The organism is Paraburkholderia sp. MM5384-R2 (genome assembly GCF_014201025.1).
Taxonomy (GTDB): Bacteria; Pseudomonadota; Gammaproteobacteria; order Burkholderiales; family Burkholderiaceae; genus Paraburkholderia; species Paraburkholderia tuberum.
This window is the reverse complement of the sequence record NZ_JACHDI010000005.1, coordinates 230,687-287,105: the sequence shown is the minus strand read 5'-3', so window position 1 is coordinate 287,105 and position 56,419 is coordinate 230,687. Positions and strand designations below refer to the sequence as shown.

Annotated in this window: 51 protein-coding genes and 2 pseudogenes (1 of these 53 only partly in view); 34 read left to right on the top strand and 19 right to left on the bottom strand. The window is 64.6% G+C overall.

The window, feature by feature from the left end; genetic code table 11:
• Together HDG37_RS11770 and HDG37_RS11765 are read right to left on the bottom strand one after the other, a co-directional pair.
• On the bottom strand, positions 1-258 hold the 5' end (the start) of the coding sequence (locus HDG37_RS11770) for an ABC transporter permease subunit (RefSeq protein WP_184047264.1). It extends 1,500 nt beyond the left edge of the window; 258 of the gene's 1,758 nt are visible here — the first part of the coding sequence; it begins with the start codon at positions 256-258; its stop codon lies beyond the left edge, outside the window.
• 214 nt (positions 259-472) lie between these two features.
• Positions 473-613, bottom strand: coding sequence for a hypothetical protein (locus tag HDG37_RS11765; RefSeq protein WP_184009884.1), 141 nt, complete (start codon positions 611-613; stop codon positions 473-475).
• 1,054 nt (positions 614-1,667) lie between these two features.
• Between HDG37_RS11765 and HDG37_RS11760 the strand changes: the two genes are divergently transcribed.
• The gene (locus HDG37_RS11760; RefSeq protein WP_184047262.1) at positions 1,668-3,164 is read left to right on the top strand and encodes a carbohydrate porin; all 1,497 of its coding nucleotides are present in this window, start codon (positions 1,668-1,670) and stop codon (positions 3,162-3,164) included.
• Positions 3,165-3,305: 141 nt separating this feature from the next.
• Here HDG37_RS11760 and HDG37_RS11755 read toward each other — a convergent pair whose 3' ends face one another.
• Positions 3,306-3,647 (bottom strand): carboxymuconolactone decarboxylase family protein, encoded by a 342-nt coding sequence (locus HDG37_RS11755; RefSeq protein ID WP_184009880.1) that lies wholly within the window; start codon positions 3,645-3,647, stop codon positions 3,306-3,308.
• Between the two features lie 117 nt (positions 3,648-3,764).
• Here HDG37_RS11755 and HDG37_RS11750 point away from each other — a divergent pair, with 117 nt between their 5' ends.
• Positions 3,765-4,745 (top strand): AraC family transcriptional regulator, encoded by a 981-nt coding sequence (locus tag HDG37_RS11750; RefSeq protein WP_184047260.1) that lies wholly within the window; start codon positions 3,765-3,767, stop codon positions 4,743-4,745.
• A gap of 25 nt (positions 4,746-4,770) precedes the next feature.
• Here HDG37_RS11750 and HDG37_RS11745 read toward each other — a convergent pair whose 3' ends face one another.
• The 3 genes and pseudogenes from HDG37_RS11745 to HDG37_RS40020 all read right to left on the bottom strand — a co-directional run bounded on the left by HDG37_RS11745 (position 4,771) and on the right by HDG37_RS40020 (position 6,314).
• Positions 4,771-5,343, bottom strand: coding sequence for an aromatic acid exporter family protein (locus tag HDG37_RS11745; protein ID WP_184047257.1), 573 nt, complete (start codon positions 5,341-5,343; stop codon positions 4,771-4,773).
• Between the two features lie 74 nt (positions 5,344-5,417).
• Positions 5,418-5,841: pseudogene (locus HDG37_RS11740) on the bottom strand (PLP-dependent aminotransferase family protein); the annotation flags it as partial.
• Between the two features lie 116 nt (positions 5,842-5,957).
• Entirely contained in the window at positions 5,958-6,314 is a 357-nt protein-coding gene (locus tag HDG37_RS40020) for a hypothetical protein (RefSeq protein ID WP_311541215.1), read from the bottom strand.
• On the opposite strand from HDG37_RS40020, the gene HDG37_RS11730 reads away from it, so the two are divergent.
• From HDG37_RS11730 to HDG37_RS11715, 4 genes are all read left to right on the top strand, one after another.
• Complete coding sequence (locus HDG37_RS11730) at positions 6,291-6,704, top strand: YadA-like family protein (RefSeq protein WP_409260064.1); 414 nt, start codon at positions 6,291-6,293, stop codon at positions 6,702-6,704. The two genes, HDG37_RS40020 and HDG37_RS11730, sit on opposite strands and share 24 nt — an antisense overlap.
• A 9-nt stretch (positions 6,705-6,713) precedes the next feature.
• On the top strand, positions 6,714-7,034 hold the full coding sequence (locus tag HDG37_RS11725) for a hypothetical protein (RefSeq protein WP_184047254.1): 321 nt from the start codon (positions 6,714-6,716) through the stop codon (positions 7,032-7,034).
• Positions 6,994-7,779 carry a response regulator transcription factor gene (locus HDG37_RS11720; RefSeq protein ID WP_184047252.1) on the top strand — a complete coding sequence of 262 codons (786 nt, stop codon included), beginning with the start codon at positions 6,994-6,996 and terminating at the stop codon, positions 7,777-7,779. Before HDG37_RS11725 ends, HDG37_RS11720 begins: the two co-directional genes overlap by 41 nt.
• A gap of 159 nt (positions 7,780-7,938) precedes the next feature.
• The gene (locus tag HDG37_RS11715) at positions 7,939-10,704 is read left to right on the top strand and encodes a LuxR C-terminal-related transcriptional regulator (RefSeq protein ID WP_184047249.1); all 2,766 of its coding nucleotides are present in this window, start codon (positions 7,939-7,941) and stop codon (positions 10,702-10,704) included.
• Between the two features lie 38 nt (positions 10,705-10,742).
• On the opposite strand, the gene HDG37_RS11710 is transcribed toward HDG37_RS11715, so the two are convergent.
• Complete coding sequence (locus HDG37_RS11710) at positions 10,743-11,156, bottom strand: DUF3175 domain-containing protein (protein ID WP_184047246.1); 414 nt, start codon at positions 11,154-11,156, stop codon at positions 10,743-10,745.
• 62 nt (positions 11,157-11,218) lie between these two features.
• Entirely contained in the window at positions 11,219-11,725 is a 507-nt protein-coding gene (locus tag HDG37_RS11705; RefSeq protein WP_184047243.1) for a PRC-barrel domain-containing protein, read from the bottom strand.
• A gap of 299 nt (positions 11,726-12,024) precedes the next feature.
• Between HDG37_RS11705 and HDG37_RS11700 the strand changes: the two genes are divergently transcribed.
• Both HDG37_RS11700 and HDG37_RS11695 read left to right on the top strand, forming a co-directional pair.
• Positions 12,025-12,336 carry a hypothetical protein gene (locus HDG37_RS11700; protein ID WP_184047240.1) on the top strand — a complete coding sequence of 104 codons (312 nt, stop codon included), beginning with the start codon at positions 12,025-12,027 and terminating at the stop codon, positions 12,334-12,336.
• An 87-nt stretch (positions 12,337-12,423) separates the two neighbouring features.
• Positions 12,424-12,720, top strand: a complete 297-nt coding sequence (locus HDG37_RS11695) for a hypothetical protein (protein ID WP_184047237.1) — start codon at positions 12,424-12,426, stop codon at positions 12,718-12,720.
• A gap of 27 nt (positions 12,721-12,747) precedes the next feature.
• Here HDG37_RS11695 and HDG37_RS11690 read toward each other — a convergent pair whose 3' ends face one another.
• A complete protein-coding gene (locus tag HDG37_RS11690; protein WP_184047234.1) occupies positions 12,748-14,055 on the bottom strand; it encodes a DNA topoisomerase IB in 1,308 nt (435 codons plus the stop codon).
• Between the two features lie 172 nt (positions 14,056-14,227).
• On the opposite strand from HDG37_RS11690, the gene HDG37_RS11685 reads away from it, so the two are divergent.
• From HDG37_RS11685 to HDG37_RS11660, 6 genes are all read left to right on the top strand, one after another.
• On the top strand, positions 14,228-14,572 hold the full coding sequence (locus HDG37_RS11685; protein ID WP_090809741.1) for a chemotaxis protein: 345 nt from the start codon (positions 14,228-14,230) through the stop codon (positions 14,570-14,572).
• A 202-nt stretch (positions 14,573-14,774) separates the two neighbouring features.
• On the top strand, positions 14,775-15,326 hold the full coding sequence (locus tag HDG37_RS11680) for a type 1 glutamine amidotransferase domain-containing protein (RefSeq protein ID WP_184047231.1): 552 nt from the start codon (positions 14,775-14,777) through the stop codon (positions 15,324-15,326).
• Between the two features lie 60 nt (positions 15,327-15,386).
• A complete protein-coding gene (locus HDG37_RS11675; protein WP_184047228.1) occupies positions 15,387-15,959 on the top strand; it encodes a DUF4142 domain-containing protein in 573 nt (190 codons plus the stop codon).
• The gene (locus tag HDG37_RS11670; RefSeq protein WP_184047225.1) at positions 15,956-16,300 is read left to right on the top strand and encodes a DUF1488 domain-containing protein; all 345 of its coding nucleotides are present in this window, start codon (positions 15,956-15,958) and stop codon (positions 16,298-16,300) included. Before HDG37_RS11675 ends, HDG37_RS11670 begins: the two co-directional genes overlap by 4 nt.
• A 97-nt stretch (positions 16,301-16,397) precedes the next feature.
• Positions 16,398-16,979: a hypothetical protein gene (locus tag HDG37_RS11665; RefSeq protein WP_184047223.1), complete on the top strand. Its 582-nt coding sequence runs from the start codon at positions 16,398-16,400 to the stop codon at positions 16,977-16,979.
• 298 nt (positions 16,980-17,277) lie between these two features.
• The gene (locus tag HDG37_RS11660; RefSeq protein WP_090809752.1) at positions 17,278-17,730 is read left to right on the top strand and encodes a PA2169 family four-helix-bundle protein; all 453 of its coding nucleotides are present in this window, start codon (positions 17,278-17,280) and stop codon (positions 17,728-17,730) included.
• 94 nt (positions 17,731-17,824) lie between these two features.
• Here HDG37_RS11660 and HDG37_RS11655 read toward each other — a convergent pair whose 3' ends face one another.
• The gene (locus HDG37_RS11655; RefSeq protein WP_184047220.1) at positions 17,825-18,163 is read right to left on the bottom strand and encodes a BON domain-containing protein; all 339 of its coding nucleotides are present in this window, start codon (positions 18,161-18,163) and stop codon (positions 17,825-17,827) included.
• A 509-nt stretch (positions 18,164-18,672) separates the two neighbouring features.
• Between HDG37_RS11655 and HDG37_RS11650 the strand changes: the two genes are divergently transcribed.
• Complete coding sequence (locus tag HDG37_RS11650; protein WP_184047217.1) at positions 18,673-20,160, top strand: RNA polymerase factor sigma-54; 1,488 nt, start codon at positions 18,673-18,675, stop codon at positions 20,158-20,160.
• Positions 20,161-20,377: 217 nt separating this feature from the next.
• Positions 20,378-21,571, top strand: a complete 1,194-nt coding sequence (locus HDG37_RS11645) for a pyridoxal phosphate-dependent aminotransferase (protein ID WP_184047214.1) — start codon at positions 20,378-20,380, stop codon at positions 21,569-21,571.
• A 68-nt stretch (positions 21,572-21,639) separates the two neighbouring features.
• On the opposite strand, the gene HDG37_RS11640 is transcribed toward HDG37_RS11645, so the two are convergent.
• The gene (locus HDG37_RS11640) at positions 21,640-22,629 is read right to left on the bottom strand and encodes a ferritin-like domain-containing protein (RefSeq protein WP_184047211.1); all 990 of its coding nucleotides are present in this window, start codon (positions 22,627-22,629) and stop codon (positions 21,640-21,642) included.
• 219 nt (positions 22,630-22,848) lie between these two features.
• Here HDG37_RS11640 and HDG37_RS11635 point away from each other — a divergent pair, with 219 nt between their 5' ends.
• The 7 genes from HDG37_RS11635 (at position 22,849) to HDG37_RS11605 (ending at position 32,461) form a co-directional block, all read left to right on the top strand.
• Positions 22,849-24,663 (top strand): S10 family peptidase, encoded by a 1,815-nt coding sequence (locus tag HDG37_RS11635; RefSeq protein ID WP_184047208.1) that lies wholly within the window; start codon positions 22,849-22,851, stop codon positions 24,661-24,663.
• A 94-nt stretch (positions 24,664-24,757) separates the two neighbouring features.
• Complete coding sequence (locus HDG37_RS11630; protein WP_184047205.1) at positions 24,758-25,504, top strand: FadR/GntR family transcriptional regulator; 747 nt, start codon at positions 24,758-24,760, stop codon at positions 25,502-25,504.
• 145 nt (positions 25,505-25,649) lie between these two features.
• Complete coding sequence (locus HDG37_RS11625) at positions 25,650-26,393, top strand: (Fe-S)-binding protein (RefSeq protein WP_184047202.1); 744 nt, start codon at positions 25,650-25,652, stop codon at positions 26,391-26,393.
• Positions 26,390-27,793 (top strand): lactate utilization protein B, encoded by a 1,404-nt coding sequence (locus HDG37_RS11620; protein WP_184039775.1) that lies wholly within the window; start codon positions 26,390-26,392, stop codon positions 27,791-27,793. The genes HDG37_RS11625 and HDG37_RS11620 overlap by 4 nt, the downstream gene beginning before the upstream one ends.
• The gene (locus HDG37_RS11615) at positions 27,780-28,364 is read left to right on the top strand and encodes an LUD domain-containing protein (RefSeq protein WP_184047199.1); all 585 of its coding nucleotides are present in this window, start codon (positions 27,780-27,782) and stop codon (positions 28,362-28,364) included. Before HDG37_RS11620 ends, HDG37_RS11615 begins: the two co-directional genes overlap by 14 nt.
• A 69-nt stretch (positions 28,365-28,433) precedes the next feature.
• Positions 28,434-30,203, top strand: a complete 1,770-nt coding sequence (locus HDG37_RS11610) for a VRR-NUC domain-containing protein (RefSeq protein WP_184047196.1) — start codon at positions 28,434-28,436, stop codon at positions 30,201-30,203.
• The gene (locus tag HDG37_RS11605) at positions 30,200-32,461 is read left to right on the top strand and encodes an ATP-dependent DNA helicase (protein ID WP_184047193.1); all 2,262 of its coding nucleotides are present in this window, start codon (positions 30,200-30,202) and stop codon (positions 32,459-32,461) included. The genes HDG37_RS11610 and HDG37_RS11605 overlap by 4 nt, the downstream gene beginning before the upstream one ends.
• A 46-nt stretch (positions 32,462-32,507) precedes the next feature.
• Here HDG37_RS11605 and HDG37_RS11600 read toward each other — a convergent pair whose 3' ends face one another.
• Entirely contained in the window at positions 32,508-35,165 is a 2,658-nt protein-coding gene (locus tag HDG37_RS11600) for a mechanosensitive ion channel domain-containing protein (protein ID WP_184047190.1), read from the bottom strand.
• Between the two features lie 276 nt (positions 35,166-35,441).
• Positions 35,442-36,869 carry a sigma-54 dependent transcriptional regulator gene (locus tag HDG37_RS11595; protein ID WP_184035526.1) on the bottom strand — a complete coding sequence of 476 codons (1,428 nt, stop codon included), beginning with the start codon at positions 36,867-36,869 and terminating at the stop codon, positions 35,442-35,444.
• A gap of 1,326 nt (positions 36,870-38,195) precedes the next feature.
• Here HDG37_RS11595 and HDG37_RS11590 point away from each other — a divergent pair.
• The 4 genes from HDG37_RS11590 to HDG37_RS11575 all read left to right on the top strand — a co-directional run bounded on the left by HDG37_RS11590 (position 38,196) and on the right by HDG37_RS11575 (position 42,488).
• Complete coding sequence (locus tag HDG37_RS11590) at positions 38,196-38,465, top strand: hypothetical protein (RefSeq protein WP_184047187.1); 270 nt, start codon at positions 38,196-38,198, stop codon at positions 38,463-38,465.
• Positions 38,466-38,646: 181 nt separating this feature from the next.
• Complete coding sequence (locus HDG37_RS11585) at positions 38,647-39,849, top strand: AAA family ATPase (protein WP_184047184.1); 1,203 nt, start codon at positions 38,647-38,649, stop codon at positions 39,847-39,849.
• Between the two features lie 291 nt (positions 39,850-40,140).
• A complete protein-coding gene (locus HDG37_RS11580) occupies positions 40,141-41,580 on the top strand; it encodes a nicotinate phosphoribosyltransferase (protein ID WP_184047181.1) in 1,440 nt (479 codons plus the stop codon).
• Between the two features lie 428 nt (positions 41,581-42,008).
• Positions 42,009-42,488 carry a nuclear transport factor 2 family protein gene (locus HDG37_RS11575; RefSeq protein ID WP_184047178.1) on the top strand — a complete coding sequence of 160 codons (480 nt, stop codon included), beginning with the start codon at positions 42,009-42,011 and terminating at the stop codon, positions 42,486-42,488.
• Between the two features lie 68 nt (positions 42,489-42,556).
• On the opposite strand, the pseudogene HDG37_RS11570 reads toward HDG37_RS11575, so the two are convergent.
• From HDG37_RS11570 to HDG37_RS11560, 3 genes and pseudogenes are all read right to left on the bottom strand, one after another.
• Positions 42,557-42,700, bottom strand: a pseudogene (locus tag HDG37_RS11570) (GNAT family N-acetyltransferase); the annotation flags it as partial.
• Positions 42,701-42,739: 39 nt separating this feature from the next.
• Entirely contained in the window at positions 42,740-44,179 is a 1,440-nt protein-coding gene (locus HDG37_RS11565; RefSeq protein WP_184047175.1) for an MFS transporter, read from the bottom strand.
• 294 nt (positions 44,180-44,473) lie between these two features.
• The gene (locus HDG37_RS11560; protein ID WP_184047172.1) at positions 44,474-45,358 is read right to left on the bottom strand and encodes an oxaloacetate decarboxylase; all 885 of its coding nucleotides are present in this window, start codon (positions 45,356-45,358) and stop codon (positions 44,474-44,476) included.
• A gap of 200 nt (positions 45,359-45,558) precedes the next feature.
• On the opposite strand from HDG37_RS11560, the gene prpR reads away from it, so the two are divergent.
• The 3 genes from prpR (at position 45,559) to ahpF (ending at position 50,063) form a co-directional block, all read left to right on the top strand.
• Positions 45,559-47,580, top strand: coding sequence for a propionate catabolism operon regulatory protein PrpR (prpR, locus tag HDG37_RS11555; RefSeq protein ID WP_184047170.1), 2,022 nt, complete (start codon positions 45,559-45,561; stop codon positions 47,578-47,580).
• A gap of 148 nt (positions 47,581-47,728) precedes the next feature.
• A complete protein-coding gene (gene ahpC, locus HDG37_RS11550; RefSeq protein ID WP_090809789.1) occupies positions 47,729-48,292 on the top strand; it encodes an alkyl hydroperoxide reductase subunit C in 564 nt (187 codons plus the stop codon).
• Positions 48,293-48,464: 172 nt separating this feature from the next.
• Positions 48,465-50,063 carry an alkyl hydroperoxide reductase subunit F gene (ahpF, locus tag HDG37_RS11545; protein ID WP_184047166.1) on the top strand — a complete coding sequence of 533 codons (1,599 nt, stop codon included), beginning with the start codon at positions 48,465-48,467 and terminating at the stop codon, positions 50,061-50,063.
• A 112-nt stretch (positions 50,064-50,175) separates the two neighbouring features.
• Here ahpF and HDG37_RS11540 read toward each other — a convergent pair whose 3' ends face one another.
• Both HDG37_RS11540 and HDG37_RS11535 read right to left on the bottom strand, forming a co-directional pair.
• Complete coding sequence (locus tag HDG37_RS11540) at positions 50,176-50,589, bottom strand: DoxX family protein (RefSeq protein WP_184047163.1); 414 nt, start codon at positions 50,587-50,589, stop codon at positions 50,176-50,178.
• A 97-nt stretch (positions 50,590-50,686) separates the two neighbouring features.
• On the bottom strand, positions 50,687-51,412 hold the full coding sequence (locus tag HDG37_RS11535; RefSeq protein WP_184047160.1) for a pirin family protein: 726 nt from the start codon (positions 51,410-51,412) through the stop codon (positions 50,687-50,689).
• A gap of 137 nt (positions 51,413-51,549) precedes the next feature.
• Between HDG37_RS11535 and HDG37_RS11530 the strand changes: the two genes are divergently transcribed.
• Positions 51,550-52,461 (top strand): LysR family transcriptional regulator, encoded by a 912-nt coding sequence (locus HDG37_RS11530; RefSeq protein ID WP_184047157.1) that lies wholly within the window; start codon positions 51,550-51,552, stop codon positions 52,459-52,461.
• A 14-nt stretch (positions 52,462-52,475) separates the two neighbouring features.
• On the opposite strand, the gene HDG37_RS11525 is transcribed toward HDG37_RS11530, so the two are convergent.
• Positions 52,476-53,492 carry a 1-aminocyclopropane-1-carboxylate deaminase gene (locus HDG37_RS11525; RefSeq protein WP_184047154.1) on the bottom strand — a complete coding sequence of 339 codons (1,017 nt, stop codon included), beginning with the start codon at positions 53,490-53,492 and terminating at the stop codon, positions 52,476-52,478.
• 140 nt (positions 53,493-53,632) lie between these two features.
• Between HDG37_RS11525 and HDG37_RS11520 the strand changes: the two genes are divergently transcribed.
• From HDG37_RS11520 to HDG37_RS11510, 3 genes are all read left to right on the top strand, one after another.
• Positions 53,633-54,148: an Lrp/AsnC family transcriptional regulator gene (locus HDG37_RS11520; RefSeq protein WP_026226668.1), complete on the top strand. Its 516-nt coding sequence runs from the start codon at positions 53,633-53,635 to the stop codon at positions 54,146-54,148.
• Between the two features lie 147 nt (positions 54,149-54,295).
• Entirely contained in the window at positions 54,296-55,054 is a 759-nt protein-coding gene (gene msrA / locus HDG37_RS11515) for a peptide-methionine (S)-S-oxide reductase MsrA (protein ID WP_184047151.1), read from the top strand.
• 357 nt (positions 55,055-55,411) lie between these two features.
• On the top strand, positions 55,412-56,311 hold the full coding sequence (locus tag HDG37_RS11510) for a MipA/OmpV family protein (RefSeq protein ID WP_184047148.1): 900 nt from the start codon (positions 55,412-55,414) through the stop codon (positions 56,309-56,311).
• Positions 56,312-56,419: the final 108 nt, after the last annotated feature.

Genomic DNA, 56,419 nt, shown 5'->3' with positions numbered 1-56,419 from the left:
CGTGAAGATCAGCGACGCGACCATCGCCGCGAGCATGCGCAGCGTGGTGCGCATCGCGTACTCGGGCAGGTTGGCCGGATCGAGCGAGATCGCCTGCGTCTTTAGCGTCGACATCGGCGCTAGCGTCTGATGAAAGCCGATCGACGCCATCGCGATCAGGCAGATGATCAGCGGGAACGCGACGAAGTCCCAGCCGTTTGGACGCAGCCGTCGTGCGGATGCATTGGCGGTGCGGTTCAGGTTGAAACCGAACTCCATCAGTAACCTCCGGGGCCGTGGGTATTTGCGCACAGCGAAGTCGTGCCGCCGTACAGGGCGGCGACACATGCATCGATTCGCGAGGGATTCTTGAGTTGGAACATGACGAATCGCAAATTGATGAAAGGGCACATTCAGCAAGCAACGGCCACGACGAGGCAACGCCACAATCTTTCGATAATGGCGTTGATTCGTGACAGAAACCTGGCAGGACTTAAGAGAGCAGCGACCCGATTCGGCGCCACAGCGTGACAAGCCGATTCGATTGGACCGGATCGAGCGACAGAAGCGACTCGTAGTGAGCGCGCGACTCGTTGCGATAGGGCAGATGCGGCAAAAGCAGAGCGAAATACATGACGTTTCTCCGCGCGTCGTATGTGACGCGGCAAGCGGAAAGCGGGCAGACGGTCCAACGTCGCACGCTTGGCGCGGCGTCAGGTTGCTAGCTGCTTTCCTTCTAAGGCTGAAGGGAAGGGGCATAAACAACAACTGTCACTGTCGGGCATGGGGCTCCTCGTCGGGTTGAACTGCGCTCAGGCACGCAGCGTGGTTTTACCGGCCTCGCCAGAACCCGCGACCAGGCGCGGGTATCGGCGAGCTTCGGCCGCAAACCCGAAGGCTTGCGAGGGCGTGCCAGTGCGGACGAGCGAAGGCCGCGTCCACATGGCGCTCATGATCGAGGTGCACGAAGAAGATTTGCTACGGCGCGCACCGTTCTGCCTGCTGGCGGAACGGCGGCGCGGGGAAGGGGCGCGGACGTTCTGCCGGTCAGGCAGTGAAACTGTTCGAAGATCGACTACTGCAGGTGTCCAAGGCATCAGCCCCATTTGAGAAGACGGGCGAATTCTAGACGCGGTAAAAAGCCGGAGTCAACCAGATTCTGTAAGCAGAGCCAACATTTATCGGCGAAGGCTTGCGCAACGAGTTCGAGAATCATTGCGTGCGGCCCCGAGAACCCGACGTTGTCTTTATGCGTTTTTTAATTGCGCTTTTTCGGGCAACGTCGATACAATTCGCCCCAACGTATCGAAGGAGTCACCCATGGACGCATGTTCAGGCAGTGGAAGTCCGATGCCGGCCAGCGCCGGCAACACAACCGCGAGATAGTCGCCGCAGGTTCACTCCTTCGCCGCTAACTCGCCCCATTCGGGTTAGCGCGCTTCAATTCTGACCGGCCTTTGCTGCCGGTTTTCCGTAGCACGCTTCCTCTTTTCTGACCGTCGTCTGCAACCTCTGCTTGTAGAGGCGGTTGCGCTTTCGCATTGCGCTCGTTGTGCGCCGGAGTGCGTCACGGTAACGTCGCTGGCTCGCGCAAGCTTGCATGCCGGGAATGAATTGAACACACGTTTGCCACCTGCGTGCGAACGACAACGGAGCGATCCGGCTATAACTTCAACCCCAGAGACGTGATGGAAAATATCTACAAGCGCAGACCGCAGAGCTCCGGCGGTGCCATCGCCGCGAGCGCGGTTCTTTCTCTCGGCCTCGTTCCTTGCGCGTTCGCGCAGACACCCGGCGAAGCCGCGCCGACGCAAGCGGCGCCATCGACCGCTCCGGCCGCACCGGCTCCCGGCGCCACGGACAATGCGGCGCCCGCCGATCAGAGCGTCGCCGCGCCCACGGCATTGTGGGAGCGCTCGAACCTGCTCGGCGACATGGGCGGTTTGCGTCCGTGGCTCGGCAACTACGGTGTGACTTTCAATCTGCAGGAGACCGGCGAGTACATGGGCAACCTCTCGGGCGGAACGAATCGCGGCGGTGCTTATCAAGGCTTGACCGAGTTCGGACTCGTCGTCGATACGCAAAAGGCGTTTGGATTGCCAGGCGGCACTTTCAACGTGTCCGGTCTGCAGATTCACGGCACGAGCCTGACCGCCAGAAATCTGCAAACGCTGCAAACCGCGAGCGGCATCGAAGCCGACGCCGCGACCCGTCTGTGGGAACTGTGGTATCAGCAGTCGCTCGGCAACGTCGACGTGAAGATCGGTCAGCAGAGTCTCGATCAGGAGTTCATGGTCAGCCAGTACGCGGCCACCTTCATGAACGCGACGTTCGGTTGGCCAGTGCTGCCGTCCGTCGATCTGCCGGCGGGCGGCCCGGCCTATCCGCTGTCGTCGCTCGGCGTGAGGGCGCGGGCGTCGTTCGCGAACGGAGTAACCGTGCTGGGCGGCGTATTCGACGGCAATCCGGCGCCAGGCGTCGGCGATCCGCAAAAGCTCAACGCGAGCGGAACGAACTTCAATCTCGGCAACGGCGTGCTCGTGATCGGCGAACTGCAGTACGCGATCAACCAGCCGTCGGCGAATGCGTCCGATCCGAAGCCGGCCGGCCTGCCGGGCACCTACAAGCTCGGCTTCTGGTACAACAGCAACCACTTCGCGGGTCAGGGTTTCGACACGAGCGGCGTGTCACTAGCGAATCCGGCGAGCAACGGCGTGCCGACGAGTCATCGCGGCAACTACAGCTTCTACGCGGTCGCCGATCAGATGGTGTGGCGCGCGGGTTCCGACAGTCCGCGGTCGCTCGGTGTGTTCGCGCGCATCATGGGTGCGCCGGGCGATCGCAATCTGGTCGATCTCGGCGTGAACGCGGGCGTGACGCTCAAGGCGCCGTTCAAGGGGCGCGACAACGACGTGGTCGGGCTCGCGCTCGCCTATGCGAAGATCGGCTCGCACGCGCAGGATCTCGCGAGCGCGCAGGCGCTGTACACGCCGGGCTATCCGGCGCGCAGCGCGGAGACGATGCTCGAAGCCACCTATCAGTATCAGGTCGTGCCGTGGTGGATGCTGCAAGCGGACTTCCAGTACTTCTGGCGGCCGGGCGGCGGAATTCCGCACCCGGCCGATTCGTCCCAGCGCATCAAGAACGAAGCGGTTCTCGGTTTGCGCACGACGATTCAGTTCTGAGGAACGGTCACCAGGCGGGTAGGCGTTTGATCGATCGCTGCAACAACGGCCGCGCGCCGCATCGCCGGACATGATCGGTCGATGCGGCACGTAAGGACGGACGATGACTTGGCGATCGCTGCGTCTCATCATCAACCTCGCTTACCCCTGCGTATGCGCGGCGACCGCGTCCAGCGTGCGCGCCGAGTACACCAGCGTCGCGCCCGCGTTGATCGCCATCGCGACGCCGAGCGCTTCGGCGATTTCCTCGCGGGTCGCGCCGTGCTTCAGCGCCTCGGCCGTATGGACCGTGATACAGCCGTCACAGCGCAGGCTGACCGCTACCGCGAGCGCAATCAGCTCGCGCGTTTTCGCGCCGAGCAGATCGGTCTTCTGACCGGCGCTCGACATCGCCTGATACGCCTTCACGCTTTCGGGCGCGAGCTTCGACATTTCGCCGATACGGCCGAACAGTTCCTTGCGGTAATCGATCCAGTTCAACATGGCAGTGCTCCTTGGTCCGTTGCGCGCCGGCGGTTGCCGGCGTCGTGGGACAAAGTATTGCGCCGCGTCGCGATATCCTGAATACTGATTCGACTCAACTTTTAGCGCGCTCGTCTCATGGACACGCTCAGTCGCCTGATCGACCTTGCCCGGCCGCAAGCGAGTCTCGATCTTCGCTGCCTGCTATCAGGCGCATTCGACATCGATCACGCGCCGCTGGAGGCGGGCGTCGCGCCGTTTCATCTGGTGCTCGACGGCAGCTGTGTGATCGAGACCGCCGCCGGCGAGCCGCTCGAATTGCAGGCCGGCGATTTCATGCTGTTTCCGCGTGGCGCCGCGCATCGCATGCGCGACGTAAAGCGCTCGGCGGGTGGCCTGCCGTTGACGCTCGGGCATGACGGCATGCTGCCGGTGCGGCGCAACGATGGCCACGAAACCACTGCCACGGCCGCGCACGCGCCCAACGACGGCGCGATTCATGACGGCGTCGATCTGCTGTGCGGCCGCTTCGTCTATGCACCTGGCTCATCGGCGTTGCTGCTCAATGTGCTGCCCGATCCGCTGCACGTATCGCTCGGGGATGCGCAAACGCTCGATGCGTTGCAGGCGGTGATCACTCTGATGCGCGGCGAAGCGCAGCGGCGTCAGCCGGGCGCGCTCGCGATCGTGACGGCCTTGAGCCACGCGCTGTTCGCGATGGCACTGCGCGTGCACGGCGAGCGCAATGCGAACGGCACCGGGATGCTCGCGTTGCTGACGGACGCACGCCTCGGCGCATCGGTGCAGGCCATGCTCGACGCGCCCGAACGCGCATGGACGATCTCTGAACTCGGCGAGCGCGCGGCGATGTCGCGCGCGACCTACGCGCGCCACTTCAACGAGCGCGCGGGCGTGACCGTGATGGATTTTCTGACGCAGATCCGCATGGCGATCGCCAGCGATCTGCTGTTGCGCACACAACGCAGCGCGGCGGACATCGGCGAGGCGGTCGGCTATCAATCGGAGGCGGCGTTCGGCAAGGCGTTCGCGCAAAGCGTCGGTGTGACGCCGGGACGTTACCGGCGCCGCACACCAACGGACGATGCTCTGGATGAGTGACTAAAGACTCAACGCGTGGGCGATTCTATCTGGGCGGTCCGCCCTTGCTGAACACGCGCCTTTCGAACGACGCCATCAGTCGCGCGACCACGAGCGCGCAGACCGTGCCGAGCGTCACTTCGGCAAGCCGCAGAAAGGCCTTGTCCCACGCCGTGCCGATGCCTGGCACCAGCAGCATGATCGTCGCGGTGATGCCGCCGAGGCGCGCTGCGCTGCCGACGTTGACGACCCAGCAGATCAGGATCGCGACCGCCACGGTTGCCGCGTACGCGGCAAAATGGCCGCCGCCCGCGAGCGTGCCGATCAGCCCGCAAATACCGCCGACCATCGCACCGATGAACTGGTCGCGCGACAGCTTGCGGGTGTCGATATAACTATGCTGGCTCACCGCGATCGCGGTGATCGCGGCCCAGAACGCCTGCTCGGTGTGCAGCGCGCGACCGATGCCGAACGCGAGACTCGCGCCCGCCACGGCCTGCACGGCCATGAAGCCGCCCTCGATCAAGCGGTCGCCGAGCGGCAGGGTCTTCAGGAAAGCGAACAGCGCATCGGCGGCGTGCGTGCGCGAGGAAGGGCTTGAATCGTCGGACGGAGTCATCGGATGAAGGCGCGCTCGGCGGGGAGGGGAGTGTGCCGTATTCTAGCGGCTCGGCTTCACGCTTCCACTGCTAGCTAGATCGTGCCGAACGGCGCGCGCGGCCGGTCGCGTAGCGCGTGCGCGAGAATCTGCAGGCCACGCGTCAACTGCTCGCGCGACTCGGCGCACGCGAGGTTGATGCGCACGCCGTGCTCGACCGTCGAGCGATCGACCGCGAACGCGGATGCGGGCATCGTGTTGACCCCGCGCGCGAGCGCGTTTGCCGCGAAGTCGTCCGAGCGCCACGGCGGCGGCACGCGCAACCACACGAACATGCATGCGGGGTCGCTCTTCAGATGCTCGGCGGGCAATAGTTCGCGCGCGATCTCCTGGCGCGCGCAACTCGGCGCGCTGCGCGTCGAGGATCGTCTGCGCGGTGCCGTCCTCGATCCAGCGCGTCGCGATCAGCGTCGACAGCGGCGCAGGCATCCATGCGGTCGTTCGCACGGCTTCTGCCGCATGGGGATCTGATCAAGCCGCCTTATACGCTGTTCGAGGTACAGCAGGGGCAGAGGAAGAGTCAGCGGACCGTGGGCGGCAGTGGGGTGTGAGCGTTGTTCAGACCGGGCCGGCTGTCAGCAGCGCGCGTTCACCGGCGAGGCGATCCGCTTCTCGACATCCGACGAGGCGATCGCGGCCATCAAGGACGGCCGCGTGCAACCGGGCAAGGTCGTCGTGATGCGCGGCGCGGGCGTGCGCCCGACCGATGCCGTCAATTTTAGGCAATCGACTTCGTTGTCGACTTCGACCTCAACTGACATCAGCACGCACAAAGCGACGTAACGTCGCTTTCCACCGCGCTGAGCACGACCAACAGCAGCCTCGCTTCCCTGTCCACCGGCCTCGGCGACGCGGTCCAGTACGACGACCCATCCCACACGAAAGTCACGCTCGGCGGCGCGAACTCGGTGTCGATCGGCTCGCTCGGTCACGAACGGACGATCTCGAACGTCGCGCCGGGCGTCAGTCCGACCGAGGCGGTCAACATGCAGCAGTTGGACTCGGTTCAGCAGGGGGGGGACGCGGTGGCGCGCCAGGCCTATTCAGGCAGCGCCGGCGCGACCGCGTTGACGATGATCCCGGACGTCGACCCCGGCAAGACCCTCTCGGTTGGAATCGGCTCGGGCAACTACAAGGGCTACACGGCCGTTGCAATCGGCTTTTCCGCGCGCATGACCGCCAACCTGAAGGTCAAGGGCGGCGTCGGTACGAGCGCGACGGGGAAACCGGCTGTATGTCCGCGACGATCCCGATCCATTACCGCCGCCGACGCGCGGCCGGATACTCGCGCGCCAGATCGAATCACTGATAAGGGGGGGTGATCGTGCAATATGAACCCCCCCTTCGAAAACACCATCCCCCCTCTCAAAGGGGGGGGATTTGAAAAGCGACTGGCTCTATCTTTCTTCTCGAAATTCACAAGGCATACGGGGCCGGCGCCGCTGGCCGCTCACGCCGACCTGGTGCCGTATGCGATTTTTTATGTTGGCTTTTTCGTCCTGTTTGAACTGGTTGCTCGTGTGAGTGGAATTCCAGATGCAAATGTCTTTCGCCGCATCTGTCGAGCGGGCCGGTCTTCAAGTCGCCAGGGCGAAAGAAAAAAGGTGATAGATGAATATCCTGTTGGTGGAAAGCGATCCCGCGCAAGCTGATTCGGTCGAAAGGGAAATCGGGCAATCCGGGCATCGAATAAACAAGGTCGAGCGGGGCAAGGACGCAATCAGTTTTCTTCAGGCCAACGAGGTCGATCTCGTGGTGCTCGACTGGGAATTGCCGGGCATGAGCGGCTTCGAGGTGCTGTACTGGATACGCCGTCACCTAGGCCGCGAACCCGCGGTGCTGTTCGTGACCAGCCGGCTTCTGGAAGTCGACATCGTGCAGGCGCTGGACGCCGGCGCGGATGACTACGTCGTCAAGCCGTTCCGGGCCAAAGAGCTGGGGACACGGGTAGGCGCGCTGTTGCGTCGCACACGACGCAGCATCAAGGTGGAAAGTGCAATCGCGGTTGGGCCGTATGTATTCGACGTCACGCAGCGCAGTGTTTTTCTGCACGGCGAATCGATCTTGTTGACGGAAAAGGAATTCGACGTGGCGGCCTATTTCTTCGCGAACGTCGGACGGGTCGTTTCCAAGCGGCTTCTGGCGAAGCTTGCGTGGGGCCGCGAGCTGGATAGTACGTCGCGCACGATCGACACGCATATCTACCGGCTGCGACGCAAGCTGGCCCTGCATCCGGACAACGGCGTGCGATTGACGACCGTCTATACGCACGGCTACCGCCTCGACGAGGCCGATGCTGGCAGCGCGGAAGCGCAAGCGCCGGCGAGCACCGAGCCGGAAGACGCTGTCGCGGAGAAGGACACGTCCGAGCAGGGCGCGCAAAGCGATCTCCGCTAGCGATCCGACACGAGGCCATGAGCGACCTGAAGCGGATTGCGCTGGTCGCGCCTCGTTGCGCGGCTCCTCATTGAGTCGTCATACGGTTCGGCGTATCTTGAAAGCAAATTCACAACGACCCTCCATGCCTCTCACGGATAGCCGGTGAGAGGACACCTCATGAATACGACCGCTGATAGTTTCGAGCGTGAATGGATCGTGTCGCTGATCCAGACCAAGATGATGCCGCCGCGTCTTCCCGCGGGTTGCGTGCAACGGCCGGGATTGCTCCGGCGACTCGATGAACGACGTCCGCGTCACATTACGCTCGTGACCGCGCCCGCGGGTTTCGGCAAAACGACCTTGCTTGCCGCGTGGAGCGAAGCGCAAACGAGAAAGAAGCGTCCCGTTGCGTGGCTCAGTCTCGATGGAGAAGACGACGATCCGCAGCAACTCGGGGCCTATCTGGTGGCGGCGCTTTGTCGCGCGTCGAAGGAGATCGCGTGGCAGGCACAGCAACTTCTCGATAACGATGCACACACGCCGGTCAGAACGGTCATTTCAGTGCTGCTCAATGGCATCGCCGCATACGGCCGCGGTGTTTTCCTGGTGCTCGACGACGTCGACCGTCTGAGCGCGAAACCCGTTCTCGCGATCGTGTCGCGCCTGCTGCGCTACGCGCCCGACAACCTGCACGTGCTGCTCGGCGCGCGCGGCGAACCGGCGCTGTCGCTGAGCGGGCTGCGCTCGCCCGACAAACTTTCGCGTGTGAATGTCGACGATCTGCGCTTTTCGCTCGACGATGCTCAGGCGTTTTTCGACCACACCGGTAACGCGCTGCTCAACCGCAACAGCGTCGAGTTGTTGAACAGCGCGACCGAAGGCTGGGTGGCCGGGTTGCAACTGGCTTCGCTCGGACTGAACCGGATCGATGACGTGGCCGCGCTTGCCAGTCATCTCGCCGGTTCCCGCTTCGGCATCGATCGCTACCTGAACGATACGGTGTTTGCGCATTTGCCGCCGCCCATGCTGACGTTTTTGCTTTACACGTCGATTCTCGAGCGGCTTACGGCGACGCTGTGCGACGATGTCATGGGCGGGGAGGGCCAAAGCGGAGAAAAGCTGGACTGGCTCGAGCGGCATAACGTGTTCATCCGGCCGCTCGATGAGACGCAGAACTGGTATCGCTATCACGCATTGCTGAGCGATGCGCTTCGCCGCCGTCTCATGCGTCAGACGCCACGACAGGTTCCGTTGCTGCATCGCCGGGCCAGCCTGTGGTTCGCGCGGGCTCGCCTGTGGCGAGAAGCCGTGCGACATGCGCTGGCTGCGGGCGACATCGGGCAGGCGGCGCAGTGGGCCGAAAACTGTGCGATAGAGATGCTCCAACGCGGCGACCCGTTCAGGCTGCCGGGCTGGATTCGCAAACTGCCGCCGGACGTGATCGCGGGTCGGCTGCGCTTGCGTCTGGTGAAAGCCTGGGCTCTCGCGATGTCGCTTGAGACCGCGCGCGCGTCGAAGGAGATCGGCGAGATTGCCGACGAGTTCGAACGAATGGCCCGTGATGATCGGTCGGTAGCCGACGAGGTCGCATGGGCGGAGATCAACGCGATCCACGCGGTGATCGCTTGCGTGAACGACGACAGCGAACATGCGCTGGAACTCGGGCGTGCCGTTGAGGCATCGACGGCGCCTGCGGAACCGTGGGTACGCCATTACGGGCAAAGCGCGGAGATTTTCGGCTTGATGTATAGAGGGCAGTTCGCCTACATCTCCCGCGTATGGAGAGCGCGGGTCGATCAGGTGGGACTCAGCCGGAAACCGAACAGCGCGGATATGTTGCGCGACGCGGTGTACGGCATCGCCGCGCTGATACACGGCGAACTTCCCGATGCGAGGCGGGTGATGGAGGTCGCGATGCGGTACTCCGAAGACAAGCTAGGAGAGTGGTCGGCGGGCGCGGCCGCGGTAGCCGGTTGCCTTGCGTCGATTTACTACGAGTGTAACGAGCTGTCCAAGGCGCGCAAGTTGATCGACGGTCGCATGACCATCGCGCTGGAGACTTCGCCGCTCGCCGCATTGATGCGCTATATGCTTACCGCGTCGCGCCTGCTGTGGCGGGATGGCAAAAAAGGGCCGGCGCTCGCCGTTCTCGAGGACGGTCGACAGCTCGCGATAACCCGTCGATGGTTGCGTCTGAAGCTCGCGTGCGATGCGGAAACCGTCAGACAGCTGCTTGCCGACGGTAGGGTGGTCGAGGCGCGACAGGTCACCGACGAACTGAGCGCGAGTGTACCGATGATGTGCGAAGGGCGAAGGGGCTCGGCGATGGAAACGTGGGCAAGCTACTGCGTGCTGCAAGCCCGCGTTCTGCTCGCTGAAAATGCCGCCGGCGACGCGGTCGGTTTTCTCTCGCGCTCACTCGACAATCTGGTTGCACTGGGCTGGCGCTATGCCGAGGCCGTCGTTTCGCTGCTGCTTTCTCTCGCGCATGAGCAGAACGGTGCTTCGGAACAGGCGTTCGCCGCGCTGGGAAACGCGCTGCGGATCGGCGGCGCGATGGGGATGATCAATAGCTTCGTGGACGAGGGGCCGCCGATGCGTGCGTTACTGGAACGCTTTCGCCGCACGCCATCGGAAATCGCGACCGGGCACGCCACGTATATCGGCACGGTGCTGTCGGCTTTCGACGAGGCGGATAACACGCCATCTTCTTCGTCGAGCTATGCCGACACGAAGATAACGCCGGGCACACTGAGCGCGCGAGAACTCGAAATACTGGGCTACGTCGCTCGCGGGCTGTCCAACAAGGAAATCGGACGATCATTGAATCTGGCACCCGAGACGGTCAAATGGCACATGAAGAACGTGTTCGAAAAACTGAACGTCAATTCGCGGTACGAGGCCGTGCAGAGTGCCTTCGGCATTCAGCCTGGAGCCGACTGAAGCGCCGTGCCGCGTGATGGCGCCGTCATCCGGTCACCTCACCGCGGCTCGCGTCCAAACGCTTCGCGCAGCTTGCGCTTGGCCCGCTGCAACGTATCGCGCCGCTCCTTCGGCAGGTTTCGGCCCGCTCGATTGATGTAGAAATTGAGCATCGACATCGCCGATTGAAACGGCGAGCCCTTGCGTCGACGGCTCGCCGTCGACGAGTGCTTCAACGATTGCGCGATGGACTCCGCGCTGCCGGTTTTGAAAATATCCTTCTGGATGTCCATCGCGTCGCTCGTTTCCATTACGTGATGCGACCATCTCTTCGCGCCGGATGCGCCGCTCGACTTCGCGGTTTTAGCGCGATGCGCGGCGTGCGCCTGCGCGTGGCGCTGACGCGGTGGCCGTCCCGACTTGCCACGAGACACAGGGCGTTTCGATTTGCTGCTGGTCTTTCGGGTCGCCATTGTGTGGTCTCCTGAAGGGGAATGTCGGACTCGCCACGCGTCGAAAATGGTCGATTTGGCGATCAGAGCTTCACGCCACCGGCCTCGGGCGCATCCGACGAACCCGCGGGAATGTCATCGACGCCGAGGTCGTCGCGCCTCGTATAGACGTCGCGGCCCCAGTACGGTTCGCTGCCGTAGTACTGATGCACGGTGGTGGCCCACGTCTGATCCGCCATCGATGGCCAGTGATCCTTATCAAATCCCGGTGCGTTCTTCACGCGCTCGGCCACCATGTTCAGCACGAAGCATTTTTCCTGCGTATCGAGTGTCAGCGCACGCCACGGAACCGCGAGCAGCTTGTCGCCGATGCCGAGAAAACCGCCGCTCGACAGCACCGCATAAGCGACGCGGCCCGAACGCACGTCGAGCATGATGTCCTTGATCTTGCCGATGTGCTCGCCGTCGCTGCTGATAACCTTGTTGCCGTCGAGCGTAGCCGCGGCCATTACATCCGGACCTGGGCCTTCCGCGGTCGCGGCGCCTTTACCGACGATGTTCGCACCTTGTGTCTGGGTCTGCATCACCATGATGGGCTCCTTTTGAAGGGGTGAATGTACCGAGGCGTTTAGCAACGGCCGTTCCATCTAGCCATGCGGCGCCGTTACGCCGTGGCGCGCGGCGCATCCGCGCGACGAGGCACCGCGTGCGTAAAGGATGCGAGCGTGTTTGCAATTATTTCGTCAGTGCCGACGCAAGCGCTGATCAGCAAAGCGCGATGCGCGCATGCGACGACTGCATCGCGCGGCATAGGCCTTGCTCGACTCTCAGTGATGGCAGCCGGGAACCGAAGGATCGCACCCGTCCTTTTACTTCAGGGAGAACCCAGATGAGCAAGTATCCGAAGGCATGGCTGTTCGCGGCATGTGTGGTCGCGTCGGGCGCCGTCGCGTCGGGCGCCGCGTTCGCGCAGGCGGGCGGCGGTAACGGCAATAGCGGCACCGGCGGCGGCAACGCGCATGGCGCGGCGACCGCGGCGCCGACGGCGGGCAACGAGCCCGCGTCGAATGTCACGGGCAGCACCATGGGATCAACTTCGTCGATGAAACATCATCACAAGAAGTCGAAGGCAAACAAGCCGATGACCGATACGACGAACACGCCCGGCGCCAATGCCAGCAGCGATACGAACGGACAGTAACGCTGGATCGATGCGGGCGCGGCCATGCACCTGTGCGTTCATCGTAACGCGCCGGCGGTATCGCGCTCCCCATCGAGGGAGAAAATCATGACCAAGAAAATTCATTATCAGGCGAACATCTGCGGCGGGAACTTCGCGCATGTTCGCGAGTGCTTCAGCAACTGGAAGGCCGAGACGCTCGTGTATCGTCGGCAACAGCCGATGTTCGAAGGCAAGCAGGAAGTGCGGCCGTTGACGGAGCGTGTGTTCGACAACGGTGAAGTCGCGCATGACACGCTCGCGCGCGTATGTTCGCCAAACGATGCCTATGCGCTGGCGGCGGAGATACGCGACGGCGAACGCGACGTTTGGCTCGTGATGGCGGCGTTCGAGGAAGACGTTTGAGCCGGGGTCGATTCGGCGCTGAGCCCGTCACTGGGCCGGCGGTTTCGGTTCGGAGGCCATTTCCCGCGCAGCGCGCCGCGTACGCACGCGTGCCGTGGCTCGCAAATGTGCCGCGGCGCTTTTGTCTTTCGCGGCGGTGGCTTTCTTGCGCACCACGCGCGACTTTTTTAGCAGACTCGTCAACGAACCGTTGATACTGTCGTCGACCGACGACCCCCGCGTCTTGCGTCCTTTGGCACCGGATGCGCGCGCGAGTTTCGCCGCACGCTTTTCCGCCTGCGCGAGCAGCACCGCAAAGGCCACTTCATCTACCTTGAGTCCGCGGCACGATTGGCCTGGCGCGAGGCTCTGCAACTCGCCCGCCTCGAACGCGCTGATGATCGCGGGGTGGATATAGCAGCGCCGGCAGACGGCGGGCGTATTGCGTAGCAGCGTCGCGACTTCTTGCACGATCGCGACGATATGACGACGCGCTTCGGCCGCGCTGCTGCACATCGAGCGGCGCAATGCCGCCAGCGCGTACACGCTGCCGGCCCACGTGCGATAGTCCTTGGCGGTGAAGTCCGCGCCGCTTACGCGGCGCAGGTAGTCGTTGATATCCGTCGAGCCGACGCTGTGGCGCGTGCCGTCTTCGTCGAGATACTGGAACAGGTCGTGACCGGGCAGCTCCGCGCAACGCCGCACGATGCGCTTGATGTTCGGATTGTCCACTGTCACGTCGTGCTCGATGCCGCTCTTGCCGCGAAACTGGAAGCGCAATTGACCGGCCCTGATCTTCACGTGCTTCTTGCGCAGCGTCGTCAGTCCGTAAGAGTGGTTATCGCGCGCGTATTCGGCGCTGCCGATGCGGATCAGCGTCGTGTCGAGCAACTGCACGATGGCCGCGACGACCTTGTCGAGCGGCATGCCGGGCAGCTTCAGATCACGCGCCACGCGCGCGCGGATTTTGGGCAATGCGCGGCCGAACTCGGCCATCCGTTCGTACTTGTCGGCGTCGCGCGTTTCGCGCCAGCGGGGGTGATAGCGGTACTGCTTGCGGCCGCGCGCGTCGCGGCCGGTCGCCTGCAGATGACCGCGCGGATCGGGGCAGATCCACACGTTTTCGTACGCGGGTGGAATCGCGAGCGAATTGATGCGTTGAATCTCGTCCTTATCGACGATGCGCTTGCCGTCGACGTCGAAATAGATGAAGCCGTTCCGCTCGCGCTTGCGTGTGTAGCCGGGCCTCGTGTCGTCGGCGTGGCGCAGTCCCGGCGGCATCGGTTGGGGTGCGGTGTTGCCGTTCGCGGTGGTCGGGCTGCGTGATGTGGTCGTGGAATGAGTCGCGGTAGCCATTGTTGCAGGTAGAAGTTTCAAACCCGGTTCGAACCGGTTCGCCGAGTAGGTGCGATGTGTGCCGTGTGATCGGCGGGAAGCAAGGGGGATGCCATCGACAAGTGACCCAGCGCGCCGAGGCGGAACGGTCCTTGCGGAAAAGTCGACGTGACCAACCGGAAAGGGAGCTTTCATGAGCAGCACACTCAACCCCGATGAAGAGCCGCAGCAGACCGTCAAGCAAACGTCCGGCACGACGGGCGCGCTGGGTCCCAGCGACTCGTCCGATAGCGGCAGCGACGTGGCGGGCGCGAGGCGTCACGATTTCGACGTCGATACGGAGCTCGACAATCACGCGCTCGAAGCCGGCGACGCCGCACTCGGCAGCGATACCGATCGCTCAGGTACGGGCGAGCGCGCGTCGGCCGATGGCGATTCGACGTTGGAGATGGACCGCGATATCGACACCGACCACGTCGTCGATCCGCAAGTGCCGCCGGGCGCGGAACGCTCCGACGAAGACGAAACCGACGTCTGACCACGGCGCTTTTGCACACGCGGCGGCTCGAGCTGAACGGCGCAACCGCAGCGTCGGTGCATCGCCAACGTAATGTCAGCCCGCTGAACACTGCCTCAACCAGGCACGTGTTTTGCGTAACCACGCTTAGCGAAGGCGCAGACCTATGCACGTGCATCACGGGCAAGTGCATGAGCGCGGCGCCGCATGAAGGAGAGCACGCATGACTGATGCACTGAATGGCTACAAGGTAGCGGTACTCGCCGTAGATGGCTTCGAGCAGGCAGAACTCGTGGAACCGAAACGCGCGCTCACCGAGGCGGGCGCGACGGTCCATGTGATCTCGGCGAAGCCGGGCAAGATCCAGGGCTTCAAACACGTCGACAAGGGCGATTCCGTCGACGTCGATGCGACCTTCGACAAGGCCAGTCCCGACGACTATGACGCGCTGGTGTTGCCGGGCGGCGTCGTGAACGGCGACGCGCTGCGACTGCTGCCGCAGGCGCAGGCGTTCGTCAAAGCGGTCGACAACGCGAAGAAGCCGATCGCGGTGATCTGTCACGGCACGTGGCTGCCGGTATCGGCGGGGATCATCAAGGGGCGCACGGTGACGAGCTGGCCTAGCCTGCAGGACGATGTTCGCAACGCGGGCGGCACGTGGGTCGATCAGGAAGTGGTCGAGGACGGCAATCTTATTTCGAGCCGCAAACCCGACGACCTTCCCGCGTTCAACAAGGCGCTGATTGGGCAACTGACTAGGCGCAAGGCGGCTTGATCGCAGGCGGCGCGTTGGCTTCGGAGCCTGCGCATCGGTGATTCTGCAGGGAGAAAATGCATGAAATTCCGGTATTCCCTACAAGTGTTGACTGCCGCGCTGGCCGTGTTGGGCGTGAGCGCGGCATCGATCGAGACGGCCTGCGCGCAGGCGAGCGATGCGCCCGCGAGCGCAGCGCCGACCGGCAGCACGACGCTGTCACCCGCGGATCAGCAGTTCGTGCTCGAAGCGTCGAAGTCGGACGCCACTGAAATCGCCGCTGGCAAGGTCGCGCTGAAGAACTCCAACAATCCGCATGTCAGGAAGTTCGCTCAACAGATGATCGCCGACCACACGAAGCTGTCGCACGCAATGGCCGGGCTGGTCGCGAAGAAGGGCTTCAAGCCGACGCCGTCCGCGGATTCCGCGCTGGTCGGCAAACTGCAGACGTTGAAGGGCACCGAGTTCGATCAGGCCTATGTCGAGCAGGTCGGCGTGGAAGCGCATCAGCGCGCGGTCGACCTGTTCCAGCAGCAAAGCGAGAGCGGCACCGACTCGCAACTGAAGGCCGCGGCCGCGCAAGCGCTGCCAACCATCAAGCATCACCTCGAGATGGCGCAGCAACTGGCCGGCAAATTGAAGGGCTCGTCATGAACGCGATCCTGCCACGGCCTGCATATGAGGACTCTCTGATGCAGATCACTTTCCCCGATGACGAAGCGGCCTTCGACGGCGCCAATCTGACCGTGCGCTTTCTTGCGCGCGTCGATGGCGAGCCAGTGGTTTGCGCGATCACTGCCGAGGCTCTGGAAGATCATTTCGGCGCGGAGTCCGCGCTTGAAGCGGCGTTGATGGCCGCTTTCGATAGAGGCCGTCAGCGCATCCGCTCGGTCTGCGCGGAAGCGCTCGACCAGTACAACGGAGAAGGCGTAGTGTTGCATAGCGGACTGTTCAGGGTGGAAGGCATGGAACCGGATCGCGGCGCCGCGGCGTAGCGCCGCTGCGTGTCGGATTGACTGGGCGCGCTGCTTCCGACTCGCGCCACCGGCGACAGGATGGTCCACGAACGGCAATTAACGATAAGGAGGCCGTATGTCACTCATCGTCGCAGCACGCTTCACGACTTTTCCCGCTGCGGAAAGCGCGGCGCAAAAACTGTTCGATGCGGGTTTCGTGGAAGAGGACGTCACGCTGTTTTTCGTCAATCCGCGCGGCCAGCATGCGCGTTTCCCGATCGGCGGCGACACCGATACCGACCCCGGCGCGCGAGGAGCGCCTAAAGGCGCGGGCATGGGCGTGACGATCGGCGCGGTGATTGGCGCGGTGATTGGCGTGGCGATCTTCGCGGTGTTTTCCGCGCCGCTGCTGGTGTCGCTGATCGCGGCCGGCGTCGGCGCGTATGTTGGCTCGCTGGTCGGCGCGATGTCGCGCACCACGGAGCGCGGCAAATCGGACCATCGCGTGCCGTATCACGAGGAGGCGCGCGATTCGGGTGTGCTCGTCGCCGTGCACGTGTCGCCCGACAATCAGTTGGACGCCGCGCGCGTGCTACGTGAAGCGGGCGGCGCGTCGATCGAGAAGGCGACCGGCCGCTGGCAGCAGGGACGCTGGGCCGATTTCGATCCGCTGAAGACTCCTGAGCCGATCAAGGAATTCGCGGAGAAGCGCGCGTGATATGAGCGACGCGGCATACCAACAGAAAACGGCTCGATGACGATCATCGGGCCGTTTTCCGTTTTCCGTTTATTGCGCTGTTTCGACATCGCGCGACACCCGCGGTTGCCGCGCATCGCGCGGCGGCTGCGCTCGTTCGAGCTGCCTTTCGCTATGCATCGGCTCGCACGAGGTGCCGGGCACGCGTGATGCGTGCTATCAAATGCAGCCCGCCGCGCGTCGAACCGATTCATCGCGAGGCACATAAAAAGCCCCGCGCGGCGGATTCCGCGATGAACGAAACCCCTGGAGGTATTGAATGGCTACCAACGTTGTTTCCGTATTGAATGAACTGGTCGAAACGTCGAAGGACGGCGAAAAGGGCTTTATGAAGGCAGCCGAGGATGCGCACGACGACCAGCTGAAGATGCTGTTCCGTTCGAGTGCCGAGGACTGCTCGCGCGGCGCGCGTGAGTTGCAGGATGCCGTTCAGACACTGGGCGGCAAGCCCGAAACCGGCGGCAGCATGAGCGGTGCGCTGCATCGCGGCTGGGTCGACGTGAAATCGGCGGTAGCGAATCGCAGCGACCATGCGATTCTTGCCGAGTGCGAAAAAGGCGAGGACGTCGCGAAGAAACGCTATCACGACGCGCTGGAGAAGGATTTGCCGGCGGACGTGCGGGCAATCGTCGAGCGGCAGTACCAGGGCGTGCTGCAAACGCATGACCGGGTGCGCGATCTGCGCGACCAGTATGCGGCGATGAAGCATTGATCGACGCGTCAGTGCAATAAGGAAGAGCCGGCTCTGCCAGCCGGCTCTGTTACGTTCTGTTCAGTCGAATCGGTGCGACCCGATCGCGCGGATATCAGTCAGCCGCGACCTTCAGATGGTTCTTCACGCTGGTCACGCCCTTCACGCTTTGCACGACATCTTCGGCGGCGGACTTGTCGTCGGCCGAAGGCACCGAACCCGTGAGCCACACGACGCCCTTGCGGGTCTTCACGTGGATATGCGTCGATTTGACGTTCTTCGCGGCAAGCAGATCAGCCTTGACCTTGGTCGTGATGGTGCCATCGTCGATATGCTGGCCGATGCTTTCCGACGCCGCGGGCGGGGCCGAAGCGCTGGTCTGGGCGTTCGCGTTCAGCGCGAACGCGACGACCGCGATGCTGCCTGCGGTCTTCAGAAGCGGGATCGTCTTCATGGTTCTCTCCATCAGGTGGTAATGAAAATGGCGGTCTTGTTGGCCGGTGGCCGATCGCGGCCGAAGCCGCTGATGAGACACGTGGGGTCGTCGCCGCTACGGTACCGTCAGGGGCCCGTTTCTCGACACCGGACGCTGTACTCGCATCCGCGCTCGATCGAGGCGTTTGCGAAGGGCGGCGTCCGTCCACACACCGTCGCTCCGCAACCATCGTGCCTGCCGGCTGCGAGCCAAGCCATGCCGCTCGCGAAAGCCGCATGCACCGGGGAGTTTCGACTGACGAATACGGTTGCAGTGCGGCCATGCGCGAGGCCGCCGGAGAGGTGAAGAAAGGGACCGGAAATTGCCTGCCGTTTGTAAAAACCGGCGCACCCGGTCAGGGCAATTCATCCTCCTGAATAAACAAAGCGCAATCAAAACAGCGTCTTGCGCGAACTGGTACGGACGTTGCGTTGATCAGTGAACTCGGCTCGTTGAGTCTGAGGCTATTAACGAACGGGATCACTCCAATGCCTTCAATCGAACTTCGTACAAGGCAGTCTCTCGCACTGACGCCTCGTCTTCAGCAGTCGGTGCGGCTCTTGCAATTGTCGGCGCTCGAGTTCCAGCAGGAATTGCGCACGGCGCTCGATACCAATCCGTTCCTCGAATACGACTCATCCGAAACTGAGGACGTCGCGCTCGCCGGCACGACGCCAGGCGAAGGTGAAGACGCCAACGCGCCGCCCGCCGTCGATACGCTTGCCACCGCCGAGCCGGACGGACTGCCGGCGGAAAGCGCCGGTAGCGATACGCTCGAAAGCGCGGGCCAGGACGACATGCCCGCCGATTTTTCCGGCGACTACGGTTCGCGCAACTCGACGCGCCAGAACGGCGACGCGGACGGCAGCGACCCGGCCGATTGGGCTCGCTCGCAACCCACGCTGCGTGAGCAGTTGCACGACGCGTTGCGCCTGTACCGGCTAGACGACCGCGATCGCGCGGTGGCCCGTTTCATCATCGAGGCGCTCGACGACGACGGCTATCTGCGGCAGTCGCTGGCCGACCTGGCCGATAGCGTCGATCTGGAACCCACGCTGACCGAGGAAGAACTGCTGGTGGCGTTGCGCCTCGTGCAGGCGCTCGATCGTCCGGGGCTCGGCGCGCGTTCGCTATCGGAATGCCTCGCGCTGCAGATCAATGCGCTACCCGCCAATACGCCGGGACGTGACGTCGCGCGGCAGATCGCCGAGCATCATCTGGAAAGGCTCGCGCGCCGCGAGCAGGCCGAGTTGCAAAAACAGATCGGCTGCAGCGCGGAGGAATTGCGTGTGGCTTGCGCGTTGGTGCGCAAGCTCGATCCGAAGCCCGGCAATTGCTACGGCCGCACCGAGGACAACTATGTCGTGCCCGACGTGATCGTGCGTCAGGTGCGCAACAAGTGGGTCGTGTCGATCAATCCGGCGGTGCAGCCGCGGGCGCGGATCCATCGCATGTATGCGCAACTGTTCGCGCAGTCGGCCGGCGCGAGCCGTTCGCCGCTCGCGCAGCAACTGCAGGAGGCGCGCTGGCTGATCCGCAACGCGCAACAGCGCTTCGATACGATCCAGCGGGTTGCCGAATGCATCGTCGCGCATCAGAAGGCGTTCTTCCTGTACGGCGAGATCGCGCTGAAGCCGATGGTGCTGCGTGACGTGGCTGACGAGCTGGGCCTGCACGAATCCACGATCTCGCGCGCGACGGGCAACAAATATATGGCGACGCCGCGCGGCATCTTCGAGTTCAAGCATTTCTTCCCGCGCGAGCTCGGCACCGAAAGCGGCGGAACCTGTTCGGCCGCCGCGGTGCGCGCGCTGCTCAAGGAGATGATCGCCGCGGAAAATACGCACGATCCACTGTCGGACGTGACGCTCGCGAAGATGCTCGCGGATCAGGGCGTGCTGGTCGCGCGACGCACGGTGGCGAAATACCGGCATCTGATGAAGGTGCCGCCGGCTGAACTGCGCCGGCAGCTTTGACGCGCCGAAGTTTTAACGGGGGTTTGAAATAAAACCTGGCGGGGGTTTGAAGCAAAGCAACCATTCAAACAGCAGTACATTGCGCACAGGGTCATGCGAGGTTATCCGCTCGCATGACCCTTTTTCGTATCTGGACGTTTCGCCGGCGTGCCTTTACATTGGCGGGTCAATTGGAAAGAGATCGGCGGAACGGACCGCACAACAACGGGTGAGCGCAATGAAGTATTCGAATCTGGTCGAGCGACTGCAAGGGCGGCGCACGTCGGCGTGGGAAATTCATCGGGTCGCGCAGCAGGCGGCTGCCAGGGGCGAAGACGTGATCGTGCTGAGTGTTGGCGATCCCGAGTTCTCGACGCCCGCGCCGATCGTCGAGCGCGCCATCGATGCGTTGCGGGCCGGCGATACGCACTATACGGCGATGGCCGGTCGCGAGCCGCTGCGCGCCGCGATCGCCGCCGAGCACGCGCGCACGACGGGCTGCGACGTGAGCGCCGCCAACGTGGTGCTGACCGCCGGCGCGCAAAACGGCGTGTTCGCGGTGTCGCTGTGCCTGCTCGAAGCGGGCGACGAAGTGATCGTTCCCGAGCCGATGTATCTGACCTACGAGGCTTGCGTGCGCGCGGCGGGTGCGACGCTCGTCGCGGTGCCGGTCGATCCGGCGCGCGCGTTTCACCTCGACTGCGACGCGCTCGAAGCGGCGATCACGCCGCGCACGAAGGCGATTTTCTTCGCGACGCCGTGCAACCCGACCGGCGTGGTGATGCAGCGCGCCGATCTCGAGCGCATCGCGCGGCTCGCGTGCGAGCACGACCTGTGGGTGCTGTCCGACGAGGTCTATGCGGAACTCACGTTCGAACGCGATCACGTGAGCATTGCGTCGCTGTCCGGCATGGCGGAGCGCACGGTCACGCTCGGCAGTCTGTCGAAGTCGCATGCGATGGCGGGGTGGCGCGTCGGCTGGGCAATCGGGCCCGCGACGCTGATCGAGCACATGGCGCGGCTCGCGCTCGCGATGCTGTACGGCCTGCCGGGTTTCATCCAGCAGGCCGCGTTGACGGCTTTGGAGAACAGGGCGGAGATCGTCGCCGATATTCGCGAGATCTACCGGCGGCGGCGCGACGTCGTGTTCGAGCGTTTGCATCGTGTGCCGGGCTTGCGGTGCCTGTTGCCCGAAGCGGGCATGTTCATGATGGTCGACGTCAGCGGGACCGGGCTCGATACGACCGAGTTCACATGGCAGCTGTTTCGCGCACAAGGCGTGGCCGTGCTCGACGCGAGTGCGTTCGGGGAGACGGCGAACGGCTTCGTGAGGTTGGGGCTGGTGGTGGGCGAGGATCGATTGATCGAGGCGAGCGAGAGGATCGCGCGGTTCGTGGAAGGGGGGCGGGGCCGAGAGGGCGGTGGGTTGTAGATTGCGACGATCCGGTCGGTGGGCCCCACGGCCAGCCGAAGGTGGCTGGGCAGTGCGTTCGGCGCGGCTTACTTTTTCCTGCGTACGAATTTCAAGCCGAAGCGCACCAGCCGCGGCATCGTTTCGGGCCGCAACAGCCGAGGGTCATACCCAGCGAATCTCCGCTCATTCTCCTGAAGACACAGTTGCATCAATTCGGGCACGCTGATATCGACATCCGTTACCGACTGCGCGCCGTTTACCGTGAAGTTGTTATCGTGCTCGTGGACGTTGCCGTCAGCATCCATCGCACGTGCGAGCCCAATGCGCTCCCACACCAGAAACGCCCACACGCCCGCCACCTTGAGCTCGAAGCGGATGCGCCGCCACCATGAAAGCTGCGCGCGATGCCAGGCGACCCAGTTCGCGAACAGCAGAATATGGCGGCACTCTTCCTGCATCACCGGCTCGAATGTCTCGGTCAGTGCCGGCGGGAACAGGCCCGAGCGCCGCGCCACCTCGAACAGGCCGAACGCGAAGAAGCTGTCGATACATTCGCTATAGCCGGTCACGAGGTAAGCCCGTTCCGTGTCTTTCGGATAGACGTACGACGGCTCGTTCGCGAGCGCGATGCCATACGCATGCACCATGCGCGACAGCACTTCCTTATGGCGGTTCTCTTCCCACGCGTTCAGCGCAAGTGCGTCGCGTAGCTCCGGGGTGTCGAGCGAGGCCGCGTAGGCGGCCATGCGCAGGCGCGCCCTGCCTTCGGTTTGCACGGCGATGTCCCAGATCGGCAGATCGACGATGCGCTTGAGCGTCGCGGCTTCGAGCTGCGGCCACGCGAGCACGGACGGGCGATACGGATTGAAGGTCTCGCGAAACATACGGCACATTTCCTGCCGGTGCACGTCGGAGCCGGGCGGCAGCGGGCCGCTGACGGTGCTAGTCCAGTGCCGCATCGCGTGGTCGGCGGCGTCGAGGGTCGAGGGGTCGGGCTGCTCGTGCGGCAGTTGCGGCGCGCGAAAGCCGGGGATCAGCGCGGCAGCGTCGAATGCATCCAGTACCAGTTGGTCCATTGGGTATTCTCGACAAGGCGACGAAGGCGCTGTCGATTCTGCCATGACTGCGCAGGTCTGCGCCACGTCGAGCAAAAGGCGCTTTGTAATGTTCGTTCGGCGTGCCGTGACGCCGACGGTTGACGCCGCGCAAACTTGCGTCAAGAATCGAGCGCCGGGTGTGCTCCCGAACCCGGCTAGCCCGATTCCAGCGCGTTTCGACCCGTCGCGGAAAACTTCATGATCCATCGCTTCTCTTCTTCATTGCGCCGCTTGCTGACAGCCGGATTACCGGCCGCCGCGCTGACGGTGACGCTTTCTGTCGCTGGTGTGGTGCCGTTCGGCGAACGGTGCATGGCAGCCGAACAGGCCGATGCGTCGAACACCTCGGAAAGCACGGCAACGGGGGGAAGCACGGACGCCGCCGCATTCGCGCCGATCGCACCACGCCAGGGGCCGCAGGCGAACGCGTCGCCGGTCGGCGAATCGAGCGAGCCGCACGCGATGACGGCGCGCCCGAACGGCGAGCCGCGCAAGCGGACGGCTGCGCGTGGCGACACGCAGGCTGCATCGAATGCACCGGACTCGGCCGACGCGACGGCAACGCCTCGCAACGACAGGGCTTCGACGCCCGCGATTCCCGTGCCGCCCGAAACCGCCAGCGTCACCACGCATTCGCTTCGCCTGAACGGCCGCAAGCTCGACTACGCGGCGAGCGCGGGCAATCTGTTGCTGCACGACAAGACCGGCGCGCCGAACGCGAGCGTGTTCTATGTCGCGTACACGGTGCCGACCAGGACGCCTGCGACGCGTCCGATCACCTTTCTGTTCAACGGCGGCCCAGGCGCCGGCAGCGTATTCCTGATGATGGGCTCGGTCGGCCCGAAACGCGTGCGCACTGCGAGCCCCGCGAGCACGCCGCCCGCGCCGTACACGCTCGACGACAACCCCGACAGCCTCCTCGACACCAGCGACCTCGTGTTCATCGACGCGGTCGGCGCGGGCCTGTCGAGACCGGTCGGGCATGGCACGGGCAAGGACTTTTGGGGCGTCGATCAGGACGTCCGTGCGTTTGCGCAATTCATCGACCGTTATCTGACGGTGAATCAGCGCTGGAATTCGCCGAAGTACCTGCTCGGCGAATCGTATGGCACCGCGCGCGCCGCGATGCTCGCTTATCAGTTGGGGCAGAACAATATCGCGCTGAACGGCGTGATCCTGCTGTCGTCGGTGCTCAATTCCGCGGCGTTCGCGCCTGGCAACGATTTCAAGAGCGAGAGTTATCTGCCGAGTTTCGCGGCGATCGCGTGGTATCACGACAAGGTCACGCCGAAGCCTGCGAGCCTGCCGGCCTTTCTCGACGAAGCACGCGCGTTCGCCCGCGGACCCTATGCGCAGGCGCTCGAACAGGGCGATGCGCTGCCCGACGATCAGCGCGACGCGATCGCCGCGCGCATCGCGTACTTCACCGGATTGGACGTGGGGTTCGTGAAGCGTAACCGTCTGCGTCTTTATCCGTCGCGTTTTCGAAACGAGTTGCTGCGCAACGAGTCGCGCAGCGTGGGCCGCTACGATGCGCGTTTCGAAGGCCTGAACTACGACGATGCATCGGAGGATCCGGACTTCGATGCGTCGGTGAGCAGCGTGTCGAATGCGTTCAATGCGGCGCTTCATCAGCATCTGTTGGACGACCTGCACTACACGCCAACCGACCGTTACCTGGTGTTCAGCGACGACGCGTTGAAGCAATGGGACTGGAAACATCGCGAATGGTGGGGCGAACGGCTGGAGCTGCCCTACGCGGGCGGCGATCTGGCCGAAGCGATGCGGCAGAATCCGCAGTTGCGGGTGTTATCGCTGAACGGCTACTTCGATCTCGCCACGCCGTTCTATGCGACCGAATATGCGCTCGCGCATCTCGGCCTCGATCGGTCGCTGCGCGAGAACGTGCGCATCGCCTACTATCCGACCGGCCATATGGTGTATCTCGACGATGCCGCGCTGCACGCGATGAAGCGTGACCTCGTGAGCTTTTATACGGGGCAGCCGCGTTGAGATCGGCGAATCGTCGCATGGTGTCGAACGGTATAATTCCCCGCACCGTGGAGTAGCCGCGCGCTCTGTCAACCGGCTTCATCGTTCGCCGCTTATGCCATTCACCCCGATTCCGTCCTTCGCGCGCAAGCGCATTTCCGACGTGGTGTCCGACCAGATCAAGCAACTGATCTCGGAGGGCACGCTGATGCCCGGCGACCGTCTGCCGGCCGAGCGCGATCTCGCGGCGCAGCTCGGCGTGTCGCGACCATCGCTGCGCGAGGCGCTGATCCGGCTGGAGGCGGACGGTTACATCGAAACGTCGGGGCGCGGCGGTTTCACGGTGGTCGACGTGACCGCGCCCATCATCTCGAAGCCGCTTGCCGAACTGTTGCTGCAGAATCCGCGCACCAGTGCCGACATTCTGGAGTTGCGCCAGGGGCTCGAAGCGATTTCGTCGGTCTATGCCGCGCAGCGCGCAACCGCCACCGATCTGAAGAAAATCCGTGCGGCGTTCGAGGCGTTGAAGGCCGCGTCGCTCTCGCGCGATCGCGCGAATCTCGCCGAACTCGATGCCGCGTTTCATCTCGCGATCGCCGACTCCACGCACAATGTCGCGCTGGCGCATGTGATGCACGGCATTCATACGCTGATTCGCGAGGGCATGCGCCAGTATCATCGGCTGATCGATTACGACGACGCGATGGAAAAGCAGTTGATGAGCCAGCACCAGGCGATTTACGACGCGGTCGTCGCACGCGATGCGCCCAAGGCACGCAAGGCCGCCGAGCGGCATCTGGCGTTCGTGCGAGAGATTTACAAGGACGATGCGACGAAGCCGTCGGCCGCGGTGATTTCCTGATTCCCTGATTTCAAGGCCCGCGCCGACCGAATTGACACCGCCAACGGACTTTTTTATAGTCTTGGTCAGACCAACATGACCAAGACGGCCAGACAGGCCACACCGGTCGACAGACATCGTTCCCGCCGCTTTTCCTGAAGAGCCTATGAAAGTCGCGCTGTTTATCCCGTGCTTTATCGACGCGTTCTATCCCGAGGTCGGTATCGCGACGCTCGAACTGCTCGAACGTTTCGGCATCGAGGTCGACTATCCGCAGCAGCAGACTTGCTGCGGCCAGCCAATGGCCAATAGCGGCGCGCATGCGGACGCCGCCGCCACGGAGCGACTATTCGCGCGCAACTTCGCGGGTTACGACTACATCGTCGGGCCGTCCGCGAGTTGCATTCACCACGTGCGCGAACATCTGAGCGCGCTCGAGCAGACCGACGAAGTGAAGAAAGTACGCGCAGGCGCTTACGAATTGGTCGAGTTTCTGCACGACGTGATCGGTGCGCGCGAATTTCCGTGGGCCGAGTTTCCGCATCGCGTCGGTCTACACACCAGTTGCAGCGCGCTGCGTCACCTGAAGCAGGCGTCGGCGTCGGAAATCGCCGGCACGCCGTTTTCGAAGCCGCGCGCGTTGCTCGAAGGCGTGAAGGGCATCGAGTTCGTCAAGCCGGCGAGGCCCGACGAATGTTGCGGTTTTGGCGGCACGTTCTCGGTCACCGAAGAGGCGGTGTCGGTGCGCATGGGGCAGGACAAGGTGCGCGACCATCTGAATGCGGGCGCCGAGTACATCGTTTCGGGCGACATGTCGTGCCTGATGCACCAGCAGGGTTGCGCGGAACGCATGAAAGCCGACGCGCGCTTCATTCATATCGCGCAGGTTCTCAATGGAGCACGCGCATGAGCGGCGACCATCACCGCATCGATCACGCCAAAGCCGCGGGTTCTTTCATCAGCAAGACCGAGCATGTCGCGTTTCACGACAAGCGTCTGTGGGACCTGCGCGAGAAGCGCGATGCGCAGGCGCACGGCATTGCCGAATGGGAAACGTTGCGCTCGCTGGCGTCGGGCATCAAGGAACACACGCTGTCGCATCTGGCCGACTACCTGGAGCAGTTCGCGGCGGCGGCCGAGGCCAATGGCGTGGTCGTGCATTGGGCAGCGAGCGCGGAAGAGCACAACGCGATCGTCCACAAGCTGATGTCCGAGCGCGGCATGACGACGCTCGTGAAGAGCAAGTCGATGCTGACCGACGAATGCCGGATGCGCGAGTATCTCGAGCCGCGCGGCATTACCGTGATGGAAACGGACCTCGGCGAGCGCATCCAGCAGCTCGATCATCAGGACCCGAGTCATATGGTCGTGCCGGCCGTGCACAAGCTGCGCGCGGACGTGGCCGAGCTGTTCGGCCGGACCATCGGCACCGATCCGGGCAATAGCGATATCCACTATCTGGCCGAAAGCCAGCGCATGAATACGCGGCCGTATTTCGTGCGCGAGAAAACGGCTGGCATGACCGGCTGCAATTTCGCGGTGGCGGAAACGGGCACGGTCGTCGTCTGCACGAACGAAGGCAATGCCGATCTTTCGGCGAACGTGCCGCCGCTGCATATCGCATCGATCGGAATCGAGAAGCTGATACCGAAGGTGTCGGATCTCGGCGTGTTCGTGCGCATGCTGTCGCGCAGCGCATTGGGTTCGCCGATCACGCAGTACACGTCGCATTTTCGTGCGCCGCGGCCAGGCACCGAGATGCATTTCATCCTCGTCGATCATGGCCGCTCCGAACGGCTCGCGATGGAGGACTTCTGGTACTCGCTCAAATGCATACGCTGCGGCGCGTGCATGAATACGTGTCCGGTCTATCGACGCAGCGGCGGCCTGTCGTATGGCGGCACCTATTCGGGGCCGATCGGTGCGATCATCAATCCGACGTTCGATCTGAAACGCTATAGCGCGTTGCCGTTCGCATCGACCCTCAATGGCAGTTGCACGAATGTGTGTCCGGTGAAGATCAACATTCACGAGCAGATCTATAAATGGCGCGCGGTGATCGCCGAGCAGCACGAAGTGCCGTTCGTGAAGCAGGAGGTCCTGAAGATGGCGGGACGTCTGCTATCGAGTCCGACCTTGTATCGCGCGACCGTGTCGTCGATGGGCAGCGCGTTGCGGCGGCTGCCGAATTTCGTCCTGTACAACCCTCTGAATATCTGGGGCCGGCAGCGCGAATTGCCGGAGGCGCCGAAGATGACTTTTCATGCCTGGTACAAAAAGAATCGCGGAGGCGGCGATGACAACGCGTGAGGCTTTTCTCGCCAAGGTGCGCGCCGCGCAACCGGCCGCGCGGCCGCGTCCCGACGTGCCGCTGTTCGAAGCGGTTGGCGGCGATCTGCGGGCGCGCTTCACCGCGGCGTTGCAAACGATGGGCGGCACGTGCGTCGAAGCGGCCAGCGCGAGCGACGTCAGCGATCTGATTCGCGAGCGTTTTGGCGCGGCGGCATCGATCGCATCGGCGAGCGCCGAAGTGCCGGGCACGCGCGTGATCGGCGCGGATACGGACCCCGCATCGCTGCAGGACGTCGACGTCGGTTTGGTCCGTGCGCGCTTTGGCGTCGCCGAAACCGGCTCGGTGTGGTTTAGCGAGCGCGAATATGTGGTCAATGCATTGGGCTACATCGTCCAGCATCTGGTCGTGCTGCTCGATCCGGCGCAATTGCTCGATGGACTGCAAGACGTCTATCGTCGCGACGATTTCCGCAGGGCGCGTTACGCGGCGCTCGTTACCGGCCCTTCGGCCACCGCCGATATCGAGGGCGTACTGATTCGCGGCGCGCAGGGCGTGCGCTCGCTGACGCTCGTGTGGCTCGCGGGCTGATGCGCGGCGGTTGCAGCGCCGGACTTTGCTATCATCACTGTATAAACATACAGGTCCCGCACAAAGTCCGTGGCAACCGACGCTCGCTCAGAGATCCGCTCTGAAGCCCCTTACTACCTGCTGAATTTCGAGCGCGCGCTGGCGTGGCTCGCCGCGCGTTACGACGATCTGTTCGACGACGAAGAGCACGCTTTTCTGGAAACTTTCGCGACGTTGCCGCAGGCATCGCGTGCGCTGCTGGTGCGCATGCTGATGCGCAAAGGCATGCTGTTCCGCGCGAGCCGCCTGGCTTACGACGAAATCGGCTGTCCGTTGCAGGCGGCGATGCCGATGACGGTGCATCGCTGGATCGACACCGAGCCGGCCCTGTCTCTCGACGACCTGTTTGCGCTCAGCACGCGTGCGCAATTGCTGGACATCTTCGCGGACGCGATCGCGCGGATTCCCGGCGCAAAGGCTTTGCGCAAACCGGATCTGCTCGAAACGCTGCGCGAGTTTTACGAAACCGCAGGCGGCGACGCGCAAGCGTGCACATCACGTCCGCTCGCCGCCTGGCACGACGCTTCTACGGACCGCGTGCTGCACGTCGCGATCGCGCCGTTGTGCGATCGCCTGCGCCTGATGTTCTTCGGCAATCTGCATCAGGACTGGTCGGAGTTCGTGCTCGCCGATCTTGGCGTGTTCCAGTACGAGAAGGTCGCGTTCGGGCCTTGGTCGCGCGCGTTCCAGCAACGCGCGGACGTCGACGTTTATCTCGCGCTGCACGCGTGCCGCGAAGCGCTCGAATGGCTACCGGTCGGCACCGACACCCCCAACCTTCACGAACTGAGCGCGACCGTCCGCTCGATCGGCACCGCGAATCCGTGGCTCGAAACGCGTCGCGCGAAACTGCTGTTCCGGATCGGCCAGGATTGCGAGCGGCGCGGGCAGTGGGACACCGCGCTCGCGGTGTACGACGCGTGCGCTTGGCCCGGCGCGCGTCTTCGACGCATGCGCGTGCTCGAGCGCAGCGAGCGTTACGACGAAGCGCTGGCGCTGGCCTCGCAGGCCGATGTCGCGCCTGAGAGCGAAGAAGAGGCGCAGCGCGTCGCCCGGATGTTGCCGCGCTTGCGGCGCAAGTGCGGCGAGCCGGTGCCGCGCGCAGCAGCGGCGAGGCCTGTGGAGCGCGGCACGCTGGTGCTGCCGAAGCCTGATACGCCGGTGGCCGTCGAGTACCTGGTGCGCGATCATTTGAGCAGCGACGCCGCGCCGGTGCACTACGTCGAGAACGCGCTGATCAATTCGCTGTTCGGCCTGCTGTGCTGGGAGCCGGTGTTCACGGCGTTGCCCGGCGCGTTTTTTCATCCGTTCCAACGCGGACCCGCCGATCTGCACGCGCCGGACTTTCACGCGCGTCGCGCCACGCAGTTCGCCGCGTGCTTCGCGCAACTCGATAGCGGCGTCTATCGCGACACGATTCTGCGGCACCTGCACGACAAGGCCGGCATGCAGTCGCCGTTCGTGTTCTGGGGACTGCTGACGCCCGAGCTCATCGCGCTCGCGCTCGACTGTCTGCCCGCCGCGCATCTGAAGCTGTGCTTCGAGCGCTTGCTGCGCGACATTCGCGGCAATCGTTCGGGCTTGCCCGACCTGATCCGGTTCTGGCCGGCCGAGCGTCGCTATGAACTGATCGAGGTGAAAGGCCCCGGCGATCGGCTGCAGGACAACCAGATCCGCTGGCTCGCGTACTGCGCGCAGCACGGCATGCCGGTGCGCGTCGTCGACGTGCGCTGGGCCGGGCAAGAGGCGCAGAGCGAAGCGGACGCCGCGACGCAAGCCGCAGCGGAGCGCGTCGTATGAGCTACGTGGTGGCCGTCCGCGCGATGTGCGAATTCACCGCTCGGCGCGGCGATCTCGATCTGCGCTTCACGCCCGCGCCGACTTCGCTCGAAGGCATCGCGGGGCATCAGATGGTCGCCGGCCGTCGCGCGAGCGGCTACGAAACCGAACTCACGCTGACGGGCACTCATCGCAGTCTGACCGTGCGTGGCCGCGCGGACGGCTACGACGGAATCGCGAACCGGCTCGAAGAAGTGAAGACGTATCGCGGCGATCTCGCGCGTATGCCCGCGAATCATCGCGTGCTGCATTGGGCGCAGGCACTCGTGTATGGGCATCTGCTGTGCCGGGCGCGCGGGCTCGGCGAGCTGACGATCGCGCTCGTATACTTCGATATCGGCAGTCAGAAGGAAACCGTGCTCACGCAGCAGCACAGCGCGCGCGAACTCGAAATCTTCTTCGTCGACCAGTGTGAACGATTTCTCGATTGGGCCGTGCAGGAAGACGCGCATCGCGTCGCGCGCAACGCGGCGCTCGTCGCGTTGCAGTTTCCGTATGGGCGGTTTCGGCGCGGTCAGCGCGAGCTCGCGGTGGCCGTGTATCGCGCGGCACGCGACGGCAAGCCGTTGATGGCGCAGGCGCCGACCGGTATCGGTAAGACGCTGGCGACGATTTTTCCGTTGCTGAAAGCCTGCGGCGAAGACCGTCTCGATCGCGTGTTCTTTCTGACCGCGAAGACGCCAGGCCGCGCGCTCGCGTTCGATGCGATCAACTCGCTACACCAGAGCGCGCCGTTGCCGCTCAGAACGCTCGAACTCGTCGCGCGCGACAAAGCCTGCGAGCATCCGGACAAAGCCTGCAACGGCGAGTCCTGTCCGCTCGCGCGCGGCTTTTACGACCGTCTCGATGCGGCGCGCGCCGCCGCGTTGGCGACGCCACGGCTCGATCGCGCGGCGGTGCGCGAGGCTGCGCTCACGCACAATATCTGTCCGTACTATCTGTCGCAGGAGCTCGCGCGCTGGGCCGATGTGATCGTCGGCGATTACAACTACTACTACGACGGGAGCGCGATGCTGCATGCGCTCACGCAGATCAACCAGTGGCGCGTCGGCGTGCTGGTCGACGAAGCGCACAACCTGCTCGAACGCGCGCGGCGCATGTATACCGCGTCGCTAGATCAAAGCGCGTTCCGGCTCGCGCGCAAGAGCGCGCCGGCGGCGCTGAAGAAGCCGCTCGAACGCTTGCAGCGCGAGTGGAACGCGGTGAAGCGCGCGCAGACGGCCGGCTATCAGGTGTATGGGGAGGTGCCAGGCAAACTGCTGTCCGCCGCGCAGAATCTGATCGGCGCGGTAACGGTTCAGCTCGCCGACGCGCCGTTGTCGATCGACGAACATGCGCTGCGCGTTTTCTTCGACGCGATGCACTTCGTCGCGCTCGCCGAGCAGTTCGGCGAGCACTCGATGTTCGACGTGGCATTGAGCGCCGACCGCTACGCGCCGCGCGACAAAACCAGTGCGACGCTCTGCGTGCGCAACGTGATCCCCGCGCCGTTCCTCGCGCCACGCTATGCGGCCGCGCGTACCACGGTGATGTTCTCCGGCACGCTGAATCCGCAGCATTTCTATCGCGACACACTTGGGCTCGCCGAGGACACGCAATGGCTCGACGTCGAGGGACCGTTTCGCGCGGAGCAGTTGCAGGTGCACGTGGCCGCTCATGTGTCGACGCGCTGGCGTGACCGCGAACGCTCGCTCGCGCCGATCGTGGAGCTGATCGCGAAGCAGTATGACTCACAGCCCGGCAATTATCTCGGGTTCCTGAGCAGTTTCGACTATCTGCAACGCGTGGTCGCGCTGCTGCGCGAGCGGCATCCCGGCTTGCCGGTGTGGGCGCAGGAACCCGGCATGGACGAAGCCGCGCGCGATGCGTTTCTCGCGCGCTTCAGGACGATGAATCAGGGCATCGGCTTTGCGGTGCTCGGCGGCGCGTTTTCGGAGGGTGTCGATCTGACCGGGCAGCAACTGATCGGCGCGTTCGTCGCGACGCTCGGTCTGCCGCAGATCAACGACGTCAACGAGCAGATGCGCCGCGCACTCGATGCGCGCTTCGGCAATGGCTACGACTACATGTACCTGTATCCGGGTTTGCAGAAAGTCGTGCAGGCGGCGGGGCGCGTGATCCGCACCGAACAGGACCGCGGCGTCGTGCATCTGATCGACGACCGCTTTCGCAGGCCGGAAGTGCGGCGCCTGTTGCCGCGCTGGTGGCAGGTTCGCTAGCACTGCGCCGCGCTAGCGAACCTTTACGCGCGCGACGCGCGACGCGTCACGCGTGCGGCGAGGTCGAGCCCGGATTGCCGGGCGTACCAGGGCCGCCGGCCGGGCTCGGATCAACCGGGATCTGATCGTCGATCGGCGCGTCGCCCTTGTGCGGAGCGTGGCCGTCCCCTGCGGCGTCGCTGTCCGGCCGGTCGCCATGGCGTTCGCGCGGCAGGCCCGTATCGAACCTGGCCTTGCTCGCCGGGTCCCACGTGAGCAGATGACGCTGCGGATTCGCGATCTCGATGCCGAGTTCGCTGAAGCGCTCGAGGATGCGTCGGTTGAATTCGCGTTGCACGCCCCAGCGCGACGTATCGCGGCATTGCATCTGGCCGGCCAGCGTGATCGCCGAACCGTCGACCGCATCGACACCCCAGAACGAGAAGTCCGCCAGGATGCCGTCCTTGAAGTTGTCGTCCGTGCGCAGCGATGCGCCGATTTCCTTCAGCGTCTCGATCGCGCGCTCGACGTCCTGGCCGAACACGATATTCACGCGCACCGCCGCGTTGCCGATGCCGCGATTCGTGTTGTTCACGGTCGACACCGAACTGAACGGCACCGTAAACAGCGAGCCGTCGCTGCCGCGCAGCCGCACGGTGCGAATCGACAGATATTCGACGGTGCCCGACACGCCCGCGAGCGTGACCCAGTCGCCGACCTGCATCGCGTTTTCCATCAGCAGAAAAATGCCGGTGATGAAGTCCTGCACGAGCTTCTGCGAGCCGAAGCCGAGCGCGACGCCGAAGATGCTCGCGCCCGCGAGCAGCGGGCCGATGTTCACGCCGAGTTGGCTCAGGCCGGTCAGCACGACGACGAGCGCGATCACGCAGAACAGCGCGCTGCGCAGCATCGGCATCAAGGTGCGCAGACGCGCGGCGCGCACCAGATCGCCGCTGCTCGTCCAGTTATCGAGGCGACGTTCGGCCGACACGTTGACGACCTCCCACACCACCAGCGCGATGATCGCGGCGACGGCGATCGTCGCGAGCGCCGAGGCGAGCCGGTGGCCGATCGTGCCGCTGCGGAACAGATCGACGACGTCGACGCCCCACGCCTGCAACAGCACCAGCGCGGTGACGCTGCCGATGATCCAGCCGATCACGCGCCGCAGCGCCGGATAGTATCGGTAGGCGTACTGATGCACGAGCGAGCGTGACGCATCGTCCTGCACATGGAAGAGGCGCGCGAGCGCGCCGAAGATCACGATCGACACGAGCCGTGCGCCGATCAGTATCGCGAGCGTCATGCCGCCGAAATTCACGAGCGCGTGATAGCCGTTCCGTACGTCGAAGGCCCAGACGAACCACAGGCCCATCACGATGACCACGGTCACCACGGCCCACGCGTCCGCGAACGCGTTGCCGAACATCTCCAACGACTCGTGAGCGGCGAAGCGATCGCGGATCCGGTTGGCGACCGGTTTCGCGCAGTGCAGCACGAGGATCGAGATCATCACGTGACCGGCGAGTGCGACCACTTTCAGCAGCGCGAGATGCGCGGCGTCGTTCATGCCAAGCGCCTGCGCGACTTCGGCTAGCGCGACGCCGGCGCCGACCACGCTGACGATTCGCACGATCCAGCCGAGCACGAACGCGGCCCACGCATCGCCCATGCGCAGCAGCCGCAGACGCGGTGCGCTCGGCTGCAGGAAGAGCGCGCCGACGATCACGACGCAGCGGCACACCACATAGACGTCGATCAGCGAATCGAGCGCGCGATCCTGCGGCGTGCCGTTGCCGGTGAAAATCGACATCAGCGCGCTCGCCGCGCCGAGGAACACCGCGATCGGCACGAGCCGCACCAGCGTGATCAGCAACGCGCGCGGCAGACGTTGCAGCAGCGTCCAGTGGTGCGTCGCGTTGCGCTTGCCTTCGGCTTCGATGGCGCGGCCTTTGGCGGATGGCGTCGCGTACGGCGCGGCCGGGCCAGTCGCGACGGCTTGCGCCTGCGCTTCGAGCACCGACGGCACCGCTGACAGCGGGTGCAGCGGCGGCGTGCTGGTCGGCGGATGACCGGCCGGCGCGGCGCCGGCGGCGTGCGCGGGCGGCGGTGAGTTGTCGTTGTCATCCCGCAGCGCGGCTTCGCGGCGCGCGGCGATCGCCCGATAGACGCGCCGCAGCAGCCGCCGCGCCAGCCATTCGAGCACCAGAGCGGGGATCAGCGCGGCCAGCAGCGACCACAGCACCTCGAACAGCACCGCGCGCGCGTGCGGATTGGCGAACTGCCAGTTCCACCATGCACGCACCGACGCGACGTCGAGCAGCGCGGCGATCGAGCCGCGCAGCGAGGTCGCGAGATGGCCGGCGTAATGCGCGCCCTCGCGCGCGAGTTGCGAGGCGAGGCCATTGGATTTGAACGCGTCCGGCACGAGCGCGGCTGCGCCGCTTGCGGCGGCGGGCGCCGACGCCGCCGCCGGCGCGGATGCGGGCGGCGCGCTCAACACGCCGGCCGCGGCGATCGCTTGCAGCGTATCGGCGACTTGCGCGCGGCGTTTGGGGTCGTTCAGGACAGCGAGCGCGTCGCGGGCCTGCTGAGGTGTCAGCGTGACGGCGGCGGAAGCGGGGGTCGCGGGCGTGGGATGGGCAGGCTCAGGTGCGGCGGCGAAGACGGGCGCCGCGCCTGCGAGCAGAAAAATGAAAAAACAGACACGCAGAAATTTTTGCATAGGGTGTAAAGCGGGATGAAGCCAGTGCGGACGATTGTGCCGGAACATGGGCTGTTTCAGCGGGGTGACCCGGGACCGACACGGGGCGGGGCGCTGAAGTTCCTGCGGCGGAGGCCCGCCGGACGGGCGAAAGCGCCGCGACAGCGGCGCCCGTCGGGCGGGGCCTTGACCCGACAGGATAGCCGATGATGGCCGGCAGGCCTGTCGAAGGCCATGCTCAATCGCCGTGACCGTGCGCTGCTAAGCGTTCACTACAAAAAACGCTTAAATCCGCGCTTATGCCACTGAAGAGGTCTGGCGCTCTGCTTCGTCATCGGCATGGGGGCCGCTGCTCGCGCCGCGTCCGGCCGGCTCCTGATGCAGCCGGTTCGCGTGCATCAGCCGGTACAGCGTCGCGCGCGAAATGCCGAGTTCGGCCGCCGCATCGGACAGCTTGTAGCCGTGCCGCAGCAGCGCGTTCTCGATCGCATCCTTTTCGGCCTTGCTGCGGATTTCCGCCAGCGTGACCGCCGGGCCATTGTCAGCTTCGGGCAGGCCGAGGTCGCTCGCGGTGATGAAGCGGCCCTCGCTCATCACGACCGCGCGGCGCACGCAGTTGATCAGCTCGCGCACGTTGCCGGGCCACGGATAGTTCGACATCGCGACGATCGCGTCGCTCGACAGGCCGCGCAGCTTGCGCGCGCCGTCCTGCTTGTACATGCTCAGCGCGTAATTGGCGAGTAGCTTGATGTCGCCGCCGCGCTCGCGCAATGGCGGCTCGACGAGGCGCAGCACGCACAGCCGGTGATAGAGGTCGGAACGGAAACGCCCGTCTTCGACGGCGCGCTCCAGATCGACGTGGGTGGCCGAGATCACGCGCACGTCGACGCTGATCGGACCGTTGCCGCCAAGCCGCTCGATCGTGCCTTCCTGCAGGAAGCGCAGCAGCACCGCCTGGCATTCGTGCGGCATGTCGCCGATTTCGTCGAGAAACAGCGTGCCTTCATGCGCGCTCTCGATCCGGCCGAGCTTGCGTTGCACCGCGCCGGTAAAAGCGCCGCGCTCGTGGCCGAACAGTTCGGCCTGCAACAGGCTCGGCGGAATCGCCGCGCAATTGATCGCGACGAACGTGCGGCCCGCGCGCGGCGAGCGGTCGTGAATAGCACGAGCGGTCAGCTCCTTGCCGGTGCCCGATTCGCCCGCGATGAACACCGGCGCATCGGTCACGCCGCATTTGTCGATGCGCCGGTAGAGCTGCTGCATCGGCTCGCATTGCCCGACCATGCCGTGGCGGCCGAGCGACGGCTCCGGCGCGACGCGCGGCTGACGCAGGCTCGACAGCCCATGCGCGTGGCCGAGCGCGAACACGAGCCGCTCGTTGAGCCACGGCTGCGTGACGAAGTCGAAGCAGTAATCGAGGATGAAACGGCTGACCAGCTCGTTGTCGGCCTGGCCCGGCACGATCTGCGCGACCCAGTTGGTTTCGACGCGGCGCATGCATAGCGCGAGCGCGGACAGCTGCTGTGACGTGCAATCTTCGGGCAACTGAACGAGACCGACCTTGATGTTGCCGCGTTCGATCATGCGTTCCGCCACGGCCGTGCTTTTTGCGTGCACGGCTTGCCATCCCGACGCGGCCAGAAACTCGACGAGTATCTGGTCGGGCGCGTTCGCCACGTACAGAACCGTGCGTTCCATATCGGCCGGCGTGCAAGTCGTAGTCATGGTTCCCCCCGTTCGATCCTCAGGACTGCCGTGCGACATTGTGAGATTCAGGCGGCCAGTTGCTGCACTCCGGCTGCGACGCATTCACGACAGCAGCAATCACGAACAAGGGACACGCTTCAAGCGCGGCGCGAACCGGAACGCGCTGCATGGCGGACCGATTCACGCAATGGCGGCGACCTTGTCGTTCATTGCTGAAACTGCCCGGCGATTTTTTCCCCGAACCGTGAAAACCCACTTGAACCGTGGCTTGCCTCGTTGACCTGATAGAAGCGCTCTGATTGGCGCATGGCCTAACGATAAGCGAAAGCGCCTGAAAGCGCCAGACAAAGAAACAGGGATGAAGAATGCGTGTCGGATTTTCGGATTAAAACGGATCACTAATGAATAAGCGGTCAAGGCCGGTTATGCGCGCAATCGCACATTGCGTAGCAATTGCCCTGGTATTAAGGCGTGACTAAAACGGACGGGCGCGAGCAGTCGTGTTTCACAGTTGCGACAGATTGGACAGCGCGAGTCGAATGCGCGTTGCCGCGCCGGGTGGGGCGCTTTGCCAACCGGAAGGAGCGGCGAAGCCGCGTGTGGCCGGCCCCGCGGCCAGTCAGCAGGCTGGCGAGACGGAGCGCCAGGCGCGCTTTGCGGCCAGCGCGTGGCGATTTGGCGTGTCAGAAACGAATCAATGCGCGCCACGCCAAAAATCGGGCCGGCTCGCACTGCGTCAAAAGCAAACCGATTTCTCGCCAGAGTGAAGCTTTGGCGGGCGCCTTGCAAATTCGAATGCGGGTTGGCATAACCATTGCGATAAGGTCTGCACAGAAAAATGTTTTGCTGCCAGGTCGACGGTACGGGAAAACCGGATTAAAAAAGACCGGCGGTAAAAAAGTCACTCGCAGACATGGTCGGGGAAGCCATCAGGTGTTTGCGGGAGCGCGGCGGGGCCTTCTAAATACGTTAGCAAACGGGTGAGTGGCGGACCGGTTTGGCGGCCATTCAAAACCGGACGAAAAAAGGGCAACGACTTCGCCGTTTTTCCTTTTCGACTTTTTGTCCTCACGACGCGAAAAGGGTGGCGATAACGACAGGCAACGCGCTGGCAACGTTCGCGAGCGACGCGCCGCAAAGGGAAGGGGCAGCGCCGGATCAGGACCGGCCGGCGCGATGAAGCGGGGAGAGACGCTAGTAGTCTCCACAGAGAGACGAATGTACGAGGTGAACCAGGGGCCGTGTCCGTGGGTTGGCACGGGCACGGCGATCTGGCCCAACGGCCGGGGCGCTGAGACCAGACGGCGTGACCTGGCGCAAATCTGCTCGACATCGGGGGCTGACATGAAACCACAACTGATTCGCAGGCCGGCCGCTTCGGGAGGAACCAGAAGCACTTACCGGCGGTATGTCGCGGCATCGCGCGCGCGCTTTTTCGCGCAGGCGGCGGGCTCGCCGGTCGATCTGCTGACGCTCGTCGTCGCCGAGGCGCTCGAGCGCCGAGCGCAAGCCGAGATCCGCCGCGACCTGCTGCGCGACGCGCTGTACGCCATGCCGGTGCGCGCTGAACGCGGCGCGGCGCAGCGGCGCGACGACGATGAAACCGACGTCTGACGCTTGCCGCTCGTCGGCTCGCAGCGACCGCGCAGGAATTCGATAACACCGTTTGCCGGCTCATGGTTTTCACGGAGGAGCGTCGCGGTAAGTAACTCGCGCCGAAGCCTGCGTCGTCAATCGTGAACAGACGACTGGAATAAAAGCCCGCGCATGACGCGCCAAGCGCCGCAGAGCTGCCATGATCGATATCTTCCTGATTGCCGCGAGCATCGAAAACGCGCAGCGAATCGTCGTGCGGCTCGAAGAGAGCGGCGTGCGTTACCGGCTGCACACCGCGTTCGGCCCGGCCCGGCAACTGCCGATGCACGCGCGCGTGGTCCGCGGCGCCGACCTGCTGATCGTCGACGACGCCAATCTGAGCGTGGGCGGACTAGACGGCATCGAGGAAACGCTCGCCTGCGCGCCGACGCTCCATTGCATGCTGGTGACGCCGGCGCCGTCCACCGCGCTGATCGGCGCGGCGCTGCGCGTCGGCGTGCGGCAGGTGCTGTCGTGGCCGCTCGATCGCAAGGCCGTCGTCGATGCGCTTGCGCAGATCGAAGCGCGGCGCCGCGAGACCGAGCGCCGCCACGCGCGCGTGGTCACCCTGGCATCGAGCAAGGGCGGTAGCGGCACCACGCTGATCGCGGTCAACCTCGCGTGCGCGCTCGCCGCGCGGCGTGAGCGGCGCGTGCTGCTGATCGACCTGAGCCAGCAATTCGCCGACGCGAGTCTGCTGATGGCGAATCGCCCCCCGCCCATGACGCTCGTCGATCTGTGCTCGCGCAACGAGCAACTCGACCCGGCGCTGTTCGACGCGTGCGCGATGCACGTGTGCCCGAACCTGGATCTGCTCGCCGGCGCCGGCGATCCGTTGAAGGCCGCCGAACTGCTGCCCGGTCAGTTGGACCGGATTCTGACGCTGGTGCGCGAGCGCTACGACGCGGTGCTGATCGACGTCGGCCCGAGCCTGAATCCGTCGACGATCCGCGCGCTCGCGCATAGCGACGCGATCTGCATGGTGGTGCGGCAGAACCCGCTGTACCTGCATGGCGCGCGCCGCATGCTCGATATCTTTCGCGAACTGGGGCATCCGTCCAGCAAGGTGCGGGTCGTCGTCAACCAGTACGACAAGGACGCGCAGATCAATCTGCCGATGCTCGAACGCACGCTCGGCGCGAGGGTCGCGCATCAACTGCCGCGCGACGATCAGCACGTCAACGATGCGCTCAGCCGCGGCGTGCCGCTCGTCGCGTGCGCGCGCGACAGCGGGCTCGCGCAAGGTATCGTGCTGCTCGCGAACATGCTGTGGCCCGCGAGTGCGGAGCGCCGCAGGAGCATGCTCGGCAGGTTGCTCGCGACGTGGCCGAATCTGCCGCCGCAATTGAAGCCGGGGGGCTAGGACGACGTCTACTCGCTGCTCGAGCCCGGTCTTCTGCTGGTGACCCTCGAGATCCGGAACATGATCGTCTGCGGCTGCAGTTGGCGCTGCGGGCCAGACTCATCCTGCGCGAAGAGAAGCTACAGTCCGACGACGAGCGCTATCGCGCATACCGTAGTAAGGTGAGATAGAGGGTCATCCCCGGCATCGTCTGTAGGCGTAGAGCCGCGGCCGCAGAGTTTCGAAAGCGTCGGGCAGGCTCGCGCCGTCCGGTCACTCCAGCGAGAAAATCACGTGAGCGCAGCACCGTCCATGCAAAACGCGCAGGGTTTCAGCGACCTCGCGTCGATCCTGTCCAATCCGATTCTGAATACGGATTCGTACAAGGCATCGCACTATCTGCAATATCCGCCCGACGCGACGGCGATGTTCTCGTACATCGAATCGCGCGGCGGACGTTACGGCCGCACGCTGTTCTTCGGCTTGCAGATGCTGTTGAAGGAGTACCTGTGCCGGCCGGTTACCGGCGCGATGATCGACCAGGCGCGGACCTTCTTCAGCGCGCACGGCGAGCCGTTCAACGAGGCGGGCTGGCGCTACGTCGTGCAGCGATACGGCGGCCATCTGCCGGTGCGGATTCGCGCGGCGCCCGAAGGCTCGGTCGTGCCCACGCACAACGTGCTCGTCACCGTCGAATGCGACGATCCGCAGGTGTTCTGGCTCACGTCGTATCTGGAGACGATGCTGATGCGCGTGTGGTATCCGATCACGGTCGCGACGCAAAGCTGGCATCTGCGCCAGACGATCCGCGCGTATCTGCTGAAAAGCAGTGACGATCTCTCGCAGCTACCGTTCAAGCTGCATGATTTCGGCGCGCGCGGCGTGTCGAGCGCGGAGTCGGCGGCGATCGGCGGCGCGGCACATCTGGTCAGCTTCATGGGCTCGGATACGGTGCTCGGCGTGGTTGCGGCGAATCACTACTACCGCGACCGCATGGCCGCGTTCTCGGTGCCGGCGGCCGAGCACAGCACGATCACGTCGTGGGGCCGCGAGCGCGAAGTCGACGCGTATCGCAACATGATCGCCCGCTTCGGCAAGCCGGGCGCGATCGTTTCGGTGGTGTCCGACTCTTACGACCTGTTCGCCGCGCTGAACGCATGGGGCGGCGAGCTGAAGCAGGCCGTGCTCGATTCCGGCGGCATGCTCGTGATTCGCCCGGACTCCGGCGATCCGTGCACGATCGTCCTGCACACGCTGCGCTCGCTGGAGGCTTCGTTCGGGTCGCAGACCAACAGCAAGGGGCGGCGCGTGCTCGACCATGTGCGCGTGATTCAGGGTGACGGCGTGAACCCGGATTCGATCGTCGCGATCCTCGCCGCGATGGACGAGGCCGGCTTCGCCACCGACAACATCGTGTTCGGCATGGGCGGTGCGCTGTTGCAGCAGATCAACCGCGATACGCAGCGCTTCGCGATGAAGTGCTCGGCGATCCGGCTAGGCGACACGTGGCACGATGTGTCGAAGGATCCAGTCACGGATCACGCCAAGCGCTCGATGAAAGGCCGGCTCACCTTGCTGCGCCATCGCCGCACCGGCGAGTACCGGACGGTCACGTTGCCGATCGCGTGGGAAGAGAGCACGGTGGAGGGCGAGTGGGACGAAGCGCTCGAGACGGTGTTCGATGCGGGCCGCTTGCTGGTCGATACGTCGCTGGCCGAGATTCGAGGCCGCGCATATGTGGACGAAGGTTGATCCAGCTTTCTGACTCATCGGCATGGTCACGAGCGGGTGGGTCATCAGCGCCCAGTGCTGCATGAAGGGCAGACCTACCGCAATATCCGACAGGACGCCGACCCCGATCAACGTAGCGACGCTGCCGTCAGCGTGAATCTTTACCATCGCGCGCGAAGCGCAGGAACGCCTTGACGGCGGGCGCTCGTCACGGCGTCGGTGGCGGCGCTGGTGTGGAAGCTCGTCGGGCGGGCGGAGGTGGTGCGCTTCAAGGGAGCGGTATCGGAAGGGTAAAAGCCGTCGTCGGCTCGTGCCGGCCCCCCTTTCACGCCGTTTTCCGATATCGTGTGCGCCATCCCCGCCGCCTACCGCGCGCGGGCTGTTTTTCCGGAGCGCGGCGCGACGCTGCGCGTGCATGACGCGCTCCCGCAATACACCATACGACATCAATGAGCCATCCCAACACCGAGCTGATCGAACGTTTCTACACCGCCTTCCAGCAACGCGACGCCGAGACCATGGTCGCCTGTTATGCCGACGACGTCGTCTTCAGCGACCCCGCTTTCGGCGAACTGGTCGGCGACGAAGCGCGCGACATGTGGCGCATGCTCGTCAAGCATGCGCAAGACTTCACGCTGACCTTCAGCGACATCGAGGCGGACGACCATACCGGCCGCGCGCAGTGGGTGGCGCGCTACCGTTTCGTCCAGACGGGGCGCGACGTCGTGAACCGGATCGAGGCGCGTTTCGTGTTCCGCGATGGGCTCATCGTCGAGCATCGCGACCGCTTCGATCTGTGGCTGTGGATGCGCCAGGCGATGGGCGTGCGCGGCACGCTGTTCGGCTGGTCGCCGTTCGTGCAGCGGATGCTCAGGCAGCAGGCGCGCCGAGGGCTGCTGCACTATCGCGGGCAGTTGACGCGCGACTAGGTGCGCGCGGGCGGCGTGGTGTATTTCCGCTACATGAACGGCCAGCGCCAGCTCGATCCGTCGACCCTGCACGGCGACCCGGCGACGGCGCGCTCGAAGGTCGCGCGTGGCATGCCTCGCGCCCACGGCGTTTCCTGCGACAGGAATGTGTAGACGAGGTCGAGGTCGAGATCGTCGATGCGGCTGGAAATCGTCAGTTCGCCTGCTTGCACGGCACGTCTCCTTTTGATCGCGCTGCGCTTGCGCGTCCCCTAGCTCTTCGCCGGAGTTTCACCGCCGCGCGAACCCCCACCGATACTCTGCCCAGCATTGCGGGCGAGCCCCATATATCCAGGCACGGACAGCAGCGTCAGCACGCCCGCGAACAGGAACGCGAGGCGGAAATCGTCGAGCGTGAACACGTGGCCGGTCGTCTCGCCGTTGAACAGCGCCGCGACGCGCAGCGACACCGCGCCGAACGCGATGCCGAGACCGATCGTCATCTGCGCGGCCGCGCTCCACAGCGTACTCGCCGCGCTCATCTGCGGCTGCGGGATGTCGGCATAGGCGAGCGTCGCGAGCGTCGAGAACTGCATCGAGCGCGCGACGCCGTACACGAACACGACGATCAGCACGAACACGAGCGGCACGTCCGGCGTCAGCAGTCCGCACGCGATGATGAAAATGCCGGCCACCGCCACATCGACGATCGACACCATCCGGAAGCCATAGCGCTTCAGGATGCGCGTGGTCAGCGCCTTCATGCCGAGATTGCCGAGCGCGCTCGCGAGCAGCAGCAGCCCCGAGCGGAACGCCGACAGCCCGAAACCGACCTGGAACAACAGCGGCATCAGATAGGGCACCGCGCCAATGCCAATGCGCGTGAACGAACCGGTGATGACCGTCACGGAAAACGTCGGCACCTTCAGCGTCGACACGTCGACGAGCGGATACGGATGACGCTTCGCATGCTGGAACGCGAGCGCGCCGACCAGCAGGCCGCCCGCCACGATCGAGACCGCGAGCCACGGATTGGTGGCCGCCTGGCTCGCGAGTTCCGCGCCGTACAGAATCGCGGTCAGCGCGACGCCGCCCAGCAGCAGGCCGACGACGTCGAGCGGCTTGCGTTCAGTGCCGCGCAGGTTCGGCACGATGGCGAGCGCGACGGCAATCGCCGCGAGGCCGAACGGCACGTTCAGCAGGAAGATCCAGCGCCACGACGCGTAGGTCGTGATGAAGCCGCCGATCGGCGGGCCGACCACCGGCGCCGCGATGGCCGGCCATGTGATCGTCGAAATCGCCTGCATCATGCGAGCTTTCTCGGTGCTGCGGACCACGATGAGACGGCCGACCGGCACCATCATCGCGCCGCCGATGCCTTGCAGCAGCCGCGCGGCCGTGAACTCGGGCACATTCTGCGACAGTCCGCACAGCACCGACGCGACCGTGAACACGCCGATCGCGCTGACGAACACGGTGCGCGCGCCGCAGCGGTCGGCGACCCAGCCGCTCGCCGGGATGAAGATCGCGAGCGCGAGCATGTAGGCGGTCATGCCGAGACTCAGGCTGTTCGGGCCGACGCCGAACGAACGCGCCATCTGCGGCAGCGCGGTGGCGATCACCGTGGTGTCGAGGTACTCCATGAAGAAGGTAGCCGCGACGATGTACGGCAGCCAGCCGACGTGCGCGGTGCGGGTGCCGCTGCAGCTCATCGGGCGAGCTCCCGTGCTGCGCGCGTGCGCGCTGAAAGACAATTGACGAGCCCGCGCGGGGCGCGTGAAGAGTTTGACTTCATGGTGCTTGCGACGACCTTTCGTTTGCGTTTTCGTGCTTCTGCCGGCAGCCGGGAGAGGGGCCCCGCGGACGAGGCCGGCGCCGCGAACGGTCGCGGCGGGCTGACGCCAACATCAGCTTGCCTGATTGCCAGCCCTGAATCCTAACGCAATAAAGGGTTCCATATCGCGCAGGCATGCAGCGCGTCGCACCGCCGCGCCGCCGCCCGAGCGTCAGTCCTTCCCCGCGTACTCCTTGTCCAGCCGGTCATACAGCGGCTTGTTGACGAGCCGCTGGCGCTCGCTGAACGGCGCGACGATCGTCGCGTCCTCGTCGAGGCGGCCGTTGCTTTGCAGCGTGCCGAGCGCGCGCTGCATGCCGAGCACCGCGCCCTGCAGCGCCGCATTCGCGTACAGCACGATGCCGTAGCCGAGCTTCGCGAGCGCGTCGCGCGACTGCACCGGCGTCTTGCCGCCGATCACGATGTTGATCAGCTGCGGCACATTGAACAGCCCCGGCAGACGCTCGATGTCGGCGAGCGATTCGGTCGCCTCGATGAACAGGATGTCGGCGCCCGCCTCGATGAAGCGATGACCGCGCTCGATCGCGTCCTCGATGCCGTGGACCGCGGCCGCGTCGGTGCGCGCCATGATCTGCAGGTTCGCGTCTTCGCGCGCGTCGACAGCCGCGCGGATCTTGCCGACCATCTCGCTCGCCGCGACGACTTCCTTGCCCGAGAAGTGGCCGCATTTTTTCGGCATCACCTGATCTTCGAACTGGATCACGTCGGCGCCGCTGCGCTCCAGCACGCGCACGGTCTGGCGCACGTTCAGCGCGTTGCCGAAGCCGGTGTCGGCATCGACGATCAGCGGCAGCGCGACCGCGTCGCGGATGCGCGCGGTGTGCTCTGCGACTTCGGCAAGGCCGATGAAGCCGAGGTCGGGTAGACCGAGCGACATGTTGGTGACGCCCGCGCCGGTGATGTAGACCGCCTCGAAGCCGGCGTCCTCGATCACGCGCGCGCTCATCGCGTTGAACGCGCCGGGCACGAGCAGGCCCTGACGCTGATTGACTTTGGCGCGGAACGCAGCGCGGCGGGTGGCGGAAGTGATGGTCATGATGCAGGTCTCCAGAAGGGAAATCGGTAAGGGAACGCGGCCGACATTCCGCAGGAAGCGTGCCATTGAACGGCAGTTCGCCGGTCGTGCCGCTGGAACAAGGGTTTGCGCGATATGAACTCCTGCCTGGACGTTCATGGCACAATCAGTGGAACGTTTCATGAAACGTTTCGAGGAACGTTTCAATCAAGGAGAGCCGCGTGTCCACGTTCACCCCATTTGTCGCGAATCCTGGCGCCGCCGTCGATGCCGGGCGGCCCGGTGTCGCACTCGTCAGTATCAGCCGACTGCAGTCGCTTTGCGAGGCGGTGGCGCCGCGCTACGCGGGCCGGGCGAAGTTCTTCACGGTGCGCGAGGGCTACGGCGCGGCCGTCGCCGCATTGCAGGCTTACGTGGACGCAGGTTCGGTCGACGTCGTACTGTCCGCCGGCTCGAACGGCGCGTACCTGCGCGAGAACCTCAGCGTGCCGGTGGTAATGGTCAAGGTGAACGGCTTCGACGTGCTGAGCGCGATCACGCGCGCGACCGCCACATGGCCGCAGGCGCGCATCGGGCTCGTGCTGCACGAAGCAATCGCGCAGGAGTTGGCCGACCTGAGCCCGCTCTTGAACGTCGATCTGCGGCAGCGCGCGTATCGGTCGATCGACGAAGTGCGGCTCGCAGTCGATGAACTCGCCGCGCAGGGCTGCCGCGTGGTGGTCGGCGCTGGCATGGCCTGCGATCTGGCGCAGCAGGCCGGCATGGAAAGCGTGTTCCTGTATTCGCTTGCCGCGGTCGAGGAAGCGTTCGAGCGCTCGGTCGAACTGGCGCGCGTGAGCCGCCAGAAGGAATCGAAGCGGGTGCGCCTGAACACGATCGTCGCGCATCTGCGCGACGGCGTCGCCGCGTTCGACGAAGCCGCCCAGCTCGAAGCCGTCAACCCGGCAATGCTCGAGCTGCTCGGCCTACGCGCCGCGCAGGCGGTCCCAAACGACGACGAGGACACCCCCGCACGAGTCGCGCGCGCGCTCGCGCCGCTGCTGCGCGAGACGCGCGCCGCCGACCAGCCGGTCGATGAACGCATCGAACAGATCGGCGGCCGCGCGCTGATCGTCGGCTGTGTGCCGATCGTCGAGCAGGGCGCGCGCGCCGGTTTCGTCGTGACGGCGCAGGACGCGCTCGTTGCGCAGCGGATCGACCGTTCCCTGCGCACCAGCCAGCGGCCGAGGCATCTGGTTGCGCGGCACCGGCTCGACGATCTGATCGGCGCTTCGGCGGCGCTCGAGCGCGTGCGCCGGCTCGCGCGCGCCGGCGCCGCGCACGACGCGACCGTGCTCCTGAGTGGTGAAAGCGGCACCGGCAAGGAACTGGTCGCACAGGGCATCCACAACGCGAGCCGGCGGCGCGGCAATCCGTTCGTCGCGTTCAACTGCGCGGCGCTGCCCGAGGGGCTGATCGAAAGCGAACTGTTCGGACACGAGGAAGGGGCGTTCACGGGTGCGCGGCGCGGCGGCAAGCCGGGGTTGTTTGAAATCGCGCACACCGGCACTATTTTTCTCGATGAGATCGGCGAAATGCCGGCCGCGCTGCAAAGCAGGCTATTGCGCGTGCTGCAGGAGCGCGAGGTGATGAAGCTCGGCGCGGGCCGCGCGACGCCGGTCGACGTGAGGGTGATCGCCGCGACGCACCGCGATCTGCACGCGCTCGTCGAGGAGGGCGCGTTTCGCACGGACCTGTATTTCAGATTAAATCTGCTTCAGATAAAATTGCCGCCGCTGCGCGAACGCCGTGCCGATATCGCGCCGCTGGCGCGGCATCTGCTGGAGCGCAGCGCGCTGCAGTACGGCTTGTCGGCGGCGGGGCTCGAGCGGGTGCTGGTGTTTCTCGCCCCGCTTTTTGCGGATTACGCGTGGCCCGGTAACGTCCGTGAACTGGAAAATCTCCTGGCCCGCGCGGCGATTTATATCGGTGAGCCAACCAACGAGATGTCCGGGAACCTGAGTGCCGACGCCTTGCCAGACCGGCAGGCCGTGTTTCCCGAGTTCTTCCGGATCAGGGCGGTCGAGGTCGAGCAGATCACACAGGCGCCTCCGGGCCCTGCGCCCGGCAGTACGGCGCCCCGCGCTACCCCCAGCCGTGAGGCTGCGCTGCGCGCTCTCGAACAATCGGGCGGCAATCGCGCCGCCGCGAGCCGAGCGCTCGGCATCGGCAGAACCACGCTGTGGCGGCTTCTGAAGAGCTGAAACGCCCGGCAAATCGTCCGATAGTTTCGACCGACGAAATGAATAGTGCGAGACTATCTAACTCATTAACACAATCCACTTTACCTATTAAGCGCAGTCTGACATACTGGCTCTACTTTCCAACCCCCTCAAAGAGAGGATTTAGCAAATGCCGATCATCAACAGTCAAGTCAAACCGTTCAAAGCACAGGCTTTTCACAACGGCGATTTCCAGACCGTCACTGAAGAAAGCCTGAAGGGCAAGTGGTCGGTTTTCGTGTTCTACCCGGCCGACTTCACGTTCGTGTGCCCGACCGAACTCGGTGACCTGGCCGATCGTTATGAAGATTTCAAGAAGCTGGGCGTGGAAATCTACAGCGTGTCGACCGATACGCACTTCACGCACAAGGCCTGGCACGACACGTCGGATACGATCCGCAAGATCAAGTACCCGATGCTGGCTGACCCGACGCTCGCTATCTCGCGCAACTTCGACGTGCTGATCGAAGAAGAAGGCCTCGCGCTGCGTGGCACGTTCGTGATCAACCCGGAAGGCGAGATCAAGCTGTGCGAAATCCACGACAACGGCATCGGCCGTGACGCTGGCGAACTGCTGCGCAAGGTTCAGGCTGCTCAGTACATCGCCAAGCACCCGGGCGAAGTGTGCCCCGCCAAGTGGACGCCGGGCGCGCAAACGCTGACCCCGTCGCTCGACCTGATCGGCAAGATCTAAGGTCCGCGCAGCTCACGCTGCACCCGCAGTCTGCATCTGCCGGGATCTTCCCGGCGCTTCACCGCGCGAATCGCCTGATACGGCGTTTCGCGCGTCCCCGGGCCCAACACGTCCTACCCGGATGCGTGCGGCGCCGGGGCACCCACCCCCCTCGTCACGGAATCGCAACGCCATGCTTGACGCCAATCTCAAGACTCAACTGAAGTCGTACCTCGAAAAAGTTAGCAGGCCTATCGAGCTCGTCGCATCGGTCGACGACAGCGCGAAGTCCCAGGAGCTGCTGGCCCTGCTGAACGACATCGCGACCTTGTCGGAGCGCGTCACGGTGATCGAGCGTCGCGGCGACGACGAACGCAAGCCATCGTTCTCGATTGGCGAAGCGGGCAAGGAAGCGGGCATCCGTTTCGCCGGCATTCCGATGGGGCATGAATTCACGTCGCTCGTCCTCGCACTGCTGCAGGTCGGCGGCCACCCGGTCAAACTCGATGATGCGGTGATCGAACAGATCCGCAGCCTCGACGGCGACTATCAATTCGAAACGTATTTCTCGCTGTCGTGCCAGAACTGCCCGGAAGTCGTGCAGGCGCTGAACGTGATGGCGTTGATCAATCCGCGCATCCGTCACGTCGCGATCGACGGCGCGCTGTTCCAGAACGAAGTCGACGCGCGCCAGATCATGGCGGTACCGACCATGTTCCTGAACGGCGAAACCTTCGGCCAGGGCCGCAGCGGCGTGAAGGAAATCCTCGCGAAGCTCGACACCAACGCCGGTGCGCGCGCCGCGAAGCAACTGGAGAACAAGCCGGTGTTCGACACGCTGATCGTCGGCGGCGGCCCGGCGGGCGCGGCGGCGGCGATCTACTCGGCGCGCAAGGGCATTGCGACCGGTGTCGTGGCCGAGCGTTTCGGTGGCCAGGTGCTCGACACGCTGTCGATCGAGAACTTCGTCTCCGTGACCGAAACCGAAGGACCGAAGTTCGCGACCGCGCTCGAACAGCACGTGAAGACCTATGACGTCGACATCATGGACGTGCAGCGCGCCGAAGCGCTGATTCCGGGGCGCATCATCGAAGTACGTCTGGCCAACGGCGCGGTGCTGAAGGCGAAGACGATCATCCTCGCGACCGGTGCGCGCTGGCGCGAAATCAACGTGCCGGGCGAGCGCGAGTATCGCAATCATGGCGTCGCGTACTGCCCGCACTGCGATGGCCCCTTGTTCAAGGGCAAGCGCGTCGCGGTAATCGGCGGCGGCAACTCGGGCGTCGAGGCCGCGATCGACCTCGCGGGTCTCGTGCGCGAAGTGACGCTGCTCGAATTCGGTGCGACGCTGCGTGCCGACGAGGTGCTGCAACGCAAGCTGCGCAGCATGCCGAACGTGACCGTCGTCACGCAGGCGCAGACCACGGAAATCACCGGCGACGGCAAGAAGGTCAACGGTCTGGTCTACAAGGACCTCGCTTCGGGCGAAGTGAAGACGGTCGAACTCGAAGGCGTGTTCGTGCAGATCGGTCTCGTGCCGAACACCGAATGGCTGAAGGGCACGGTCGAGCTGTCGAAGCATGGCGAGATCGTCGTCGATGCGCGCGGCGCGACGTCGGTGCCGGGCGTGTTCGCCGCCGGCGACGTGACCACGGTGCCGTTCAAGCAGATCGTGATCGCGGTGGGCGAGGGCGCGAAGGCATCGCTGTCCGCATTCGACCACCTGATCCGCAACAGCGAAGAAGTCGCGGCGGTCAGCGAAGCGGAAGCGGAAGCCGAAGCAGCGGTTTGATTCGGTAGCTCGGAGAGGCAAACGGCGGCCCGCGGGCCGCCGTTTCAGTTTGCGCATGCAACGAAGGCCCGCATTCGTGCGGGCCTTTTTCGTTAAAGCACGGGAATCGGTATCACCGCCGGTCGAACGAATACTTGCCGGGGCCGGTCACGCACAACAGCAGCAACCCGCCGATGATGGCGATGTTCTTGTAGAAATGAATCATATTGTCGTACTGCATCGCGCCGGTCATGTTCCAGTAGTGATGGCCGATGATCGCGGTGCCGAGCGTATACACCGCAAGCAGCAGCGCCAGCGGTCGCGTGAAAAATCCCACTAACAGCGCGACGCCCACCACAAGCTCCATCACCACCGCGATCACAGCCGACAGCTCCGGCACGGGCGCGCCGGTCGACGTCATATAAGCGACGGTGCCGGCAAAGCCGGTCAGCTTCGACCAGCCGAACATCACGAACGGCACCATCAGCAGGATTCGAGCGACGAGAACGACGACGTCTTTCTGGTTTTCAAACAGTGTGTAGCGCATGATTTTTCCCGATAGGGTAGAGGGATGAAGCTCGCTGGAAATCGTCGTCCAGCGAGCCGCGTTCAGGTTTGAGTCAATCGCGGCGCAAGCGGAGCGCTTATGCCCACAACGCCGAGGTTTCGATATTACGCAGGTCGAACACGAGCACTTCCGCATCGCGGCCCTGCGTGAACGTCAGCGCTTCTTCACCCCGCACCCGCGCGCCGTCACCCTCGCCAAGCTCGACGCCATTCACCGTGACACTGCCGCGCGCCACCTGAACATATGCATAGCGGTCCTTTGCGAGTTCGAGCCGGGCGGTTTCCTCGCCGTTGAACAGACCGGCATACACGCGCGCATCCTGCAGCAACTGCAGCGAACCGTTCGCACCGTCCGGCGACAGCACGAGCCGCAGCATACCGCGCTTGTCGGCCGCGCCGAAGTGCTGTTGCTGATAGCGCGGCTTCGTGCCTTGCTGGGCCGGCGCGATCCAGATCTGCAGGAAGTGCACCGGCTCGCTCTTCGAATGGTTGTATTCGCTGTGCGCCACACCGGTGCCCGCGCTCATCAACTGGATGTCGCCCGGCACGATCACCGAGCCCGTGCCCATCGTGTCCTTGTGTTCGAGCGCGCCTTCGAGCACGTACGAAAAGATCTCCATGTCGCGATGCGGATGCTTGCCGAAGCCCTGCGCCGGCGCCACACGGTCGTCGTTGATCACGAGCAGGTCGGAGAAGCCGTTCTGCTTCGGATCGTGATAGTTCGCGAACGAAAACGTATGACGCGAGCTGAGCCAGCCGTGTTCCGCGCGGCCACGTTGGTTGGCGTGTCTGATTTCGAGCATGCTCTTTCTCCTTGAGTTTTGTCGTGCGATCCGGGCCAGATGTTTGGCTGCGATCCATGAACGACAGTGTAGGTCAATCCGGATGGCTATAATCATGATAAAACCGGAAACACTGTCGCATTGGAGTGGACAATACGATGCAACTCGATGACATGCGCATCTTCGTCGCGACCGTCGACGCCCACAATTTCACCGCCGCGGCGAACCGGCTGTCGCTGTCGAAACAGTTCGTGAGCCGCCGTGTGATGGCGCTCGAGGAAGCACTCGGTGTGCAACTGCTGATCCGCAACACGCGCAAGCTGGCGGTGACCGATCTGGGTCAGGAGTTCTACGAGCGCGCGAAGCGCATCCTCGGCGAGGTCGAGGACGCCGAGCAGGCCATGTCGCTGCGCCGCGCCGGGCCGCGCGGCCTGCTACGCGTGAGCGCGCCGATGTCGTTCGGCATGACGCATCTGTCGCCGCTCGTCGCGGCGTTTCTGCGCGAGCATCGCGACATGCGCTTCGACATGGAACTGAGCGACCGCGCCGTCGATGTGGTCGGCGAAGGCTTCGACATGGCGATCCGTATCGGCACGCTGGCGGATTCGTCGCTGATCGCGCAAAAGCTGATCGATGTGAAGATGGTGGCGTGCTGCAGCCCCGGTTATCTGCGCCGGCGTGGCAGCCCGGCCGTGCCTGGCGATCTCGCGAACCACGAATGTCTGCTGTACGGCCACGGCGGCGCGGTGAGCTGGGACTTCAGCGTCGAGGGGGTGGTGAAGAGCGTCGAGGTGCGCGGGCCGTTACGCGCCAATAACGGCGATCTGATTCGCGATGCGGCCGTCGCGGGACTTGGAATCGTTCGGCTGCCGGATTTCATCGTCGCCGATGCGCTCGCAAGCGGACAACTCATGCCCGTGCTCGAAGCGTTCCTGCCGTCGGCGACGGGCGTCTATGCCGTGTATCCGCAGCATCGGCAAAGCTCGGTCACGATCCGGGCATTCGTCGAGTTTCTGCGCAGGCATCTGAGGAAGAAGCTCGCGACCGAACCGCGGACGCCCGTCGGCTAATCCCCTAAACCCTATCAACCGTTGCGGAAGATAAAGCTATACGCGCTCAACGCCGGCACGCCGCCCAGGTGCGCATAAAGTACGCGCGAGCCGGCCGGAAATTCGCCGTTACGCACCTTGTCGATCATGCCGTGCATCGACTTTCCCTCGTACACCGGATCGGTCAGCATGCCTTCGAGCCGCGCGCACAGACGGATCGCCTCGAGCGTGCCGTCGTTCGGCAGACCGTATTCCGGGCCGCCGTAGCGCTCGTCGAGCACGATGTCCTTCGCGGTGATGTCGCGGCCCAGTTCGACGCTCTCGGCGGTCCGCTTCGCGATGCGCGTGATCTGCTCGCGTGTCTGCGCCGGTTTCGCCGATGCGTCGATGCCGATCACCCGATCGGCGCGGCCGTCGGCGGCGAAACCGACGACCATGCCAGCCTGCGTGCTGCCCGTCACCGAGCACACGACGATGTAGTCGAACTTGAAGCCTAGCTCGGCTTCCTGCTGACGCACCTCTTCGGCAAAGCCGACGAAGCCGAGGCCGCCGAGCGGATGGTCCGAGCAGCCGGCCGGAATCGCGTACGGCTTGCCGCCGGCCGCGCGCACGCTGTCGAGCGCGTCTTCCCAGCTCTTGCGAAAGCCGATGTCGAAGCCGTCCGCCACGAGCCGCACGTCGGCGCCCATCATGCGCGACATCTGGATGTTGCCGACGCGGTCATACACCGCATCCGAGTAGTTGACCCAGTTCTCCTGCACGAGCACGCACTTCAGGCCCAGATGCGCGGCAACCGCCGCGACCTGGCGCGTCTGGTTCGACTGGATGCCGCCGATCGACACGAGCGTGTCGCAGCCCTGCGCGAGCGCGTCGGGGATCAGATACTCGAGCTTGCGGGTCTTGTTGCCGCCGAACGCGAGGCCGCTATTGCAGTCCTCGCGCTTCGCATAAAGCTCGACCTTGCCGCCGAGATGCTCGCTCAGACGCTTGAGCGGTTGAATTGGCGTCGGTCCGAAGGTGAGCGGGTAGCGGGGGAATCGTTGCAGGTTCATCGCGGCTCCGTGGTGGGGTGATTTCCGTGAGTACATGTTAGGAAAAACCGTCAGAAATGAGCTTGCGAAAAAAATCGCGTGGACGTATTTTTCGAAATCAAAGAATGTCCGCTTCCTAACAAAACTTCGTACACATGGTCATGAGCGCAACGAAAGTTCGTGCTGGAGCGCCACCTTCGGGCATCGGCGCGATTCACCACCCGCTCGATCGCATCGATCGCGCGATCCTGCGGCAGTTGCAAACCGACGCGTCGATTTCGAACGTGGCGCTCGCCGCGAAAGTGAAGCTGAGCGCGCCGGCGTGTTTGCGGCGCGTCGAACGCTTGAAGGAATCGGGGCTGATTCGCGGCGTGGTCGCGCTGCTCGATCCAAAGGCGGCCGGCGCGGGCATGCTCGTGATCATCGGCGTGGTACTGGATCGCTCGACGCCCGAGTCGTTCGCCGAGTTCGAGAAGGCCGCGCAGAAAGTGGCCGGCTGCATGGAGTGCCACGTGGTAACCGGCGAGTTCGACTATTTCATGGTGATCCGCACGCGCGACAGCGACAGCTTCAATCGACTCCACGCCGAGCAGTTGCTGTATCTGCCGGGCGTACGGCAGATCCGCTCATTCATGGTGCTGAAGGAAATCCTGTCGACCACGAAATTTCCGCTATGAGCCGCGCGGCCGCGCCGCCGGCCGCGAAAGCGCGCATGCTGTCATAAACGCCGCGCCCGCGCGACCAAGCTTCGGCGCACCCGCATGCGGCCGTGGCAGCATCGTGCCAAAGCGGGCGGGCGCCGGCACTTTTCCGGAGCGACCATCATGACTCGCAACAGACCGCAATTCCTTACATCGTTCGGCGGCACCTCGAAACGCACACGCGCGGCCGTGTTGTCGTTGCTGCTAGGCGCGGCCGCGCTCGCGTTGCCGCTCGCGCAGCGCGTCGCGTTCGCGGCGGAGAGCGCCGTCGTGATCGCGCCGCCCGCGCTCGACGAACCGATTCCGGCCAGCACCGCGCACGAGGAAACCGCGGTGTTCGCGGGTGGCTGCTTCTGGGGCGTCCAGGGGGTGTTCCAGCATGTGCGCGGTGTCACGCGGGCGGTGTCCGGCTACTCGGGCGGCTCACGCGATACCGCGCAGTACGAGACCGTCAGCGGCGGCGAGACGGGGCACGCCGAATCGGTGCAGGTCACGTTCGATCCTGGCAAGGTCACCTACGGCCAGTTGCTGCAGGTGTATTTCTCGGTGGTTCAGGACCCGACCGAGCTGAATCGTCAGGGGCCCGACAGCGGCACGCAATATCGCTCCGCGATCTTTCCGCTGAACGACGCGCAACGGCACGTCGCGCAAAGCTACATTGCGCAGCTCGACAAGTCGCACGTGTTTCCCGCGCCGATCGTCACGAAGACGGAGCCCTACAAGGGCTTCTATCCGGCCGAGTCGTATCACCAGAACTATCTGACCTTGCATCCCGATTCGGTCTACATCGTGTTCAATGACATGCCGAAAATCGCCAACCTGAAACGCCTGTTCCCCAACCTGTATCGCGACAAGCCGGTGCTCGTCGAAGCAGGGCAATAACCCCTCCGAACGGCGGCGCCGGCGGCGCCGCCGCAGCGCCGGACCGTCTTCGGTTACGCCTTGGGTCGCGCTCGTCATCAATCTTCCACAGAGTTGGCGCATATCTTGCGCAGCAATGCTCCGTTGGCCATTGTCCGCGTCACCGCGGCGCGCAAGGACTATGCGCAGTGGCCACCACGCTGGCGCGTGGGTCATGCGGGCTCGCCGCGCCTCGTGCGCATCGCGCTGCCCGCTTCATCGATTGGAAAAATTACACGCCGTAAGTAACAGCGCGGCGGTCGTCCGCGTTTTTGGGTCCGCGCTGGACCCCGGGCGAAAACCTAACCTCTTCGCGACGAGCGAAATTGGAGGCTTCCGGTGGTCAACAGCCGTAGAAAGAAGCGGGGCGCCATGCCTCGCCATAAACAAACCGGCATCGCGGCGAACTCGCTCGTCGCCGCGACCTTGGGTGCAATGGCCTGCATGCCGGGTGTGGTCTTCGCGCAGACGCCGTCGCCGCTCGGCGAATGGCAATATTCGGTGGGCATTGCGCTGCAGAAGATGTGGCAGCCGAACATTCCCGACTGGCAACTGCGCTTCGGCGTGGCCACATCGTTCCAGCCGCGCTTCGTAGGATCGGACCGCTATCACCTGGTGACGGGCCCGAGCATCGACGTGCGCTACAAGGATCTGTTCTTTCTGTCGAGCGGCGAAGGCTTCGGCGTGAATTTCGCGCAGGGCGAGAACTGGCGCATGAGTCTCGCCGCGGTCTACGACCTCGGGCGACGCGGCCAGGACGATCCGCAGGAACTCAACGGGCTCGGCAACATCAACCCGGCGCCCGGTCTGAAGCTTTCGGGCGAGTACGTCGTGTCGAAGGATTTTCCGCTCGTCCTGCGCGCCGATATCCGCCGCTATTTCGGCGGATCGAACGGCTGGATCGGCGATCTCGGCGCCTATATGCCGATGCCCGGCAGCACGAAGCAGTTCTTCTGGTTCGCCGGCCCGAACGTGGTGCTCGCGGACTCCAATTACATGAACAGCTGGTTCGGCGTCAATCAGGAGCAGGCCGCGCACTCGCAGTATCCGCAGTACCACGCGAGCGCGGGCTTCAAGTCGGTGGGTTTCGGCGTCAGCGCGATCTGGCTGTTCAGCAAGCACTGGTTCGCGACCGCCGACGGCGCGTTCGAGCAGCTCGTCGGCAGCGCGGGCAACAGTCCGATCACGCGCAGCCGCGCGACCGGCGTCGCCGACGTGTCGATCAACTACCGGTTCTGACGCACCGCCGCCGCGCAGCCAATGCGCCGTGACTTGGTGGGTATAGCCCTTGCTGACTCTGTGATCGCGCGCCGCGACGCCTCCGTCGCCGCGCGCCCGAACACAAGG

What these genes read in the sequence shown, in the direction of transcription:
- HDG37_RS11765 (WP_184009884.1), bottom strand. Translation starts at nt 613, where the DNA reads ATGTATTTCGCTCTGCTTTTGCCGCATCTGCCCTATCGCAACGAGTCG.
- HDG37_RS11760 (WP_184047262.1), top strand. Translation starts at nt 1,668, where the DNA reads ATGGAAAATATCTACAAGCGCAGACCGCAGAGCTCCGGCGGTGCCATC.
- HDG37_RS11755 (WP_184009880.1), bottom strand. Translation starts at nt 3,647, where the DNA reads ATGTTGAACTGGATCGATTACCGCAAGGAACTGTTCGGCCGTATCGGC.
- HDG37_RS11750 (WP_184047260.1), top strand. Translation starts at nt 3,765, where the DNA reads ATGGACACGCTCAGTCGCCTGATCGACCTTGCCCGGCCGCAAGCGAGT.
- HDG37_RS11745 (WP_184047257.1), bottom strand. Translation starts at nt 5,343, where the DNA reads ATGACTCCGTCCGACGATTCAAGCCCTTCCTCGCGCACGCACGCCGCC.
- HDG37_RS11725 (WP_184047254.1), top strand. Translation starts at nt 6,714, where the DNA reads ATGAACCCCCCCTTCGAAAACACCATCCCCCCTCTCAAAGGGGGGGGA.
- HDG37_RS11720 (WP_184047252.1), top strand. Translation starts at nt 6,994, where the DNA reads ATGAATATCCTGTTGGTGGAAAGCGATCCCGCGCAAGCTGATTCGGTC.
- HDG37_RS11715 (WP_184047249.1), top strand. Translation starts at nt 7,939, where the DNA reads ATGAATACGACCGCTGATAGTTTCGAGCGTGAATGGATCGTGTCGCTG.
- HDG37_RS11710 (WP_184047246.1), bottom strand. Translation starts at nt 11,156, where the DNA reads ATGGCGACCCGAAAGACCAGCAGCAAATCGAAACGCCCTGTGTCTCGT.
- HDG37_RS11705 (WP_184047243.1), bottom strand. Translation starts at nt 11,725, where the DNA reads ATGGTGATGCAGACCCAGACACAAGGTGCGAACATCGTCGGTAAAGGC.
- HDG37_RS11700 (WP_184047240.1), top strand. Translation starts at nt 12,025, where the DNA reads ATGAGCAAGTATCCGAAGGCATGGCTGTTCGCGGCATGTGTGGTCGCG.
- HDG37_RS11695 (WP_184047237.1), top strand. Translation starts at nt 12,424, where the DNA reads ATGACCAAGAAAATTCATTATCAGGCGAACATCTGCGGCGGGAACTTC.
- HDG37_RS11690 (WP_184047234.1), bottom strand. Translation starts at nt 14,055, where the DNA reads ATGGCTACCGCGACTCATTCCACGACCACATCACGCAGCCCGACCACC.
- HDG37_RS11685 (WP_090809741.1), top strand. Translation starts at nt 14,228, where the DNA reads ATGAGCAGCACACTCAACCCCGATGAAGAGCCGCAGCAGACCGTCAAG.
- HDG37_RS11680 (WP_184047231.1), top strand. Translation starts at nt 14,775, where the DNA reads ATGACTGATGCACTGAATGGCTACAAGGTAGCGGTACTCGCCGTAGAT.
- HDG37_RS11675 (WP_184047228.1), top strand. Translation starts at nt 15,387, where the DNA reads ATGAAATTCCGGTATTCCCTACAAGTGTTGACTGCCGCGCTGGCCGTG.
- HDG37_RS11670 (WP_184047225.1), top strand. Translation starts at nt 15,956, where the DNA reads ATGAACGCGATCCTGCCACGGCCTGCATATGAGGACTCTCTGATGCAG.
- HDG37_RS11665 (WP_184047223.1), top strand. Translation starts at nt 16,398, where the DNA reads ATGTCACTCATCGTCGCAGCACGCTTCACGACTTTTCCCGCTGCGGAA.
- HDG37_RS11660 (WP_090809752.1), top strand. Translation starts at nt 17,278, where the DNA reads ATGGCTACCAACGTTGTTTCCGTATTGAATGAACTGGTCGAAACGTCG.
- HDG37_RS11655 (WP_184047220.1), bottom strand. Translation starts at nt 18,163, where the DNA reads ATGAAGACGATCCCGCTTCTGAAGACCGCAGGCAGCATCGCGGTCGTC.
- HDG37_RS11650 (WP_184047217.1), top strand. Translation starts at nt 18,673, where the DNA reads ATGCCTTCAATCGAACTTCGTACAAGGCAGTCTCTCGCACTGACGCCT.
- HDG37_RS11645 (WP_184047214.1), top strand. Translation starts at nt 20,378, where the DNA reads ATGAAGTATTCGAATCTGGTCGAGCGACTGCAAGGGCGGCGCACGTCG.
- HDG37_RS11640 (WP_184047211.1), bottom strand. Translation starts at nt 22,629, where the DNA reads ATGGACCAACTGGTACTGGATGCATTCGACGCTGCCGCGCTGATCCCC.
- HDG37_RS11635 (WP_184047208.1), top strand. Translation starts at nt 22,849, where the DNA reads ATGATCCATCGCTTCTCTTCTTCATTGCGCCGCTTGCTGACAGCCGGA.
- HDG37_RS11630 (WP_184047205.1), top strand. Translation starts at nt 24,758, where the DNA reads ATGCCATTCACCCCGATTCCGTCCTTCGCGCGCAAGCGCATTTCCGAC.
- HDG37_RS11625 (WP_184047202.1), top strand. Translation starts at nt 25,650, where the DNA reads ATGAAAGTCGCGCTGTTTATCCCGTGCTTTATCGACGCGTTCTATCCC.
- HDG37_RS11620 (WP_184039775.1), top strand. Translation starts at nt 26,390, where the DNA reads ATGAGCGGCGACCATCACCGCATCGATCACGCCAAAGCCGCGGGTTCT.
- HDG37_RS11615 (WP_184047199.1), top strand. Translation starts at nt 27,780, where the DNA reads ATGACAACGCGTGAGGCTTTTCTCGCCAAGGTGCGCGCCGCGCAACCG.
- HDG37_RS11605 (WP_184047193.1), top strand. Translation starts at nt 30,200, where the DNA reads ATGAGCTACGTGGTGGCCGTCCGCGCGATGTGCGAATTCACCGCTCGG.
- HDG37_RS11600 (WP_184047190.1), bottom strand. Translation starts at nt 35,165, where the DNA reads ATGCAAAAATTTCTGCGTGTCTGTTTTTTCATTTTTCTGCTCGCAGGC.
- HDG37_RS11595 (WP_184035526.1), bottom strand. Translation starts at nt 36,869, where the DNA reads ATGACTACGACTTGCACGCCGGCCGATATGGAACGCACGGTTCTGTAC.
- HDG37_RS11590 (WP_184047187.1), top strand. Translation starts at nt 38,196, where the DNA reads ATGAAACCACAACTGATTCGCAGGCCGGCCGCTTCGGGAGGAACCAGA.
- HDG37_RS11585 (WP_184047184.1), top strand. Translation starts at nt 38,647, where the DNA reads ATGATCGATATCTTCCTGATTGCCGCGAGCATCGAAAACGCGCAGCGA.
- HDG37_RS11580 (WP_184047181.1), top strand. Translation starts at nt 40,141, where the DNA reads ATGCAAAACGCGCAGGGTTTCAGCGACCTCGCGTCGATCCTGTCCAAT.
- HDG37_RS11575 (WP_184047178.1), top strand. Translation starts at nt 42,009, where the DNA reads ATGAGCCATCCCAACACCGAGCTGATCGAACGTTTCTACACCGCCTTC.
- HDG37_RS11565 (WP_184047175.1), bottom strand. Translation starts at nt 44,179, where the DNA reads ATGAGCTGCAGCGGCACCCGCACCGCGCACGTCGGCTGGCTGCCGTAC.
- HDG37_RS11560 (WP_184047172.1), bottom strand. Translation starts at nt 45,358, where the DNA reads ATGACCATCACTTCCGCCACCCGCCGCGCTGCGTTCCGCGCCAAAGTC.
- ahpC (WP_090809789.1), top strand. Translation starts at nt 47,729, where the DNA reads ATGCCGATCATCAACAGTCAAGTCAAACCGTTCAAAGCACAGGCTTTT.
- ahpF (WP_184047166.1), top strand. Translation starts at nt 48,465, where the DNA reads ATGCTTGACGCCAATCTCAAGACTCAACTGAAGTCGTACCTCGAAAAA.
- HDG37_RS11540 (WP_184047163.1), bottom strand. Translation starts at nt 50,589, where the DNA reads ATGCGCTACACACTGTTTGAAAACCAGAAAGACGTCGTCGTTCTCGTC.
- HDG37_RS11535 (WP_184047160.1), bottom strand. Translation starts at nt 51,412, where the DNA reads ATGCTCGAAATCAGACACGCCAACCAACGTGGCCGCGCGGAACACGGC.
- HDG37_RS11530 (WP_184047157.1), top strand. Translation starts at nt 51,550, where the DNA reads ATGCAACTCGATGACATGCGCATCTTCGTCGCGACCGTCGACGCCCAC.
- HDG37_RS11525 (WP_184047154.1), bottom strand. Translation starts at nt 53,492, where the DNA reads ATGAACCTGCAACGATTCCCCCGCTACCCGCTCACCTTCGGACCGACG.
- HDG37_RS11520 (WP_026226668.1), top strand. Translation starts at nt 53,633, where the DNA reads ATGAGCGCAACGAAAGTTCGTGCTGGAGCGCCACCTTCGGGCATCGGC.
- msrA (WP_184047151.1), top strand. Translation starts at nt 54,296, where the DNA reads ATGACTCGCAACAGACCGCAATTCCTTACATCGTTCGGCGGCACCTCG.